This window comes from Bradyrhizobium vignae (assembly GCF_900324035.1).
Taxonomy (GTDB): Bacteria; Pseudomonadota; Alphaproteobacteria; order Rhizobiales; family Xanthobacteraceae; genus Bradyrhizobium; species Bradyrhizobium vignae.
Genome location: NZ_LS398110.1, coordinates 8,084,092 through 8,140,731, shown reverse-complemented (window position 1 = coordinate 8,140,731; position 56,640 = coordinate 8,084,092). Strand labels below are relative to the sequence as shown.

The following is a 56,640-nucleotide window of genomic DNA, read 5'->3' as shown; positions in this document are numbered from 1 at the left end:
CCTACAGCACCTATGAGCAGTGCCAGGCGAGCGTGTCCGGGCGGCTGCTGTACTGCGATCGCAATCCTCGCTTCGCCTATGGCCAGCAACAAATCCCGCAGCCGCGGCCGCACCGGCGCGCGCGGCCCGCCGCGCCCTACTGATCACGCTTCATACTGGCCTCATCCTGATCACGCAGTCGTGCGCACCCGCGCCCGCGGGTTCCGGCTTGACGCTGCCCCGCTCGCTTCTATACTAAACCACATGGTTAAGTATCAGGACGAGGCACTGGACCGGACCTTCGCGGCGCTCTCCGACCCGACGCGGCGTGCATTGCTGGCGCGCCTCGGCGAGCAGCGCAGCCTGTCGGTGAGCGAGCTGGCCGCGCCGTTTCCGGTCTCGCTTCCGGCGATCATGAAGCATCTCGACGTGCTCACGGATGCAGGCCTGATCGTGCGGGAGAAGACCGGCCGCACCGTGGTCTGCCGGCTTACCGCACGGCCGATGGAGCAGGCGATGAACTGGCTCAATCGCTATGCGCAGTTCTGGTCCGACAATCTCGACCGTCTTGCCGCCTTCGTGGAGGAAGAGACATGGCCGCCACCGCCGTCAACGCCGCTGAACGCCCGCCAGCAGATCGACCAAGCCTCACGCTCACGCGCCGGCTCCGCGCGCGGCCGGAAAAAGTCTTCGCCGCCTGGACGCAAGCCGAGCAGCTAGCGCAGTGGTTCGGGCCGCCGAACATGAAGCCGGCGACGTTGCAAGCCGATCTCGACGTCCGCATCGGTGGCCGCTTTCGCATCAGCTTCGTCCGCGACGACGGCGAGTATTTCGAGGCCGGCGGCACCTATCGCGAAGTGGTGCCGAGCGAGCGCCTGGTCTTCACCTGGGCCTGGCACTCGACGCCGGAACGCGAATCGCTGGTGACGATCTCGCTGAAGCCGGACGGTGCCGGCACCTTGATGATCTTCCATCACGCCCAGTTCTTCGACGAGACCGCACGCGACAACCACCAGCGCGGCTGGAGCTCGTTCTTCGACAAGCTCGATGCCTTCGTCGCCTGAGCTCCAAAGGAGAGTATCATGCAGCAACATCAAATCGTTTCGCGCGAGCAATGGATTGCGGCGCGCAAGGCCCTTCTGGCTCGCGAGAAGGAGTTGACGCAGGCCCGCGAACGGGTTGCCGAGGAGCGCCGCCAGCTTCCCTGGGTGAAGGTCGACAAGACCTACGTCTTCAGCGGGCCGAACGGCAAGGTCACGCTTTCCGATCTCTTCAAAGGCCGCCCGCAGCTCATCGTCCAGCACGTGATGTTCGCGCCCGACTGGGACGCTGCCTGCAAGAGCTGCTCGTTTTGGGCCGACGGCTTCGAGCGCATGGTGCCGCATCTGGCCGCGCGCGACACGTCCATGGCTGCGGTCTCGCTGGCGCCCAGCACAAAGCTCGAAGCCTTCAAGAAGCGGATGGGCTGGACCTTCGACTGGGTCTCCTCGGGCGACAACGATTTCAATCGGGACTACGGCGTGACGTTCTCGCGCGAAGAGATCGCGACCGGAAAGCCGATGTACAATTTCGGCACTACGCCAATCTACGGCCCCGAGCTGCCCGGCATCAGCGTGTTTTACCGCGGCGAAGCCGGTGAGATCTTCCACACCTATTCCTGCTTCGCCCGCGGCCTCGACATGATGAACGCCGCCTATCAATATCTCGATCTCACGCCGCTCGGTCGTCACGAGGAGGGTCTGCCCTATCCGATGGACTGGGTCCGCCTGCGCGACCAGTACGAGCCGCAGCCGGCGAAGGCGGCGTGCTGCCACGGGTGAGGGTAGGGGCACGCCGGATCCCATCAAAGGTGTCGTCGCCCGGCTTGACCGGGCGATCCAGTACTCCGAGGCGGTCGTGGTTCAATCGAGAGGCCGCTGGATTCCCCGCCTGCCGCCTACGCTAAAGCTTCGGCGCCCCTGGACCTCGACCGCGGCGAAGCCTTGGCGTAGCCGGGTCGCGGGGAATGACAGCGCGAGGCGGCGAGGCAGCTATCCTTCCGCGCCACGCTACCGCTTCGCGTCCGCCTGCTCCGTCGCATTGCACGAGATCAGCATCGTATAGGGCCGGGCGTTGGCGGCGATGTCGGTGGTCTTGAGCTCGCCCTTTGGTTCGGCGGTCTGATAGGGCACTACGGAATTGTCGAGGAAGTCGCGCAACACGCCCGTCTTGATGGCGAAGTTGATGTTCTCGGGAATGTTTCCGGTCGCCACCGCGATGCGCAATGCCGGAATCTTTCCGGTGACCACGCCCACGACCTGACCGGTGCTATCGAACAGCGGTCCGCCGCTGTTGCCGGGCTGTACGGGCGCACTGATCTGCAGGAAGCGCGAGTCGTTGCGCATGCCGCTGAGCGAGCTCACGATGCCGGTCGTCACGGTGAAGTCCGAGGTCAGGATGCCGTGATAGGGAAAGCCGATCGCGACCACGGAGTCGCCGGAGCGGATCGAGCGGTCACGGATCCGGGCAAAGTCCTTGAATGTCATCGTCGATGGCGCCTGCATCAGGGCGAGATCGTTGTTGGCGTCGCTCGACACCACGCGCAGCACCATTGCGGCCTCGCCGGTGAGATTGCCCTTGATGTCGCCGGCGCAGCCGTCGATCACATGGTGGTTGGTGACGATGTGTCCGCTCGTGCTGACCACGAAGCCGGTGCCGCTCTTGGTCCTGGCAGATTTGCCGCCGGCCGGCGGTGATGTCTGCTTCTCCGCCGTCACTGCCGGCTTGGCCGCTCCTTTGGTAAAGTCGCCCGCCTTGCTCAGCCCGTCGGCTTTCACCCTGGTGACGCAATTGGCCAAAGCGGCGATCACCGGTCCGGTCGATGTCAGATCGAAATTCAAGGCGGTGCGGCCGCTCGTCGCGACCATCAGGCTCGCCTTCTGAAACGTTCGCACAACGTTGATAGGCATGACGGATGTGAGCATGTTCGGCTGGTTTGCCGTGGCGAACAGCCTGGCTTGCTCCTGCCCGTCGAAGATGACGTCGATCGCGGCGTTCTCGCCCTGTTTGAAGCGGTAGCTGGGACTCGCAAAGGCCAGCGTCCAGGTGCCGGCGGCATTGTAGCCTACCACGAGTATGACGCCGTTGGCGTAGGGCGTCGTCGCTGCACAATGCGAGAAAGCACCCGTCTCGTCATTGCTGAAGGCGCCGCCGATCCAGTTGCCGACATTGACGGAGCCGAACGGCCCCGCCGCGTTCGCCCCGACCACACTCAACTGCAACGCGACCGCAACGACGAACGACCTCAACCACATACCAGCCCCCGGAACGCTTTCGGATCCATCTTATCCGCGAGGGCAGGTCGGGTGCAACCGTCAGTTGTCCGTCCGAGGTCGTGCGGCTCTCGCAACAGTTCGGGCTTGCATCTGCTTTGCAGTGCCATATACTTTGCACTACAAAGTAACGGGACCTATCGTCCCGGAATGCCCGGGTGGAACGAGGTTTTGGCGTTGCCAATGCGCGATCTCGACAAGGCGCTGGCCGACATCGTGGCGATCCGCAGCCAGATCGCGGCGGGCACCGCCTTCCGCGGCTACGGCCCGGCGACCATGGCGGCAACCGGCGCCGTCGCGCTCATCACCGCGATTCTGCAATTCTGGCTGCTGGGTGATCCCACCGGTGAGCCGCTCGGCTTCTTCGTCGGCTGGTTCATCGCTGCCGTTCTCTCGGGGCTCATCATCGGCATCGAGATGCGTGCGCGCTCGCGACGCCATCATTCGGGTCTTGCCGATGCCATGATCCACCAGGCGATCGAGCAGTTTCTGCCCGCCGGCGTTGCCGGCGTGCTGCTCGCAGTGGTGATGTGGAAGTTCGCGAGCGAGACGCTGTGGCTGCTGCCGGGTCTGTGGCAGATCCTGGTGTCGCTCGGCATCTTCGCCTCGGTCCGCTCGCTGCCGCGCACGGTCGCGCTCGCGGGCGCCTGGTATTTCGTGTCGGGCTTTGCGGTCGTCGTGCTCGCGAGCCGAACCCACACGCTGTCGCCATGGACCATGGGGCTGCCCTTCGTGATCGGGCAATCGGTGATGGCGGCCATTCTGCATTTCGCGTCCGGAGACAACGATGTCGAAGATTGACAGCGCGCCCTTCTCATATGAAGGGCTCGACCGCGTGATCCACGAGAAGGCGAGGCTCGGGCTTCTGACCTCGCTGATGGCGCATCCCAAGGGCCTGGCATTCGGCGACCTCAAGCAGCTCTGCGGCCTCACCGACGGCAATCTCAGCCGGCACCTAGCCGTGCTCCAGGAAGCCGGCCTCGTCGAGGTGACCAAGGGCTATGAGGGCAACCGCCCGCACACGACCTGCCGCCTGACCAAGGCCGGCCGCCGCCGTTTCCTCGACTATCTCGCCGTGCTCGAGCGGCTGGTGCGCGACGCGGCGAAAGCTGCCGGCCGCGAGGCGCCGCCGCTCGGCCGCCTCGATATCGTCTCGACCTGATCTTCCCCTTTTTGGCTGGAGACTTTGCAATGCAAAGTGAAATCACGTCCCGCAACGAGAAGCTTCATGTCGGCATCATCATGGACGGCAACGGCAGATGGGCCACGCGGCGCGGCCTGTCGCGCGTGCGCGGTCACGAGGCTGGCGTCGAAAGCATCCGCCGTATCGTCGAGGCCGCGCCCAAGCAGGGCATCGGCACGCTGACGCTTTACGCCTTCTCAACCGACAATTGGCGGAGGCCGAAGGCCGAGGTCGCCGCACTGATGACCTTGCTGCGCCTCTATCTCACCAGCGAGGTGCAGAGCCTGGTCAGGAGCGGCGTGCGCCTCTCCGTCATCGGCCGCCGCGATCGCCTGCCCGACGGCGTCGCCACCGCAATCACCCGCGCCGAGGAAGCCACAGCCGATGGCAGCGCGCTGCATTTGCGCATCGCCGTCGATTATTCCGCGCGTGACGCCATCCTCAATGCCGCGGCGAAGGCGGCTGCGCTGACGAGCCTCACCCGCGAAGCCTTCTCGCAGCTCGTTACCGGCGAGGCTGGCCTTCGCGACGTCGATCTCATCATCCGCACGTCCGGCGAGAAGCGGCTGTCGGATTTCCTGCTCTGGGAAGGCGCCTATGCCGAGCTGCACTTCACCGAGCGGATGTGGCCCGAATTCGAGGCGGGCGATCTCGCTGACGCGCTCGCCACCTTCCACAGCCGTGAGCGCCGCTTTGGTGGCTTGCAGGCCATTCTGCCTGGGGAGGTGCCTTCGCTCTCTCGGGTGTGACGGGCGGCACGTGAGAACGAGTTGTTGGTTTTCAGCCGCATGACCGGCAAGGATGTCCAAGCGGCGGGCAGGCGGCGCCAGCCGCATCCCCGTTGATTGCCGCCTGGCATGGATCGTGCTCTAGTATTCCGACTTTGGATATCGCGCCGCGACGGGAGCTTTCGCAAGATGCGTGCGGTCCTGGACTATTGCACCGGCGGAACGGAGCGGCAGCTTGCCGCCGGCACGGTCGTGGTCGCCGAGGGTGGCACCACCGGCCATCTCTACGTGCTGATGCAAGGCAAGCTCGAGGTGCTCAAGGGCGAGATGGTGGTCGCCACCGTCACCGAGCCCGGTGCGGTGCTGGGTGAAATGTCCGTGCTGCTGGGCCAGCCGCACACCGCAACCGTGCGGGCCTGCTCCGACGCGGTGGTCTACGAATTCGAGGATGCCGCCTCGTTCCTGGAGAGGGAGCCGGGCGTGGCCCTGCTGATCGCAAAAATGCTGGCGCAGCGGCTCAATGTCGCCAATACCTACCTCGCCGATCTCAAGCGGCAATATGCCGGCCACGGCACGCATCTGGCCATGGTCGGCGAAGTGCTCCAGAGCATGATCAACCTGCCGCCCCTCGAGGTCTCGCCAGGCTCGGATCGGCAATCCGATCCAAGAATGTGAGCCAATCGGGCGGCGCCTCGATCGGAGCGGCGGGGCGCTTCAGCGGCGCATGCAGGTCGATCCATTGGGCCTCGCCGGCCGCAAGCCAGAACGCTTTGTCCGCACCGAGGTCCAGCACGATGTAGGTCGGGGGGCGGCCTGGTTGCAGGCCCGTGTTGAAGACCCAGGTCTGGCCCAGCCGGTCGAACCACGAGCCGCCGGTGACGAACGGCGACTGGTGCACATGGCCGGAGATCACCATCGACGGCTGGTACTGCATGACCCATTGCACCAGCTCGACGTCGCCGAAGAAGCGCTTGCCGCCCCAGCTCGTGGGTGAATCCGCCGGCGGCGCATGATGGGCCCAGATCCAGCGCTGCGGTCGGTCGGCCGCGGCATCGCGCAACTGGTCGACGAGGCGTTGCTTGACCAGTGGTCCGTCCCACCACGGGCACACCGTGAACAGGGTGCCACCGATGTTGAGGCTGTCGCCGTCGCAGGCAATGCCAAGCTCGCGCACCTCCGAGATCCAGCGCGAAATCTTTTCGCCCTCCGCGTTGCGCTCGTCGAGGTCGTGATTGCCGGAGCAGAGGATCACGCGGCTCGTCGCGGCAAGCAGCGCGAGGTACTTCTTCACGACGACGATCTGGGCGCGAAAATCCACCATCGAGCCGATGTCGAGCGCATCGCCGGCGAAGATCACGAGATCGAATTGCGACGCCGCGCTGACCAGCCAGTCGAGCTGCGGCAGCGAATAGTGCAGGTCGGCCACGACCAGGCAGCGCATTGGAGAATCGTCCGCGAGAGATCGACTATATCCGGGAATTCCAGGCTCATGAAAGCAAGAAGCGGACCAGCATGTCGCTCCCTCGCGTCATCATCGCAGCGCTGGACCGGTTCATCGAATTCTGATGTCGTATTGAACCGTCAATGCGGATGTCCGTATGACCTCATTCAAGACCATTCGCACCCGCGCCGAGAAACGCAAGGGCGGGCCCAAGGCGTTGGAGAAACTGTTGCCGGCCAAGCCGGACCTCAAGCGGCTGGCCAAGCTCGGCGACGACCGTATCCTCGCCGAAATGACCAAGCGCGTGTTCTGCGCCGGCTTTGCCTGGAGCGTGATCGATTCGAAATGGGACGGCTTTGAAGACGCCTTCCTGCATTTCCAGCCCCCCAAGCTCACCTTCCAGCCCGAAGAGTATTGGGAGGGCCTGCTGCGCGACGCGCGCATCGTGCGTAACGGCGCCAAGGTCATGTCGGTGCGGGACAATGCCGTCTTCGTCCAGGAGATCGCGAAGGAGCACGGCAGCTTCGGCAAGTTTCTGGCGAAGTGGCCGTCGTCCGACGAGATCGGCCTGCTCGATCTCCTCAACAAGCGCGGCAGCCGGTTAGGGGGCAACACCGGCCAGATGCTGCTGCGCTTCGTCGGCTGGGACGGTTTCGTGACGTCGAGGGACGTGGTGGCTTGCCTGCGCGGTGCGGGTCTCGACATTGCCGAAGAGGTCAAGTCGAAGGGCGACCTCGCCAAGGTGCAGGCACAGTTCAACGCCTGGGCCGGGGAGACCGGCCTGCCCTACACCCATCTGTCGCGCATCTGCGCGCTCTCGGTCGGCGAAAACGCATAGCGCGTGAGCGCGGCCCACCGCCGGATCGTGTGCATCCTGTGGCGATCTTGTGCCGCGAGCGCGGCGGACGCCGCATGCGATCACGAAATACATTTTGCAGGAACCTTTGTCCGCAGCGCCTGTTCGGCCATTGAGCCAGGCGGATAAGCGCGCAGGGAACGCGCACTCCCGCCCGGCTCAAAGGAACCGGCTACAGAAACGGAGCAGCTCATGAAGCTCACATCTGAACAGGTGAAGCAGACCGTCAACCAGCTCGGCGCTCAGGTGCTGCCCGACGAACATCCCGCGATGCCGCAGCTCAACAGCATGTTCGGCGACCATACCTTCTTCGTCGACGAGATGGGCCTCAAGGTCCTCGAGCCCACGGGATCGCTTGGTACCGACCGCCAGAGCGGCGAAGTCGTCAGCCTCGCCGATTGGGGCGATTCCGACCTGACGCGCCTGATGGCGCATGAGCCCGAACCGACCGGCGTGATCGTGGTGTTCGAGCAGATGAAGCATTGAGCGCCCCGAGCAGGACGTTTCGAGACACGTGCGCCACGGTCGGCAAAGCGCTGATCGTGGCGCGAGGCTTCAGCATGCCCGGTCGTTCCGTTGTCTTCCAACGAGCGTCGTGCCGGTCGTGCTATCCGCCACGGGTGCGAGCGTAGCGCCACATTTCTCCGCGACAGGCCGGAAACAACGCGACGATCGTGAGCGAGACCGCATATGACCGCTGGCGACGCCGACTGGTCCGAACGGCAGCCCGCATATGAAGGCGAGAATCGATGTTGAGACATTGAACGGGCTCCAGCGCATGTACTCCTTGGTGCGACCCTGGCTGAGGCAGAGCCAGTTGGCGGGGCTGTTGTTGGTTTGCAGCAGACCGGCGATCCTGAGGGCGAAGATCGGCGCAGCCTCGGGAACCGCTCGCACGGCGTTCCGATCTCAAGAGACTTCGCTGCTGTGTTGCAATGTCTGTTCTGTCGGAATCTCGATGGCGATCTGAGTTCCCGGACCCGCTTTGCGCTCAAGTCGCAAGCGCCCGTTGAGCGATGAGGCAACCAGGTTGAACGCGATGTGGAGTCCCAGGCCGGCATTGCCACGCTCCCGACTGGTCGTCACGAACGGATCGAAGACGTGAGCCTGCAATGGCTCGGGGATTCCGACGCCTTCATCGGCGCAGACCAGGCGGACCGAAGTCGGGTCCGGCCGGCTCACCGTGATGACAAACCTGCCGCCTCTCTTGTCAGGATAGGCGTGCACGGCAGTGTTGAGGGCGAGATTGCTGATCACCTGAGCAAGCGCTCCGGGGTAGCTGTTGAGCTTGACTCCCGCCGGGCATTGCACCTCGACCGTCAGGCCGTGATGCGCCAGCAATGGCCCGAGCTTGGACATCAACTCCGACAGCCAATCCCTGAGTTCGAAAGTGCGCCGGTCCTCATCGGCTTGGTGAACGGCGACCTGCCTGAAGCTGTGCACCATCTCGGACGCGCGATGCAGATTGTCGAAGGTCAGGCTGAGTCCCTGCTTCAGCCGGTCAATGCCCTTGGTCAGATCGGAGCGCCGGACCGATGCTCCGGCCAATGCGTCACTCATCGCTTGCAGGTCAGCCTGCATGGCCGTCGAGGTGGTCAAGGCGAGGCCGAGCGGGGTGCTGACCTCGTGAGCGACACCTGCCACCAATTGCCCGAGCGAGGCGAGCTTTTCCGCCTGCACGAGGTGCTCCTGGGTCGCGCGCAGATCTCGCAGCGATTTCTCCGAGCGTTCTTTCTCGCGTTGCAGCGCCTCGGATGTCCGGAATTGCTTTCGCGCCCGGTACTCGCGTGCAGCCACAGCGTAGAGCGATAGCGCGTAGGCGTTGCCGACGAGAGAGTGGTTGATGAACCTGAGGCCCGCCGGCAGCGTCGGCGCGAACGTCTCGGCGATCAGCAGCGCCACCCATGAGAGCAAACAGAAGATCGCCAGCGAGCCGATCCGCAATGGCAGCATGGTCGAGACGAACAGGATGATCATCATCATGCCGGGCGCGGCAAACGTGAAGCCCGATGGCAGCACGAGATAAATGCTGGGCAGGATGCAGCCGGGGATGACGCAATAGACGAGGAAAATGGTCTCCGCCCACGGCTTCATCCAGCGCCGTGACAGCAATGCCGTGAGCGGCAGCAGGATGAACACGGCGGTGCCACCACGGATTGCGAGCGTGGTCGGCACGACTTCGGGGTAGAGCACCCAGTCCCACAGTGTGTAGCCGGCATAGGTGGCGGCGCCAAGCAGCATCGCGATCTGCGTCCAGCCGAGACTGCCTCGGACATATTGGTCGACAAACCGGCGCTCCTCGATGCGGTCTTCGAAACGCAGTCCGAGGCGTATCAATAAGGCAAGCATTCCAGCATCAATCGCGAAAAACCGTGTCTTGGTGTCTCTACGACAGGTTTCGCGCCGCGTCGCGGACAAAGATGCCGCGCTCGCTGAAGGGGGGGCCTCCAGCCCCGTTCAGATGCCCAACGTCAGCTGCGGCTCCGCACCGTCTCCGACCTGGAGCGACGACAGCGAGACCCCCAACAGCCTGACGCGCTTGGGCAGCGGCATCTCGGCTTCGAGCAGGCCGCAGGCCAGCCGCTCCAGATCGTCGCGGCCGGCAACGGCCGCCGTGACCGACCTGCTGCGCGTGATGATCTCGAAGTCGGCGAACTTGATCTTCAGGGTCACGGTGCGGCCGCGATTGCCGGTGGCTTCGCAATGGCGCCAGACTTTATCGACGAGAGGCCTGAGCTCGGCGACCAGCGCGTCGAACGCGTCGAGATCCGCCGAGAACGTATTCTCCGCACCGATCGACTTGCGGATCCGGTTGGCGCGGACCGGCCGCTCGTCGACGCCGCGTGAGATCCAATAATAGTATGCGCCCGACTTGCCGAAATTCGCATTCATGAACTCCAGCGTCTGGTTACGGATGTCGCGGCCGGTGAATAGGCCGAGCGCGTTCATCTTGGCAGCTGTCGCCGGACCGATGCCATGGAACCTGCCGACGGGCAGCGTCTCGACGAAGGCCGGTCCCATCTCCGGCGAGATCACGAACTGACCATTGGGCTTGCGATGATCGGAAGCGAGCTTGGCCAGAAACTTGTTGTAGGAGATGCCCGCGGACGCGTTGAGGCCGGTCTCGGCCTTGATCTTCTCGCGGATCTTCAGCGCGATGTCCCGCGCCAGCGGAATGCCTTGCAGGTTCTCCGTGACGTCGAGATAGGCTTCGTCGAGTGACAATGGCTCGATCATCGCCGTGTGCTCGGCGAAGATGTCGCGGATCTGCCTGGAGATCGCCTTGTAGACCTCGAAGCGTGGCTTGACGAAGATCAGATCGGGACACTGCCGTTTCGCCGTCACCGATGGCATGGCGGAGCGAACGCCGAACTTGCGGGCCTCGTAGCTGGCGGCCGCGACGACACCGCGTTCCGCGGAGCCTCCGACCGCGACCGGCTTGCCGCGCAGCTCCGGATTGTCGCGCTGCTCCACCGACGCGTAGAAGGCATCCATGTCGATGTGGATGATCTTGCGCACCGGCGAGGCTGCGCCGGTCACGGTGTCGGATTCGCTCATGGCAAGATGATACAAGCGAGCAAGGAGAAGCGCGAGGTGATGGATGGGTCAGTTGTCAAAGCGCAATCTCAGGCTTGTGAGTGGCAAGCGGGAGCACGCGACCTAATATGAGCCGGCGGAGGACGCCCATGCAATACAGCTCCGAACTCATTCAGACGATGCGCCAAGCGCTGGAGACCGTGGTGGCGAACGTGCCGGCTCACCAGTCGGTCTTCGGTCTGAAAGCGGCCGTAGCCGAATGCATCCTGAAGGCCGCGGCACACGGCCAGACTTCGTATGACGGACTGGTGGCGTCCGCCTCTGATCAGGTTCAGGCAATCATCTCGATGCTGACGTGAAAGCCGGCATGAAAGCGGCTGCAAGCTGGCGCACCCGACGTCGATCTCTTGGAAGAGATGGCGAGGAAAATCGGCAATGTCAGGCTGATCATCGTCGATCCGATCTCGGCATACATGGGCGGCAGCGACGGGCCTCAATCCTCCGGGTTGCCTCTGCCGCTTTTTCCGCCTCCAACCTCTTGGTCGAGTAGTCGTAGAGCGTCCACAGAGCTCCGACCAAAACCGCAGCAATTGGAAGCCAATCTTGTACGAACTGGAGGGCTGGTGATTTCTTCTGCGCCGGCGGCTCTCGGACGGGTAATTTGCTCATGTGTCAAACCATTATTCAAGCAATGGACAGACAATCCTGCCCATGGTTGTATGAAAGTGCAGACTCAACCAGGGGAGAGGAAATGGTCAAATGGATACTTGCCTGCTTGGTGGCTTTGGCTATTTCAGACGCAAGCGCCCAACAACTGGGGAATTACTCCGCCAATCCGTACGCTCCTAACTCGACAGGTAATCCGTACGGTGCTGGAAGCCCGTATGGTCAAAACAGCATCAACAATCCCTACGGGCGCTATGGCAGCCAGTACAGCAACGACTCGGCAACCAACCCGTATGCTACGAACGCTCCAAAGCTATACGATTCCGATGGGAATTATCGAGGACGCCTGAGCAGCAATCCTTACGACCCGGACTCCGTTTCAAACCCTAACGGCCGATACGGCAGCCGCTACTCACCGGACAGCATCAACAATCCATACGGAGCCGGAAATCCGTATTCGGCGGACAGTCCGACGAACCCATATGGCAAGGGCCTGTCTATTCAGGGCGACGATGACTAGCGACTCCTGGGTCTTGGCCAGGGTCTATGGAGGACCAGGAGCGTCTCACATCTACGGTTTTGAAGCTATGACACGATCGAATTTCCTGCGCTGGTCCTTCAACGATCAATATGCGGTGCTCCAAAGTGAGGAGAACTTCCGTCGGTACGTATGCGAGAACCTTGATGAGATCGAATCCGAGGCTCGTCCTGCAAACTGTGCTTCTTGGCCTGATCCTATGGAGGGTCTGGTGATGACGCATGGCCCATTCCACGCTTCAAGGTGCATTGGGTCTAAGAATGGCGGGCCGCGACAATGACGGGGAAGACGACGAGAAGCCTCCTAAGCTGAGGGTCGTTAGCGACAACCCGAATGCTCGGGCCGATCGACAAATCGAATGGGCCAAGGACGAGGCGCACCGCGCACTATCACAATTCGCCGCCGCTCTGCTGCGTACAATGGCGGGTAACGATACCGAAGCGGTCTACCTCATCCGTCGGCTGGCTCTCGTCGTAGAGGCGATTAACAAATTCGAGAGACAGGCGGATCGCGGGATATCGGCTGCAGAGCTGCAGGAAGCGCTGCGCCTGGCTCAGGCCGAAATGGATTATTCAGCTGACGATGATTGGCGCCATCGTCACTGGCTCCGCGAACACGGGATGGACGCAATTGTGAAAGGAGCCCTACGCCTGGCACGCCGAAGGCTGGCTCTTCGCCAAGGATCTTGTGTGCTGGCGAACATCGATGTCGCGCTAACAGCACAGTGGCATCGAACCGCGGACGAAGTCTGGAGCGTCGGGGACCCCGACAAGGCGGGACGAGCTATCGTGCACTGGTCAGAAGGCGGCTTGATTGGGTATAACCGCTTAGCGATTGGCGCACCCGACACGATTCGAACGTGTGACCTTTGCCTTCGGAGGGCAACGCTCTATCCAGCTGAGCTACGGGTGCTAGTCGAGGTTCATTTAGCCGATTGCCGCGGGGTCGGCAACCTCCGCCCGCGCCCAGACGCCCGGTATCGCCCGATTCCCGGTCCTGCGCATCGCTTTTCAATCCAGGAGGGCGGCCGGTCGCGAGATCTCGCCGGAATCGTTCACAAACATCAACGGCCGCGCCTTCGAGGCGACGAACACGGCCGCCGTGAGCGGGCCGCCAAAGCAGGCGCCGGTATCCAGGTTCAGCCGGTTCGCTCGCAGATCAGGTGTCCAGGACCGGATCGGCGTATGGCCATGGACGATGAACAACTCGTGGTCGAGATCGGACGACAAGAAGGGTTCCCGGATCCAGAGCAAATCTTGGTCGGATTGCGACGCCAGCGGTACGCCCGGCCGTATTCCTGCGTGGACGAAAAGTCGTCCATGCTCGATCTTCATGAGCGGAAGCGCGCGTATCCAGTCGAGATGCTCGCTCGGGAAATCGGCCGGATCATCGATTCCGTAGCTGTCGAGCGTCTGTTCGCCGCCGTTCCCCCACCAGTTCATGAGATCCCGGTCGGTGCGCTCTATCTCGGCCGCGCGAAGCAGCATTTCCTCATGGTTGCCCCGGAGACAGACGAAGGATCGGTCCTGCTGCCCCTTGCTGCCCACGAGCACATTCATGACCTCGCGACTCTGGGGCCCCCTGTCGATGTAGTCTCCGACAAAGACAAACTGGGCGCTCCGATGGCCGCGAATCTCATCGCACACGACGAGAAGCGACATCAGCTTTTCGAAGCAGCCGTGGATGTCGCCGATGGCGAAGGTCAGCAGTTCGTGCTCGGGAAGTGGCAAAGCAGGATTTCTCCCTCTTACCAACTCAGATGTAGAGATCCTTGGTCGTGCCCTTGAACCTGATGCGCTTTGGGCCCACGCCCAGATCCGCGAGCGATTCAATCACCCTGTCGTTCAGCGTCTTGCCGTCCTTGTCCTTGCGATCACGCTGGTCCGCGGTGAAATCATAGACGAGCAGCCCGATATTGGCGTTGCTCACGTTGATCTTCTCTCCCTTCGCAACCGCGCCGACCGCCTCAGCCACACTACGGTGCCCGTTGCTCCATTCCGCCATCTCGGTCAGATTCTTCGCAACCCATCGATAGCTATCATCGATCTCCGTCTTGTGAAGGTCGATCACCGCCCTATAGTCCTTGATCTGGTGGAAAATCTTGCCGTTCTCCAGTTCGGGATTGCTGAACGTCTTGGCCTCCCAGAACACCAGATCTATTCCGCTCGCCGTCGTCTCGAAATTCGCAAGGTCCATGCGCGGGAGACTCCGCCCAACGCCGGGGGCGCCGGATGCGTTGATCGCGATCTCGACGTCGACGACGGAGCGATTGGATGTCGCGATCTCGTGAACGCCTTCCTTCTCTCGTCCGGAGTAGAGCGATGCAGCCCTTTTGAGCTTCTCCAGGGTCTTTGCGCCCTCATATTCGCGCGTCAGCATTCTTTGCTCGGCCTCGCCAAAGGCGAACTTGCCGTCGAAAAGCGAGATCTGATCCTTCAAGTCCGGATTCAGGAGATACTTTTCGTGCGTCGTGGTGGTCACCTTCCCGCCCTTGAACGACACCTTGAAGATGGATTGTCCCTGCCAATAGACGTTCAGGTACTCGTTCCGAACGCCGATGATGAGAGAGGGATCGGCGAGAACGTCCCTCCACCAGCCATCCTGCCGAGCAAGTGCCTCGAGTGCCTTGCGAAAGTCGTCTTGCCGGATTCCGCGTCTGAAGCTCATTTCATACCTCCCACCATTCGCCATCGCTGCGTCGCGTGACGTTGTCAAAATATTTGAAAAAGCTGTCGCCTTCGAATGTGTGAACGGGCACCAGCTTGTCCGGTCGTATTGCGCTCGAGAGCCGCTTGAGATCCAGGATGCTGGCGTGGCCCGAGGTATGGATGATCTCAATGGGTACGCCGCGTGTTGCGAGATCCGCCTTCAGCCTGGCTCCAGGACCATCCTTCAGGTATCCGTCCCATTGTGACCAGATCGCCCTGGCGCCGGCCCAGAGATTTGCGGTCTCCACGTCGGGGGCCATTGCCGGGCGAAACAACATCACTGTGCGATCGGCGATCTCGGTGATGCGCTCGCGGTAGATTCGCGCGGATTTGTACGGCTCGAGCAGGTCGAAGCGCCTGTTCCGTGCGATCTGTCGCCGCTGATATTCCGGCACGTAGACCGACAGGTTGGGCCAGCCGACGCTCGGCAGGCGCTCGTTGCCGGTGGCCCGCAATATCTCCATCGCGTAGAGGTCCAGCAGCAGCGTCCGGTCGCTGCGCTTGCAGGCGCGATAGAGGCTGACGATGCGATCGATGTTCTGCGCCGAGGCGGAGATGATGACGAAGCCCGGCGGCCTGAGGCTCTCGGTCAATCTCGCTTCGATGGCGTCTTCCGTCGGAAATTGTGTCCGTTCGTCAAGACGGCCGAGGCTCGATCCCTCCATCAGCATCGTATCGACGCCGCGGGGCGGATCGCTCACCAATCGCTCGAACAGGCCGCTCTTGCGACCATGCGCGCGGATGTCGCCGCTATAGAACAGACGCCGGCCGGCGGCGTGGATCAGCAGCGCATAGGCATCATAGGCCGAATGATCGACCAGATAGGGCGTGATGCTGAAGGGGCCGATCTGCAAAGTCTTGCGATCGGCCAGCTCGAATGAAACGCCTGGCACGAAGCCGTTGGGCACGAAAGGAGCTGCCGCGCGCATGATGCGAGCGGTTGCAGCGCCCATGGCCAGGGGGACATTGGGGCTGCACAGGGGGAGCAAACCCCAATGGTCGCCGTGTCCGTGCGACAGGACGATCGCACGCAGGGTCGGATCGTCGCCGCGAAGCCCGGCCACGGACGGGAGAAGATCGTCGGACGCGCCGTCGGCGTCGAGCGGAAGTCCAAGGTCGAGCAGGATTCTCTCGCCCGCGGCCTCGAGTTCGATGCAGGTGCCACCAATTTGCTGCGTTCCGCGGTGGACACGTCCGCGAAACGAACCAGCTTCCTTGGACATCAGCGGCTGGTCTCGATGGCTGAGCCGGGGGCGGCCGAGCAGGCGAGGGCACTGGGCAATGGGCAGGGAAACATCAAAGCGAATACAGCTCCAGGCAATGACTTATCTATATTCAAATGAGCGCCCGAGAAATTGCGACTTCTCGTGAAGAAAATCTGCATGTTGCTTCGGCGCAACATCACCCGTTGGCGAACCCGAACGCAATAGAACCTTCAATGGGCTGAACTTCAGCACCGGCGCGACCGGCGACTTGCGACGGCTGGAAGTCGGTGCGAGCCGCGATCGGCTCGCGCGAATTCGGCAAGCACCCTTTCGGCACAGATGACGCGGTTGCGGCCGAGCCGTTTGGCGACATAGAGCGCCTCGTCGGCCGCGCCCAGCAGCCGGTCGGGGCCGCCACCCGCGCCACCGGGAATCAGGCTTGCCACGCCGACGCTGAGGCTGACGTGGTCGCCGGCGCCCGTGGCGCCATGGGCGATCTGCAAGGCCATGACGGCGCTGCGGATCTCCTCGGCCACGGTGCAGGCGGCGTCGCAGTCCATGTCCGGCAGGATCAGCGCGAACTCCTCGCCGCCATAGCGGCTGGCGAGGTCGAGGGGGCGCACGGCATGCCGGTTGACGACAGCTGCGACCGCGCGAAGGCACTCGTCGCCGCTCTGGTGGCCGTGGCGGTCGTTGAACAGCTTGAAATGGTCGACGTCGACGAACAGCAGCGCCAGCGGCTTCTGCGTGCGCTGGGCGCGGGCCCACTCGCTCATCAGCATCTGGTCGAAGGCGGGGCGGTTCGACAGGCCGGTCAGCCCGTCCTTGGTGGCGAGCTCCTTCAGCGACATCTCGGCGCGCTTCTGGTCGGTGAGATCGCGCAGCGTCTCCACCACCGCGATCAGGTTGCCGGCCTCGTCGTGAATCGGGCCGGCGTCGATGGCGAGATAGAGCTGGTTGCCGAGCTTCGGCATCACGCACCAGTTCTCTGCGGAAAAGCCGAGGCCGTTGTGGCCGCGCGCGGCATATTCCGAATAGTACTCCGGCAGCTGTTCGGGACGGTCGAGCGCGACGAGGTCGGCAAGGCATGGCCGCCTGGTTTCGTAGAAGGCCTGCCAGTGCCTATTGGTGCCGATCACCTCGGAAGCGTCGACGCCGGTCAGCCGCTCGCAGGCCCTGTTCCAGATCACGACACGGCGCTTCGGATCGATCACGAAGGTCGGCACCACCAGGTGCTGCATCAGCCGCACCGCGTAGGAATCCGCGAGATCGACGTTTTTGCGCGGCTTCGCCATCACGCCACCGCCGCCACGGGCAAGGTCCCGGGCAAGCCATCGCCGGGACCGAACAGCCTTCGCACTTCGCTGGCGGGCTTCGGCGCGCTGAACAGATAGCCCTGCATCTGCGTGCAGCCGAGCGCGCGCAGCATGTCGCGCTGTGCTTCGGTCTCGACGCCCTCGGCGACCGTGGTCATGTTGCTGACGGCCGCGATGTTCACCACCGCCTGCACGATCACGGGCGCGCCGCTCGTCTCGGCGATGTCGGCGACGAAGCAGCGGTCGATCTTGATCTTGTCGAACGGGAAGCGCTTCAGATAGCTCAGCGAGGAATAGCCGGTACCGAAATCGTCGAGTGCGATGCGCACGCCGATCGAGCGGAGCTGATGCAGGATCGAGAGCGCCGCCTCGTCGTCGCGGATCAGCACCGCCTCGGTGATCTCGAGTTCGAGCCGGCGCGGGTCCAGCCCGGACGCGGCGAGCGCGCCCGCAATCCGCAGTGCCAGCGTGTCGCATTTGAGCTGCACCGGCGACACGTTGACCGCGACACGCACATGCGCCGGCCAGGTCGCGGCCTCGTTGCAGGCCATGCGCAGCACCCAGTCGCCGAGCTCGGTGATCAGGCCGGTGTCCTCGGCGATCGGAATGAACTCCGCTGGCGACACCATGCCGCGCTCGGGATGCCGCCAGCGCAGCAGCGCCTCGCAGCCCGACACTTCATTGGTGCGCAGGTCGACCAGCGGCTGATAGTGAATCTCGAAGCCGCCATTCATCAGAGCCTGCCGCAGATCCAGCTCCATGCTCAGGCGCGCCTTGGCGCTCGCATCCATTGCCGGCTCGAAGAAGCGGTGGGTGCGGCGTCCCTCGGCCTTGGCGCCGTACATCGCGAGATCGGCGTTCTTGATCAACTGATCGAGATCGGCGCCGTCCTGCGGCGCCAGCGCGATCCCGATGCTGGCGTCGGTCGAGAGCTGATGGCCGAGACAATGATAGGGCTGCCGAATCGCCTGGTAGATCCGCGTCACGAAGGACAGTACGTCGGCGGACGATGCGATCCCGGTCTGGATCACCGCGAACTCGTCGCCGCCGAGCCGCGCGATCAGGTCGCCCTGCTTGAGGCAGCCGCGGAGACGGCCCGCGATCGCTTTCAACAGCTCGTCGCCGACATGATGGCCGAGCGAATCGTTGATGCCCTTGAATTCGTCGACGTCGATGTAGAGTAGCGCGAACTGGCAGCCATCGGCGACTTTCGCCAGCTCGCGTTCGATCTGCTCGCGGAACAGGGTCCGGTTCGGCAGGTCGGTCAGCGCATCGTAATGCGCCATATGCGCGATCTTTTCGTGATCGCGCCGCCGTTCGGTGACGTCTTCGATCACGTTGATGATGTAACGCGGCTTGCCCGCCTTGTCGCGAATGCCGATACGCTTCGAGATGGTATGTCGCTGGCCACCCGTCCGCCTCGGCCAACTTTGTTCCTTGACCAACAGCTGATCGGGCGATTGCAGCAAGGCGTCATCATCGCGCTTGACGATGACGGCCTCCGGTGCCGGGAGAATATCGGTGGCGGTCTTGCCGACGATCGTCTCGCCCGTTTCGTTGAAGACTTCCTCGGCGATGCGATTGACCAGCAGATATTGCCGCGTTTGAGCGTCCTTTACCGTGATCTGCGACGGAATGTGATCGATGATCTCGCGCAGGAAGGTGTGGTTGCGATCGCGCTCCTGTTCCAGGTCGCGGCGCTCGGTGATGTCTTCGATCGTGGCGACCCATCCGCCCTGCGCGAGAGGGGTGTTGATGACGTGGAAAGCGCGGCCATTGGTCAGCTGATGAGTTCTCGTGGAGACGGTACCTTCGGCGACGGTCCGCATGACGTCCGCGCAAAATTCCGCGACGTTGCCGTCGAATGCGCCGCGCTCCTTGCGATGGTACATCACCTCGCGAATGTGACAGCCGGGCTTGATGACGTCGTGGGACAGACCGAACATATCGGCGTAGCGGCGATTGCAAATGACGATATATCCGGCGGCATCGTACAGGATCAGCCCCTGCGACATGTTGTTGAGGGCGGTATCCAGCCGCTGCCGCTCCAATTCGATTCGCTCCTTGGCCTCGCGGTTCTGCCGGTTGATCTGCCGAATGATGAGATAGAGGATCAGCGCGATCACGGCTGCCGAGAAGCCTGCCGTTGCGACCAGGAAGCCGGTCTGCTGCCGCCAGTCCGCGAGCGCAGCCGACATCGTATTGGTCGCAACGATGATCAGGGGAAAATGATTCAGGGACGCGGCCGAGCCGAGCCGGTCCTCGCCGTCGATCGGGCTCTTGACGCGAAGCGTCTGCTGACCGCCCCTGGTCAGCACCCTCTGCATCAGCGGGGCGTCCTTGAAGCTCCGTCCGATCAATTCTTCGACGTGCGGATAGCGCGCCAGCATCTTGCCTTCGCGATCGAACAGCGAGATCGCCGTGCCCTCGGCAAGCGCGACCGATGCGAAATACTGCCGGTAGCTGTCCGGGTCGATGCGCCGGACCATCACGCCGAGGAAGGTGCCGTCGGCGCCGGTCAGCCGGCGCGCGACGATCGTGGTCCATTGGTCGATGATGAAGCTGCGGACAGATTCCAGGATGACCGGCTCGGCCGCTGGATCCGATTTGAACGTCTGGAAATAAGCGCGCGAGGAGACGTTGATCTTGGACAGGGGCTGGATCCGCGACCAGTTGATCAGTTCGCCGTCGGCATCATAGATCGCGATGTCACCGAGATAGGACACGGAGCCGATCTTGCTGCGGAGCATCTGGTTCGTCGCAGGTCCGGAAATGCGCTCGCGGAACATTGCGGGCGAGGTGATCTCAGGCAGGTTCATCTGCTCGATCACATCGGCGGCGACGCTGTCGGAATCCTGGAATTGCTGATCGAAGTGCCGCGCGATCAGCTGCACCGTGTTTTCCAGCTCGCGTTCGCGGTTGGCGAGGGCCCGCTCGCGAAATTCGCCGACGGCCACGGCCGTGACGATGAAAATGCCCGCGACCAGCAACACGCCGCACAGGGTCAGCCACAGCACAGGACCACGCCGCGCCAAGACCACCCAGCCGTTCCTCGCGGCTAGAGATATTCCGGCTGCAACCTTGGAAAAAACCTGGCGCATTCCCCCTCCCTGCTGGAACAGGAATACATTGCAGAAATGGCGCAAACCTTAGGAAAACCAGTTACCTAAGCATTAATTCGGCCGCGTGGTCGCGTCCGTAGGCCGCGAAGCGGGAATCTCTCGTTGCGGTTGCGCGGCGCGCAATCGCTGCTCTGCATCATTGATGCCGGCTTAGTGCGGGCCGCCTGCACTCTTGCCGCCGCCGGCCTTGCGCAGCCGTCCGACCACGCCGGTCGGAAAGAAGTAGACGCTGGCGATGAACAGCAGCCCGAGCCACAGCAGCCAGCGGTCCGGATGCAACAGCCCCGGCAGCAGCGGCAGGCCGGCTTCGCCCGCCGCCTTGGAGGCGACACCCATCAGCGACTGCAGATAGTTCTGGGCAAGGATGAAGATCGTGGCGCCGATGATCGCGCCGTAGATCGTGCCCATGCCGCCGATCACCACCATCAGCAGGATGTCCAGCATGATCGAGAAGCTGAGCGAGGTGTCGGGACCGGCATAGCGCAGCCACAGCGCGTTCAAGATGCCGGCGCTGGCGGCGACGAGCGCAGCGAGGCAGTTGGCGTAGGTCAGGTGGAACACGGTGCGGAAGCCGAGTGCCTCGGCGCGAAACCGGTTCTCGCGGATTGCCTGCAGCACGCGCCCGAACGGCGAGTTCACCACGCGCAGCAAAGCGAGGATCATCAGGCCAGAGATCGCGAACACCAGGTAGTAGGTCAGGATGCGGCCGTTGATCTCGAAGCCGAACAGGCTTTTCGAGATCAGCACGCTGCCGGGGCGCAGCAATTCGGGCAGCTGAAAGCTGCGCCCGTCCTCGCCGCCGGTCAGCCAGGACAGCTGCGAGGCCAGCACCTGGAAGGCGGAGGCGACCGCGAGCGTGATCATGGCGAAGAAGATCGCGGCCACCCGCAGCGAGAACAGGCCGATGGCAAGCGCGAGCAGCGCTGCGAGCGGCAGGCCGGTGACGATTCCGGTTGCGACCGCGGCCCAGTTCGGGCCCATTCCGTACAAGGCGATCGCAATGGCGTAGCTGCCGATGCCGTAGAACATGGTATGGGCGAACGACACCGAGCCGGTATAGCCGAGCAGCAGGTCGTAGGAGGCGACCAGCGCGGCGAAGACGCAGATCTTGGCCGCGACGTTCAGCGCCTTGGCGCCCGGAAACAGGAACGGCGTCGCGGCCAGCGCCAGGATGATGACGACGAGAAGGAGCGTGAGGACGCGGCTGCGCGGCGGATCGCCTGAGAGAATCATCATCGGCTGGTCACCGCATAGAGGCCGCGCGGCCGCCACATCAGAATGGCGACCATCAGCAGGATGTTGGAGACGAGGGCGAGTTTCGGCACCAGGAAGCCGCCGTAATTGGCAACCATGGCGACCAGGATCGCGCCGATGAAGCAGCCGCCGATCGATCCCAGGCCGCCGATGATGACGACGATGAAAATCAACACGGTGAGGTCGTCGCTCATGGAGGCGTGCACCTGCTCGCGATAGAGCGCCCACATCACGCCCCCGAGGCCGGCCAGCGCCGAGCCCGTCATGAACACGCCGAGGAACAGCCGGCGGATGCGGTAGCCGAGCGCCTCGACCATCTCGCGGTTCTCGACACCGGCACGAATCAGGAGGCCGAGCTTGGTGCGGTTGAGCACGAGCTGGATCGCGATGAAGACGGCGAGCCCGATCAGCATGGCCAGTACGCGGTATTTGGCGACCGCGACGTCGCCGAGGATGAAGGAGCCGCGCAGTGAGGCCGGCAGCGGCATCGGGATGATCTGCGGGCCCCACAGCGCATAGAGCGTCTGCTCGGCGACGATCAGGCCGCCGGTCGTCATCAGGATCTGCTTCAGGTGCTGGCCATATACCGGCAGGATCAGCACGCGCTCGACGACCAGGCCAAGCGCGCCGGAGACTGCCATCGACAGCAGCGCGGCCGGCGCCAGCACCGCGAGGTTCACCCAGAGCGAATCCGCCTGAATTGACGCCGCAAACGGCGCCAGCACCAGCGTTGCGACATAGGCCCCGACGGCGATGAAGGCGCCGTGGCCGAAATTGAGCACGTCCATCAGGCCGAACACGAGGGTAAGGCCGGAAGCCATGATGAAGATCATCATGCCCATGGCAAGGCTCGCGGCGGTCAAGGTCAGCCAGGAGCTGGTCGATCCGATCAGCGGGATCATCAGCAGCGCGAGGGCGATCGGCAGCAGGACCGGCGCGAGATCGCGCTTCGGCTTCGGCAGCGGATCGGTTGCGGCAAGGTCTGTCACTGATGCGCCTCCAGGCTCAGGCCGAGCAGCCGCTCCTGCAGCGGCACGTCGGCGGCGAGCGCCGCCATCTCGCCGCGATGAACGATGGTGCCGTTGTCCATGACCAGCACGCTGTCGCCGAGCTCGCGGGCGGCAAAGAAGTTCTGCTCGACCAGCAGGATCGTCGCGCCCTTGCGCTTGATCTCCTTCAGGCACTCGATCAGCGCCATCACGATGGCGGGCGCGAGGCCCTTGGTCGGCTCGTCGATCAAGAGCAGCTTGCGCGGCTCGATGATGGCGCGCGCGATCGACAGCATCTGCTTCTGTCCGCCCGAGAGACTTCCCGCCCGTGACAGCCAGAACCGGCGCAGCGCGGGGAAGAAGCCGAAGATCCAGTCGAGCTGGGCATCGTCGAGGGGCCCGTCGCGGGCCGCGAGCACCAGGTTTTCTTTGACCGTGAGATCGGAGAACACCGCCATGCTCTCGGGCACGTAGCCGACGCCGAGCCGGGCGATGTCGGGCGTCGCAAGGCTCTCGATGCGCATCCCGGCGAGGGTGATCTCGCCCTTCGAGGCCTGCCACAGGCCCATGATGGTGCGCAGCGTCGTGGTCTTGCCCGCGCCGTTGCGGCCGAGCAGCATCGTGACCTGCCCTTGCGGGACGGCGAGATCGATGCCCTGAAGGATGTGGTAGCGCCCGATATGGGTGTGCACGCCGGAGAGTTTTAAGAGATCGGTCATGCGGCACTCTTTGGCGCAACGCCCAGATAGGCTTCCTGCACGATCGGCGAGGCGATCACCTCGGCGGGCGGGCCGTCGGCAACGAGTTGTCCGTTATGCAGCACGATGATGCGGTCGGCGAGCGAACGCACCACGTCCATCTTGTGCTCGACCAGCAGGATGATCTTGCTCTTGTCCTGCTTGAGCTGTGCGATGAGGTTGAGGACGACAGGCACCTCGTCGATGCTCATGCCGGCGGTCGGCTCGTCGAACATGAAGACCTTTGGCTCCAGCGCGATCATCAACGCCACTTCCAGCTTGCGCTGGTCGCCATGCGACAGCGCGGTCGCGGCGACGCCGCAGCGATTGCCGAGGGCGACCTGGTCGAGGATGGCGTCGGCGCGCGCGATCAGGTCGCGGCGCACCATCCAGGGCCGCAGCATGTCGTAATGGGTGCCGTTCGCCGCCTGCACCGCGAGGCGGACGTTCTCTTCCACGGTGAGGTTCGGGAATAGGTTGGTGAGCTGGAAGGCGCGCCCGAGGCCTGCGCGCGTGCGCATCGGCGCGGAATGCTGGGTGATGTCGGCGCCGTCGAACAGGATGCTGCCGTGCGAAGCGCGCAGCTGGCCCGAGATCAAATTGAAATAAGTGGTCTTGCCGGCGCCGTTCGGCCCGACGATGGCGGTGAGCTCGCCCGGGCGAAACGTGCAGGAGACATTGTTGACCGCGACATGGCCGCCGAAGCGTATGGTGAGATCGCGGGTTTCGAGGGTCAGGGGCATGGGTTTCAAGCGTGTCGGGCTGGTTGTGACACCTCTCCCCGGAAGGGGAGAGGTCGATTGGCTCCTGGCGATGCGCAGCATCGTCCAGTGCAAATCGGGTGAGAGGGCTCGGGTCCCACGAGAGAGCGGAACCCCTCACCCGCGCCTTCGGTGCGACCTCTCCCTATGGAAGAGGTGAAGCGGTCACCGCTTGTTCTTGACCGGAACGTCCATGTCCTCGATCTTCAGCTCGCGCACCGGCTCGAGCACGGCCCAGGCGACGTTCGGATCGACCTTGACCTTGAAGTGATACATGCTCTGCAGCGCCTGATGGTCTTCTTTCCGGAACACCATCTTGCCTTTCGGCGTGTCGAACTCCATGCCTTCCATCGCCGTGATCAGCTTCTCGGTGTCGGTCGACTTTGCCTTGGTGACGGCGGCGACGACGGACATCGCGGCGGCGAAACCGCCGGCGGTGAAGAAGTCCGGCGGCGCGTTGAAGCGCTTCTGGTGCTCGGCGACCAGCCAGTCGTTCACCGGGTTCTTCGGGATCTCATAGAAGTAGTAGGTCGCGCCTTCCATGCCGGGCAGGCCCTTATAGGCGGCGAGCGCCGGCAGGATGTTGCCGCCGGTGGAGAGCTCGATGCCGTAGCGCTTCGGGTCCATGTCCTGGAGTTTTGCCAGCGGATTGCCGGCGCCGGCCCAGATCACCCAGATCACCTTGCGGCCCGGCTTGTCCTTCAGCGCATCGAACAGGCGCTGGCCGACCGCGGTGAAGTCGGTGGTCGAGGTCGGGGCATATTCCTCGGCGGCGAGCGTCGCGCCGGTCTTGGCCAGCGCCTCCTTGAAGGCGGCGACGCCGTCGCGGCCGAAGGCGTAGTCCTGCGCCAGCGTCGCGACGGTGACGCCCTGCTTGCCGATCGCGACCGCGTTCGAGATCGCGTCCTGTGACGAATTGCGTGCGGTGCGGAAGATGTAGCGATTCCACTTCTCGCCAGTAATCTGGTCCGCGACTGCGGGCTCGACGATCAGGATCTTCTTGTTTTCCTCAGCGACGGGGAGAATGGCGAGTGCCGCAGCCGACGAGGTCGTGCCGATCGCGATGTCGGCCTTGTCGTCCTGATAGGCCTCCGCGAGCGCGGCCTTGGCGAGGTCCGGCTTGCCCTGATCGTCCTTGGTGATGACGACGATCTTGCGGCCGTCGAGCGTCATGGTGCCCTTGGTGGCGTATTCAAATCCCATCTTCAGGCCGGTCTCGGTCTGCTTGGCGTAAGCCTCGAGCGGACCGGTCTTGCCGTAGATCAGCGCGATCTTGAGATCGTCGGCCCGTGCGGAAGTGCCCGCGGCGAGCGCGAGAATGGTTGTTGTTATGATGAGTGATCGACGCACGATGGTCCCTCCTGATTCAAAGTTTCTCGGCAACAGCGATTTGCACAACGTTACGAACATTGCAATTAAACCTTCCGGCGAAGCGCGCCGGCGCGTGAGCATGCATCATTTTTGGGCTTGGCCCGCTGTCCCCGAATCGCCGGCCTCGACTTGGCGCCAGTCCGACTGCGCCTCCTCCGCGCTCTCGAAGATATGCGGCGCGACGCCGCGCCTCTCCAGGGCTTCGCCAAGCTTGATGCGCAGGAAGCCCGACGTGGTGTAGCGCGACACGCCGGAATAGAAGCGGTCGACGAGGCTGCGGACCATGGCCGAATAATCGTCCATCAGCTCCGGCAGGATCGAGAAGTTGTCATAATTGACGATGGCATAGACGCGGCGCCCGAGCGGCGCCAGGCGGGCCTCGACGATGGCGGCGATGGTGTCGATCTCGGCCTTGCTGCGTAGCGGATAGCGTTCGAGGTTGACGAAGAACAGGTCCTGCTGCTCGTCCAGTGTGAAGCGCTGGTCGAGCGGGATGGTGAGCAGGCGTTCGCGCAGCTCCATGAGACCCTCGCCGAAGATGCGCGCGTCCATCAGCGCCGGGTCGCGTGGGATCAGCGGCTTGAAATCCATCAGGCGCAGGATGTCGCGCTCGATGTCGATGCCGGGCGCGATTTCGGTGAGCTCTAGCCCGTCGGGCCGCAGTTCGAACACGCAGCGCTCGGTGACGTACAGCGTGCGTTGCTTGCGCGCCGCGGCGAACGGGCCGCTGAAGGTGACGTGCTCGACGCTGTCCACGAACTTGCGCGACTTGGCTTCGTCGAGGATGACGAGCTTGCCGTCGTTCACCGCAATGCGCTGCTTGCCCGCACCGAACGTGCCGACGAAGACGACCTCCTTGGCGTTCTGGCTGATGTTGATGAAGCCGCCGGCACCTGCGAGCTTCGGTCCGAACTTGCTGACGTTGAGATTGCCGGCGCGGTCGACCTGGGCAAGACCGAGGAAAGCGGCATCCAGACCGCCGCCGTCATAGAAGTCGAACTGATAGGGCTGGTCGATCACCGCCTGCGTGTTGATCGCGGCGCCGAAATCGATGCCGCTCGCCGGGATGCCGCCGATCACGCCCGGCTCCGCCGTCAGCGTGATGAGGTCGATGATCCGCTCTTCATTGGCGACCGAAGCGATGCCCTCGGGCATGCCGATGCCGAGATTGACGACGCTGTTGGCCTTGAGCTCGAGGGCGGCGCGGCGGGCGATGATCTTGCGCTCGCTGACCGGCATCACCGGCAGAGAGGCGGCGCGGACGCGGATCTCGCTCGAATACGCCGGGTTATATTGGGTGCCGAAGGTCTGCCAATGGTTCTCGGGCTTCGCCACCACGACGCAGTCGACGAGAATGCCGGGAATCTTGACCTGGCGCGGATTGAGGCTGCCGCTCTCGGCGACGCGCTCGACCTGGGCGATGACAATGCCGCCGGAATTGTGCGCCGCCATGGCGATGGCGAGCGCTTCCAGCGTCAGCGCCTCCTTCTCCATGGTGAGATTGCCGTCGGGATCGCCCGTGGTGGCGCGAATGATCCCGACCTGAATCGGAAACGTCTTGTAGAGCAGGCACTCCTCGCCGCGCAGCGTGATCAGCTCCACCATGTCCTCGGTGGTGCGCGCGTTCAGCTTGCCGCCGCCGTGCCGGGGATCGACGAAGGTGCCCATGCCAACGCGGGTGATGTGGCCGGGCCGGTGCGCGGCGATGTCGCGGAACAGATGCGTGATCACGCCCTGCGGCAGGTTATAGGCCTCGATCTGGTTCGCGATCGCGAGCTGCTGCAATTTCGGCGCAAGGCCCCAATGCCCGCCGATCACGCGCCGGACCAGCCCTTCATGCGCGAAATGGTTGAGGCCGCGCTGCTTGCCGTCGCCTTGTCCAGCCGCATAGACCAGCGTCAGATTGCGCGGTTTGCCCTGCGTATAGGGCGCATCGCCCTCCTGCGACAGATAGAGCTCCTCCAGCGCGATCGCGAGCTCCTCGGCAAAGCCGATGCCGACGAAGCCGCCGGTCGCCACCGTGTCGCCGTCGCGGATCAGCATGACGGCTTCGGTCGCCGAGACGACCTTGCCCTTCTCGGAATTGCGCAAATAAGGCAGGGCTGGATGGTGGCTCACGGCGTTCCTCCCGCTCCCTGGACCGTATGCCTTGTTATGCTTGATCTTATCGCGAAGAGCAGCCCCGGAACAGGTTGCTCCTCGCGACACAAGAGGCAACATGAAGACATTCAGGACTGCGCTATCTTGCGCGTTTCGGTGGCGAAATAGACCGAGACCACGGTGATCAGCGCCAGCGCGATCATGTAGAGCGAGATCGGCCAGGTCGCCGGCGCATAGGCCGTCATCAATCCCGTCGCGATCAGCGGCGACAGCGCGCCGGCGAAGATCGAGGCGAGGTTGTAGCCGAGCGAGACGCCGCTATAGCGCACCTTGGTGCCGAACAGCTCCGACAGGAAGCTCGCTTGCGGCCCGTACATCGCGGCATGACCGACGGCAAGGCCCAGCACGATCGCGATCCAGGCGTATTGCGGGTTCCTGGTCGCGAGCAGCATGAACAGCGGGAACGACATCAGCGCCGAGAACACCGCGCCGAAGATGTAGATCGGCCGCCGCCCGAGCCGGTCGGAGAGCGCGCCGAAGGCGGGGATGGTGACGGTCTCGATCGCCGCGCCGATCAGCACGCCGTTGAGCATGTCCTGCTTGTTCATGCCGAGCGATTGCGTGGCATAGGCGAGCACGAATGTCGCGTAGATGTAGAAGAAGCCGTTCTCGGCGAAGCGCGCGCCCATCGCGAGCAGGATGTTCTTGGGATACATCCTGATCGCCTCGAGGATCGGCATCTTCACTTCCTGCTTGGTGTCCTTGACCTTCTGGAACTCCGGCGACTCCGCGATGGTGAAGCGGATCCACAGGCCGACTAGCACCAGCGCGATCGAGAACAGAAACGGGATACGCCAGCCCCAGGCATAGAGCTGGGCGTCAGTCAGCATCGCCGATACCACGGAGAACACCAGCGTGCCGAGCACGAGGCCGAGCGGCGCCCCGAGTTGCGGCCAGCTGCCGTAGAAACCTTTCTTGTCTGAGGGTGCATGCTCGACCGCCATCAGCACCGCGCCGCCCCATTCGCCGCCAAGGCCGAAGCCTTGGATCAGCCGGCACGTCACCAGCAGGATCGCGGCCCAGATGCCGGCGGTCTCGTAGGTCGGCAGAAAGCCGATCGCCGCGGTCGCCGCGCCCATGATCAGCAGCGTCAGATAGAGCATGGTCTTGCGGCCGATCTTGTCGCCGTAGTGCCCGAACACGACGCCGCCGAGCGGGCGCGCGACGAAGCCGAGCGCGTAGGTCGCGAAGGCCAGCAGGGTTCCCATCATCGGGTCGAAGGTCGGAAAGAACAGCTTGTTGAAGATCAACGCGGCGGCGGTGCCGTAGAGGAAAAAGTCGTACCACTCGATGGCCGTGCCGATCAGGCTCGCGGTGGCGACCGTGACGTGCGACGGGTTTTTCGCCTGAAGCTGATGGACCGAGATCGCTTCGCTCATCTTGCGTCCTCCCTTGGTTTTCGAATGCGCATGTGCAGCATGCGTCATTGTGCAAAAGCGAAGAGCAAGCTCCGCGCCAGTTGCCGCAGGCTTGCGCAGATGGCTGAAAACCCAGCAGATTCAGCGAAGGCATCAGGAAAGCGCGGCCAGGCCGCGTGTCAGGAATCCGAGACTCCGGACATGCCCAGTCTCGAAATTCAGACGGAGGCCGGGCCTGCGGCCAGGCCGAACTTGGCGAGCTTCTTGTAGAATGTCGCGCGCGAGATCCGCAGCATCCTGGCGGCCTCGGTGATCTGGCCGTTGCTGGCGGCGAGCGCCTGTTCGAGCGTGTGCTTCTCGAATTCGGCCTCGGCTTCGGCATAGGGCACCACCATTCCGGCCGGGCGCTCGGCCGGTGCAAGCCTCGCCTCGGTGCCGATCGGGAGGATGCGGGCGACATCTTCGCCGGTCAGCCGCCCGGAATCGCTGAGGATCAGCGCGCGCTCGAGGATGTTGCGGAGCTCGCGGACATTGCCCGGCCAATCGTAACGGGCGAGCGCGGCGAGCGCGCTCGGCGTGATCTTCGCCTTGACGTAGTCGCCGGACGCGCTGATGTCGTCGAGCAGCCGGGCGCAGATGTCGGGGAGATCGTCGAGGCAGTGGCGCAGCGGCGGCAGGTCGACCGAAAGCACGTTGAGACGGTAGTAGAGGTCGGCGCGAAATGCGCCGTCGCTGACGCGCTTGCGCAGGTCCACGTTTGTGGCGGCGATGACGCGGACGTCGACCCTGGTGATCTTGTCCGAGCCGAGCGGCTCGATCTCACGCTCCTGGAGCACCCGCAGGAGTTTTGCCTGGAGCTGCAGCGGCATCTCGCCGATCTCGTCGAGGAACAGCGTGCCGCCGTCGGCAATGCGGAATTTGCCCTCGCGTCCCCGTCGGTCGGCGCCGGTATAGGCGCCCGGCGCCGCACCGAAGAACTCCGACTCGATCAGCGTGTCGGGAATGGCGGCGACGTTGACGCTGACGAACGGCTTCTCGGCGCGCGAGGAGGCATTGTGGATGGCCTGCGCCAGCATCTCCTTTCCGGTTCCGGTCTCGCCTGTGAGCAGAACCGTGACGTTCTGCCGCGCGGCTCGGCTTGCGAGCTCCTTGGCCCGGGCGATGGCCGGCGTCGCGCCGACGAAATCGGCGAAGGTGAAGCGCGCCGCGCGGGGGTTGGACAATTGCCGGCGCGCCAGCCGCAGATCGCTCTCGAGCTGGGCGACGCGGGCGAGCAGCGGCTTCAGGCTTTCGAGATGATCATAGAGCACGAAGCCGATCGCGCCGATCACCCTCCCGTTCTCGTCCTCGATCGGCATGCGGGTGACGACGAGCTGCTCGCCGCCGAGCTCCATGATGTCGAGCAGGATCGGCTCGCCGGTCTCGGCCACCTTCCGCATCAGGCTGTTCGGGATGACCTCCTCGATCGGCCGGCCGATCGCCTCGGTCGTATGGTTGAGACCGAGCGCGGCAAGGTATTTCTCGTTGACGTAGACCACGCGCCCGCCACGGTCGATCGCGATCGCGCCCTCGCAGAGCCTTTCCAGCCGCTCGAACAGCGTCTCCATCGCGCGCGCACGGAGATAGGCGGGATCGCTGATGGAGGAGGCGGGCATGACGTACCTCGCGGGAAGCCTGGCTGCTTATTAGCAAAAGACCAGCAATTTCAAAGGGGATTTGATTGGAGAATTCGGGCCGCCGCCACTGCCCCTACCGCCGATACCCGCTCGCCCGCGAATAGCCCTGGCGATTCTGTTGCATCGGCCGGCTCGCCACGCTGATCCGCGCCTCGCTGGAGACGGTCGTTGCCAGCTTCAGCTCCTCCAGAAAGATCGGCCGCGAGAAGTAATAGCCCTGCGCGAAGCGGATGTTGGTCGCGGCCTGCAGATAAGCCAGCTCCTCGTAGGATTCGAGGCCTTCGGCGATCACCGTCATGCCGAGCGCTTCGCTCAAGGATTCGATCGCGCGCAGAATGCCCTGGCTGCGCGGGCGCTTATGGATGTCGGTGATGAAGGAGCGGTCGATCTTGATCTCGTCGGCCGTGATGTCGGCCAGCGCCGAAAGCGAGGAATAGCCGGTGCCGAAATCGTCGATGGAGATGCCGACACCGAGTTTGCGGAACATCGGCAGGATCTCGGCCTGAAAATGATTCTTGGCGACGAAGGCATTTTCCGTCACCTCGATCATGAAGCGATGGGGAAAGCCGGTGTCGTCCAGCGCCTGCGCAAAGCTGCGCATGAACTCGGGATTGCCGGCCTGCTCGGCGGCGACGTTGATGCTGATGGTCGCTTCCGCGCCGAACGTGTCGTTGATCAGGTCGATCGATTTGACGATCTCGGCGAGCACGAGATGGGTCAGCTCGTCGATGAGGCCGAGCTCGCCGGCGAGGCTGATGAACGAGCCCGGCGCCTGGATCACGCCTTCGTCGTCGCGCAGGCGTACCAGTGCCTCGATGCCCTTCACGGCCTGTGTGCGGATGTCGACCTTGGACTGGAAGGCGCAGCAGAAGCGCTTTTCCAGGATGGCGAGCCGCAGCGACTGCTCGACCTTCATCCGCGCCTGCGCCTCGCGTTCCATGCTGGCGTCGAAGAAGGCGGCCAGTCCCTTGCCGTTGTTCTTGATGCGGTACATCGCGATGTCGGCGTTCTGCCGCAGCGTCTCGAAGCTTCGTCCATGCTCGGGATAGAGGCTGATGCCGACCGAGGTCGAGGCGAAGACTTCCGAATGATCGATGAAGAACGGCGCGGTCAGCCGCTTCAGCGTCGATTGCATGAATTCGGCGACTTCCTCCTGGCTCTGGATCGGCGAGAGCAGCAGCAGGAATTCGTCGCCGGAGATGCGCGACAGCATGTCCGAATCGCGCAGGTCGCGCCCGAGCCGCTTCGACAGCTCGACCAGCAGCGCGTCGCCCACGGCGTGACCGTAATAGTCGTTGATGTGCTTGAAATTGTCGACGTCGAGAAAGGCCAGTGCAAAGCGCTCGTCGCCGCGATCGCGCGCGAGCAGGCTGTTGGCGCGATGCTCGATCACGCGCCGCGAGGGCAGGCCGGTCAGCTCGTCGAAATAGGCGGAGCGGAACAGCTGGTCCTCGAAATTCTTCTGCTCGGTGATGTCGGACGACGCCGAGATCAGGAGCTCGCGTCCGGCGAGCCGAACGGGACGATGGATCGTGAGCAGCACCTGGCGCGCCGCGCCGTCGTGAAGCGCTTCCTCGGTGACGACCGGCTGGCCGGCGCTGAGCGCCTTGCGGCAGGCTTCGCGGCGCGGCGCCAGATCGGGTGAGGGACGGCTGCCGTCCATGCCGAGCTGGGCAGCAGCTGCGTCGTTGACCAGCAGAAGCTCGCCATGCGCGTCCTGCACGGTGAGGCCGGCCGGCAGCATTCTAACGATTTCCTTGAGAAAACCGAGCTCGGCTTCAGTCGCGCCGGAATATCTATTGTCGTTCATAGAAGTCATGAATCTTGTTGTTTCAGCGCGCCTTTGCAATGGCCGCGATCTTGCGCGGTTCCCTCTTAAGTTTGGTTAAGGGGTCGGGAGAAATACGGGGGTGTTTTGGAGAAAACTTGCGACGATGCGACGCGCGCCGACGATCGTCATTAACAGAGGGTCAACGACGCATGCGAAACCGCGCGCGCAGTGCGCGGGCTCGCTTTCGCTTTGGATGCGCGATCAGTCTTGTTTGAATCGATGCGCGCGCCGGAGGGTCACGTCTCCCCGCCGGCGAGAGGTGATCCGACCGAGTCTTGCTCTCCGCTAGCCGCTCTTGGGGATGCGGCATTGCATGATGCAATGCAGCCCCGACTTGAGATACGAGATCTCGGTCCTGCCATCGAAGGCCGACAGTGCCGATTTCAGCAGCTTGGTGCCGAAGCCGGGCTCGGACACCTTGTCCACGCTCGGCCCCTCGGTTTCGTCCCAGGTGATGGTGAGGCGGTCGTCGTTGATGGTCCAAGACACCTGCAGCAGACCGCGCGGTGCGGAGAATGCGCCGTACTTGCCTGCATTGGTCGCGAGCTCGTGAAACATCAATGACAGCGTGACCGCGAGCTTCGGCGGCAGGAACAGCCGCTCACCATTGAGAGTGAATCGGACATGGCCATAGGGCCCGAGCTCGGAGATCAGGAGGTCGCGGATATCGCAGCCCCCCTTGTCGATCCGCGAGATCAGATCGTCGGTCGCGGCCAGCGAGCGCAGCCGGGGATCAATCCGGGTCCACACCTGCGGCTGGTCGTGCAGCACCTGGTGCAGCACGGCATGCACTGTCGACAGCTTGTTCTTCAGCCGGTGCTGGAGCTCGTCGACCAGCAGCTTGCGATAATCTTCTTCCTCGATCAGGCGCTTGGAGATCCGGCGCTGGTCCGCCAGCATGATGCGATAGTGCTCGACACCCCAGATGGTGATCGCGCAGACGACCCAGTAAAGCGCGAGCAGCGCAAATCGCGCGCGATCGGCAATAGCGTCGCCGAAATTCAGGACGACGCCGAGCACGCCGCCGACCAACGCCGTCACGATGCCGATCCGAAATCCGCCCAGGGCAGCGGCAAAGAACACGGCGGGGAAGTACGGCGTGAAGTAGATGTCGGGGCGAATCTGAGCGAGACCCCAGCGGATGAGGGTCGCGCCCAGCAGGCAGATCACCGCAAACGAGATGCTCAGGCCGAGCGAGGGCGGCGCGGCGCCCTGCCAGGCCTTGCGGAACTCGTCGATCAGCTTCCTCATACGCAGCCCGGTTGTGATAGGCATTCGAAAAGCGAGCGGCCGGTGAGGATGTTACGCATGCCGCCCGCAGGAGCATAGCTTGCCTTGGCGGAAGCGGGCAGGGATAGTGGCCGCTGCGGTGAGGGCGGCGGCCGACATTCGCCATTTGGCATCAAATCGCTCGAAAAAAGGAACATTCCATGGGCAGGCTGGACGGCAAGGTTGCGGTGATTACGGGGGCGACGAGCGGGATCGGATTGCGCACTGCGGAAGTCTTCGTTGCCGAAGGTGCCAAAATTGTGATCGCGGGTCGGCGCGTACCGGAAGGCGAAGCGCTGGCGGGGCAGCTCGGGGCCAATTGCATCTTCCGCCAGACCGACGTCACGGTCGAAGCGCAGATGCAGGCGCTGATCGCGCTCGCGGTCGAGAAATTCGGCAGGATTGATTGCCTGTTCAACAATGCCGGCGGCCCGGCACAGACCGGCGGCATCGAGGGCCTTGAGGTCGAGCGGTTCGATGCGGCCATGGCGACCCTGGTCCGCAGCGTCATGCTCGGCATGAAGCACGCCGCTCCCTACATGAGGAAGCAGGGGGCAGGCAGCATCATCAACAATGGCAGCATCGCCGGCCGCCTCGCCGGCTTCTCGTCCTCGATGGTCTATAGTGCGGCCAAGGCGGCGGTGATCCATCTCACCAAATGCGTGGCGATGGAGCTCGGTGAATCGAATGTCCGCGTCAACTCGATCTCGCCCGGCGCGATCGCAACCGGCATCTTCGGCAAGGCGCTGGGGCTCTCGACCGACGCCGCGGAGAAGACGCCGGCAGTGATGCGCGAGGTCTACAAGACCGCGCAGCCGATCCCGCGCGCCGGCCTTCCCGATGACATCGCCCATGCCGCGGTGTTCCTGGCCAGCGACGAATCCAGTTTCGTCAACGGCCACGACCTCGTCGTCGACGGCGCCATGACCGGCGGCCGCAACTGGAGCCAGCAGCAGCAGGGCTATGTGGCGCTGCGCAAGGCGTTCGATCAGGAGGCGTAGGGGGCGCTCTCGTGCCCAGGACGCGGCGCAGCGCTGTCCTGGCGATGCGAAGCATCGTCCAGTTCAGCGATGCGCTGCAGAGCCGGGGGCCATCTCTCCAGGCCGAACGTGTCGCAAGATTCTGGGTCCCGGCTCGCGCTTTGCGCGTCCGGGACACGCAAGCTCACGCCGCCCTCACCGTCACCCGCAACCCATCCCGCGGCTTCGGGATCGGCCACATCTGCCAGTCCGGCTTGTAGCCGGGTGCGAGCGACACCTCGATATTCTCCAGGAAATGCCGTGCGATGCATTTCGCCTGCATAGAGGAGACTGCTGGAAGCGGTCGTCTCGATGGACGAGGCGCTCGCTCCGACGCCGCCAAGACGTTCTGTCGAACCGGCGGCCATGCTGCCTACCGCTTTGCCGCTTCCTTCTGCAGGTCCGGGGCGTTGACGGCGGGAATGGCGACGCGGCCGGGGCCGGTCACCTTCAGCGCCTCGGCGGCCTTCTCGTTCTCCAGGATCTTGGCCATCACCGCCTGACCCGCACGCTCGAAGATCGCGCGGTTCTCGATCACGAATTTCTGCGACTTGCGAAGACCGTCGATATAGCCGTTGATCTCTGGCACGACGTAGCGCGCCACCATGTCCCAGCTGCGGCGCGTGGCTTCCGGATTGGCCCAGTCGTGCACGAAGCCGATGATGGCGCCGACGCCGCCGGAGACCTGCATCACGTTCTTGATGGTTTTGACGAGATCGTCGGGCGTGCCGATCGTGGACGCGGCGCCCTCGACGAACGCGGTCTTGTCCACGGCTTCATCGGGCGAAGAGAACGCGGTGAGCCCCGGCCGCTGCAGCGTGCCGACATTATATTCGTTGTGCCAGCGCATCAGGCCGGCGCCGGCCTCACGGCGGGCTTGTTCACGCGTTTCGGCGATATGCCAGGTCAGCAGCACGCGCCAGTCGGCGCGGTCGACCTTTGTGCCATGCTTCTTGGCGGCATCTTCGGCGAACTGCCACTGCTGCTGCAGCGACATCAGGCCTTGTGTGGTCATCGATCCCAGCGAGATGATGCCGATGCCGTATTTGCCGGCCAGCGTCATGCCGGAGGGCGAGATCTGCGAGGCCACCACGAACGGCATCTCCTCCTGCAAGGGCAGGATCTGCAGCGCGGCATCGTTCATCGTGAACCAGTCGCTCTTGGCGGTGACGCGCTCGCCGTTGAAGAGGCGGCGGATGATGCCGATCGCCTCGTCCTGACGGTCGCGCTGGGTCATCGGATCGATGCCGAGCGTGTGCGCATCGGAGGCCAGCGCGCCCGGACCGGAGCCGAAGATGGCGCGGCCGCCGGTCATGTGGTCGAGCTGCACCATGCGCTGGGCGACGTTGAAGGGATGGTGATAGGGCAGCGACACCACGCCGGTGCCGAGCTTGATCCGCTTCGTGCGCTCGCCGGCGGCGGCCAGGAACATCTCGGGCGATGCGATCATCTCCCAGCCGGAGGAATGATGCTCGCCGCACCAGAACTCGTCATAGCCGAGCGCATCCAGCTGCTCGACCAGGTCGAGATCGCGCCGGAACTGCAGCATCGGATGCTCGCCGATCGGGTGATGCGGGGCAAGGAAGGCTCCGAATTTCAGGCGCGCCATGGCGTTCTCTCCGGCTGGATTTTCTGCTTGTTGAAGCGGCGAGGCTACGTGCTCGCGGAAGCGAACGCAATCGCACGATGTCCCGCATGACGGAATGCAGACATGCGTTGAATCTTCCTCCTGTCCCCGCTTGCGGGGAGAGGCGAAGAGAAACGCGCGAAGCCTACCTGTGAGGTAATCGCGGTGCCACTCGCGATCTGAAATCATCGGGGCAACCATAGTCCAAAGTCGTGCCCCAATGCATCAGATCGTCACAAAGCCGCTCGATTCGACCCGCCGCTGGTGGGTGCTGGCCATCGTCGTGGCCGCCCAGTTCATGTTCGGCGTCGACGCCTTCGTGGTCAATGTCGCGATTCCCACCATCGCCGTCGAGCTGAAAGCCTCGCCGGCCGAGATCGAATCCGTCATCGCGATCTACCTCATCGCCTATGCCACGCTGGTCGTGACCGGCGGCCGGCTCGGCGACATCCACGGCACAAAGGATGTCTTCCTGGCCGGCGTGCTCGGCTTCACGGCGACCTCGCTGTGGTGCGGACTCGCACAATCCGGCGTCGAGCTGATCGTCGCGCGGCTGGCGCAGGGCGCGACCGCGGCGTTGATGGTGCCGCAGGTGCTGGCGACGCTGCATCTTTTGTTCACCGACGACGAGCGCAACCGCGCCTTCGCCATTTACGGCATCGTGCTCGGGCTTGCGGGCGCCGCGGGCTTCCTGCTCGGCGGTTTTCTCGTCACAATCGATCTCGCGGGCACCGGTTGGCGCTCGGTGTTCTTCGTCAATGTGCCGTTTGGCCTTGTCATCGCGACTGCGGCCTGGCGCATCATGCCGTCGGTGCGGCGACGGGCGGGTACAAGGCTCGACATCAGGGGCAGCGTGGTGCTGTTCGCGGGGTTATTGTGCCTGATCGGCCCGCTGCTGTTCGGTCACGATCTCGGCTGGGCGCCGTGGCTGTGGGCGGTGATGGCAGTCGGCGGCGTGATCCTCACCGCGTTCCTGAGGCTGGAGCAAGCGGTCGCAGCCGCCGGCGGCATGCCGTTGGTCGATCTCACGCTGCTGGCGGACGCCGCCTTCCTGCGCGGCCTCGGCGCCGTCTTCTTTTTCTTCCTTGCCAATCTCTCGTTCTATCTGGTGATGACGCTGTTCATGCAGCGCGGCCTGAATATCACACCGCTCGCGGCCGGCATGGCCTTCATTCCGCTGGCGCTCGCCTTCGTCGTGGCCTCGCGCCACAGCGGTGTGCGGGTACGGCATCGCGGCACCAAGGTGTTGACTGAAGGCTGCATGTTGCAGATCGCAGGTCTTGCGGCGCTTGCGCTTGTTGCGGGCCGTGTCGATGCTCCGTCGCCGCTCCAGCTCGCGCTGACCATGATCATCTTCGGCTACGGTCAGGGACTGGTGATGGCACCGCTCTCGGGCGCGGTGCTCTCGACGGTGAAGCCCGCCGCCGCAGGCTCCGCATCCGGCATATACGGTACGATGGCGCAGATCGGAAATGCGGCCGGAGTGGCCGCAATCGGCGCGGTGTTCTTCGCGATCGAATCATTGCAATCAGCGCGCGCAGGATTCCTCGTGTCGCTCGTGCTGTTTGTGACATTCATCATGATCTGTGCCGCATTTCTGGCGCGGATGCGCCGTGTATAGGCACGAAGTTGAGGCGCGACGGTTAATGCATGCGGATTCCAGCGGATTTCCCGCGATTTTCGCTGGGATTGACAGCGCACGGTCTTTTTATTTTGCAACGCAGCAACTATCTGGTTGGGCTGGACGTTGGAATGTCGCCCACCAGGAAGCTGCCGTGTCGTTAGCCCGAAATGTCGATCTGTTGAGACGTCTGCCCAAGCTGGACGGTCTGCGCTTTGCCGAGCTCGGCCGCAGCGCGGATTCATCCAGCCCGCTGCGAGAGGTCACGGGCTTCGGTGACAATCCGGGGGCCTTGCGCATGTTCGCCTTCGTGCCGGCGCAGCTGCAGAAGCCGCGCGCGCTCGTCGTCGTGCTGCATGGCTGCGGCCAGACCGCGGCCGCTTACGATCTCGGCGCCGGATGGTCGACGCTGGCGCAGCATTACGGCTTCGCGCTGTTGATGCCCGAGCAGCAGCGCATCAACAATGCCAACACCTGCTTCAACTGGTTCAATCCGGAGGACACGATGCGCGGCAGCGGCGAAGCGCATTCGATCCGCGAGATGATCGCGCATATGGCGGACGCGCACCGCATCGATTCCAGGCGCATCTTCATCACCGGCCTTTCCGCCGGCGGCGGCATGACGTCGGTGATGCTCGCGACCTATCCGGAGGTCTTCGCGGCCGGCGCTGTTATCGCCGGATTGCCCTATGGCATCGCCTCGAATCTGCGCGAGGCGCTGGACGGCATGTTTCATTCCCCGGCGCGTCCTGCGCGCGAGCTCGGCGATCTCGTACGCAGCGCCTCTGATCATCGCGGGCCCTGGCCGAAGATCTCGGTGTGGCATGGCAGTGCCGACCGCACTGTCAATCCCGGCAATGCCAACGAGATCGTCAAGCAGTGGCTCGACTTGCACGAACTGCCCGAAGTGCCGATGGCGGAGACCAATGTCGACGGCTATCCGCGTCAAACCTGGTGGAACAACGACGGCGAGACGCTGGTCGAGTCCTACGCCATCACCGACATGGCGCATGGCACGCCGCTTGGGCTAGCCGACAACGACCAGCGCTACGGCATGGAAGGCGCGTTCCTGATCGAGGCCGGCATCTCCTCGTCCTATCACATCGCAAAGTTCTTCGGCCTGACCGGCTGGATCGCGGAAGCGAAGAAGAAGGTGGAGGCAAAGCCGGCTCTGACGCCCGCACCACATCTCGCCCGCTCGATCCGCTCTGCGGTCGCAGAGCCGGCCGAGCCGAAGCGAGAAAAGTCTTACGGCTTCGATCTCGGCCAGATCATCACGCGCGCGCTGACCGCCGCGGGGCTGATGAACTAGCTCGCCGCTGTCGTCCCGGACAAGCGCGCCCGAAGCGCGCGCCGATCCGGTACCCATAACCACACGCGGATGTGGTTGCGGGGACCCGGAGTTATCAGGCCGCGTCAAACTTCTCCCTGTGGTTATGGATCCCGCTTGTCCGGGACGACGGCGGAGCTTGTGGCGGCGCCGTCGACTCAGCCCGCCGAAGCTATCGTCTGATCGATCACCTCGATCGGCGTCACCGTCACCTCGCCGCCCGCAATCTTCCGCGTCATCTCCTGATAAGCCCTGAAGAAGTCGCGCGATTGCAGAGCTTTTTGCGCGCCCTCATCGCTGGCGCTGGCGAGGTGGAAATAGCTGCCCTCGTCGCGCGCCTTCAGGACGCGATAGAAGATACGTCCTTTCAGCTCCGGATCGCCGTCGATCGCCTTGATGAAGCGGGCGATCTCCCGGTGCCATTCTTCCGTCGTGCCGTTCTTGAACTGGTATCTGATCATGAAGTGCTTCATGCGACGCTCCTTGGTTCGTCTTGTGCGTCATCATCTGCGCCTTGCGCGCGGTCCTGCAAGTATGGACAAAATTGATAGTATGGACTTTTTCGCCGCCGCTCCTATTCTTGCCGCGTGGCGTTTTCGAGCGAAGTGGATGCCGGTTCGCGTAAGAAAACTGGCTGCGCATGGAGGAGACGACATGGCGAAGGCAAGAGCGATCCCGCTGCGCGCCTGTCCGGTTGCGGCGTTTCAGAAGATGATCAGCGGCAAGTACAAGCTGCGCATCGTCTGGGATCTCAAGGATGGCCCGCGCCGCTATGGCGAGATCAGAAGCGGTCTGCTGCGCGGCACCGAGGGCAGCGCCGCGATCACGCCGCGCGTGCTCAGCCGCGAATTGAAGGCGCTGACCGAGAGCGGCCTGATCGACCGCAAGGATTTCGGCGAGGTGCCGCCGAAGGTGGAATATCGCCTCACGCGCAAGGGCAAGAGTTTCGTGCCCGTCGTCGCCGCCATTCGCGAATGGGGCGAGCGCCATCTCGGCGAGCCCGTGCTCGCCGAGGCGGCGGAGTAGTCCTACATCTCGCCGGTGATGAACGGATTGGTCATCCGCTCCTGGCCGATGCTCGAGCCGGCGCCATGGCCGCAGATGAAGCCGACATCGTCGCCGAGCGGCAGCAACTTCGTCTTGATTGAATTGATCAGCGTGGCGTGACTGCCGCCGGGCAGGTCGGTGCGCCCGACCGAGCCAGCGAACAAGACGTCGCCGACATGGGCGAAACGCAAGTCCTTGTTGAAGAACACCACGCTGCCGGGCGAATGGCCGGGGCAGTGCAGGATGTCGAATTGCAGGCTTCCAATCGACACGCTGTCGCCTTCGTCGAGCCAGCGGTCAGGCGTGAAGTCGCGACCTCCGGTCATGCCGAAGCGCGCGCCGCTTGCGACGACATTGTCGAGCAGGAACTTGTCCGCGACATGCGGACCCTCGATCGGCACCCTCAGTGCATCGCGCAGCTCGGCCGCGCCGCCGACATGATCGATATGGCCATGGGTCAGCCAGATTTTCTCGACGGTGACGCCCGTCTGCTTGATCGCTTCCAGGATCTTCGGCACGTCGCCGCCGGGATCGATCACCACGGCCTTCTTGGAAGGCTCATCCCAGATGATGGTGCAGTTCTGCTCGAACAGCGTCACGGGAACGATGATCGCGCCCGCCTTGGCTTTGGTGTCGTTTTGCTCGGTCATGACCTCACAATGCCGATTTTTGCCGAGCCGCCAAGCAAAAGATTCGGGCCGCCTCCCGGGAACACCCGTCACACGGCCGTTCCAATTGGCCTGCCAATTTGAACCGGGGCGTTGCTGTCGCGTTCTCCCGCGCAAGGCGTAGATTCGGGTGGTCTTCCGGCATGGCTCACGGCAACGAGAATTGGTGGCGCGACGGCATCTTCTATCAGATCTATCCGCGCTCGTTTCAGGACTCCAACGGTGACGGTGTCGGCGATCTCGCCGGCATCCTGCGGCGGCTGCCTTACGTCAAATCGCTCGGTGTCGACGCGATCTGGCTGTCGCCGATCTTTCCCTCGCCGATGGCCGATTTCGGCTACGACATCTCCGATTATGTCGGCATCGAGCCGCTGTTCGGCACGATGGCGGATTTCGATGCGCTGCTCGCGGCCGCCCACGACAATGGCCTCAAGCTGATCCTCGACCTCGTGCCGAACCACACCTCCGACCAGCATCCCTGGTTCATCGAGAGCCGCGCCTCGCGCGACAATCCCAAGCGCGACTGGTACATCTGGCGCGATCCGGCACCCGGCGGCGGCGTGCCGAACAACTGGCTGTCCGAGTTCGGCGGCAGCGCGTGGCAATTCGACGAGACGACGGGCCAATATTACTATCACGCCTTCCTCGCCCAGCAGCCGGATCTCAACTGGCGCAATCCGGAGGTTCGCACCGCGATCTATGACGTGATGCGATTCTGGCTGGACAGGTGCGTCGATGGTTTTCGCGTCGACGTGATCTGGCACCTGATCAAGGACGCCGAATTCCGCGACAACCCGCCGAACCCGCATTATGTCGAGGGTCGGCCGCCGAACGAAAGAATCCTGACGCAATACTCGACCGACCAGCCGGAAGTGCATGACGTCATCGCCGAGATGCGGCGTGTCACCGATTCCTATGGCGCGCGCGTCCTGATCGGCGAGATCTATCTGCCGCTGCACCGCCTGATGGCCTATTACGGCAACGATCTGACCGGCGCGCAGATGCCGTTCAATTTCGCGCTGCTCTCGACCTTCTGGAGCGCGCGCTCGATCGAGAAGATCATAGAGGATTACGAGAGGTCGCTGCCGCGCGGCGCCTGGCCGAACTGGGTGCTCGGCAATCATGATCGCCCGCGCGTGGCGAGCCGGGTCGGGCCGGAGCAGGCCCGCGTCGCGGCCATGCTGCTGCTGACGCTGCGCGGCACGCCGACGCTTTACTACGGCGACGAGATCGGCATGCACCAGCTCGCGATCGCGCCGGAGGATGTGCGCGATCCCTTCGAGAAGAACGTGCCCGGCATCGGTGTCGGCCGCGACGGCTGCCGCACGCCGATGCAATGGGATTCGTCGAACTTCGCCGGCTTTTCGGAGGTGAGGCCGTGGCTGCCGCTGCCGGAGGACCATATCCACGAGAATGTCGCCAATCTCGAAGCCGATTCGCGCTCGATCCTCAATCTCTACAAGCGCCTGATCGCCGTGCGGAGGGGCTGTCCCCCGTTGGTCGTAGGCGATTATCATCCGGTCGCGGCGCAAGGCGATCTCCTGATGTACCGCCGCGAGGCCGGCGGCAGGACGGTGATTGTGGCACTCAATCTCGGTCCCGATCCGATCGCGGTGACCACCAGCGCGATCGGTTTCGACAGCAGGATATTGCTCTCGACGTTTCTGGATCGCGAAGGTGATGGGATCGAAGGCGTGCTGGATTTGCGCGGCAACGAGGGGGTCATCGTCGCTCCACCCTAGCTGTCGTCCCGGATGGGCGCAGCTCTTGGCAACGCCAAGCGTTGTGGAGGGCGGAGCGACGATCACCATAGCCACAGGGAGCTGTTTTGCGACGATTCGGAGTTGCCGGGTCGCTCCACTCTTCATTCTGCGGTTATGGGTCCCGGATCTACGCGCGCTCGAGGCGCGCTTGTCCGGGACGACAGCTGTGAGCGTGGGGACAGCGAAGAGACCACATCACCCCCGATGCTTCTTATCCCGCACCGTAGCTTCGTCGATGTCGCTCCGCTTCAACAGATAGTCCAGCCCGCCGACGCGGTACCAGCGGTAGCCGTATGGCTCCAGCACGACGCGGTGCTGGCCGCGCTTGTCGGCGTGGCTGTGGTCCTCCGCAAGCAGGTTGATCAGGTGCGCGCCAGTCTCGCCGGGCAATCCGGCCGAGAACGCGATCTCGCGCGGTTTCTCATCGAGATTGTGCACGAACAGCACCGAATTGTTGCGCCAATCATAGCGCATGATGAACACGGCGGGATCGCGCACGGGAATGACCGCAAAATCGCCCCAGCCGACTTCCGGCACCTCCTTGCGCATGCGGACGATGCGCTCGGTCCAGTTCAGCATGGAGTTGGGATCGCGCCGCTGTTTTGCGACGTTGACGTGCGGAAAGCCATAAGGCCCCTTGTCGATGACGGGGCAGGCCGGCTTGTCGCTCTTGGTGAAGCCGCCATGCGGCTCGGTCGACCATTGCATCGGCGTGCGCGAGCAATTGCGTTCGGGCAACGAGAGATCGTCGCCCATCGCGATCTCGTCGCCATAGCGGATCACCGGCGTCCCCGGCAGCGTGCACATCAGGCTGTAGGCGAGCTCGAGCCGCCGGCGGTCGCCGCCCAGCATCGGCGCGAGGCGGCGGCGGATGCCGCGGTCGTACAGCTGCATGTCCTTGTCGGGGCCGAAGCATTTGAACACGACCTCGCGCTGCGTCTTGGTCAATCGTCCGAGATCGAGCTCGTCGTGATTGCGCAGGAACAGGCCCCATTGCGCCGTCGCCGGCCGCGGCTTGGTCGCCTTCAGCGCCTTGGCCAGAGGGCGCGAGTCGGCTGAGGCCAGCGCGTAGAACAGATGCTGGTTGACATGGAAGTTGAACATCATGTGCATGCGGTCGGCATCGCGGCCGAAATATTCGATGTCGGTCTTCGGCAGCACATTGGCTTCGGCGAGGATGATGGCGTCGCCCTGGCGCCATTGCAGGAATTCGCGGAACGCGCGCAGCATGTCATACTGCTCGACCGGCTTCTTCACCTTCGCACCCTTGGTCGCGATCACGAAGGGCACGGCGTCCATGCGGAAGCCGGAGACGCCGAGCTGGATCCAGAAGCCCATGATCTTGAGGATCTCAGCCTGCACGTGCGGATTCGAGGTGTTGAGATCGGGCTGGAAATTGTAGAAGCGGTGGAAGTACCAGGCGCCAGCCTCCTTGTCGTGCGTCCAGGTTGATTTCTGCACGCCGGGAAACACCATGCCCTCGTTGGCATTGCCGGGCTTCTTGTCGGACCACACGTACCAGTCACGATAGGGCGAGCTCTTGTCGCGCCGCGCCTCCTTGAACCAGTGGTGCTGGTCCGAGGTGTGATTGACGACGAGGTCGATGATGACGCGGATGCCGCGCTGCTTGCAGCCATGGGCGAACTCGACGAAGTCGCCCAGCGTGCCGTAACGGGCGTCGACGCTGTAATAATCGGCGATGTCGTAGCCGTCGTCGCGGCCGGGCGAGGTCTGGAACGGCATCAGCCAGATCGCGGTGATGCCGAGCCCGTGCAGATAATCGAGCCGGCGGAGCAGGCCCTTGAAGTCGCCGACACCGTCGCCATTGGCGTCCATATAGGAGCCGACGGAGAGGCAATAGATCACGCCATTCTTGTACCAGAGATCGTCGATCATGCGCGCAGCCTGGGTGGTTCCGCCCGGGTGCGGCGGCTGCGTAATAAGTGTTAAGGGCGAGTGCGGTTCCGCACTCGCCGTCGGGGCGCGCGCAGCGCGAGCCCGGGACCCATAACCACAGGCAGCAGTTTTGCGAAGAGTCGGAGTTACCTGCTTTGCCCGACACGTCTCCCTGTGGTTATGGATTCCGGGCTCGCGCTGTGCGCGCCCCGGAATGACGGGTGGGGGGAGACAGTGTCCGCGCTTCATGGAATCGGCTATCTTGCCCCCATGGACAACACCGCCCGCATCGCCCTCGTGCCGCCGCCCGATCGCCGCCAGTCGGAGACGGCGCTCGCCATCGCGCGCGGCACGGCGCGGCTTTTGCGCTCGCTCGGCTTCTCCTGCATCAGCGAATTGCCGCTGCCGTCGGGCCGGCGCGCCGATCTCGTGGCGCTGAACGAGCGCGGCGAGATCTGGATCGTCGAGATCAAGTCGTCGGTGGAGGATCTGCGCGCCGACCAGAAATGGCACGAATACCGCGCCCATTGCGACCGGCTGTTCTTCGCCTTCACGCAGGATCTGCCCTGCGAGATCTTTCCTGAAGACACCGGCCTGATCATCGCCGACGCCTATGGCGCGCACTTGCATTGCGAGGCGCCCGAGCACAAGCTGGCTGCCGCCACGCGCAAGCAGATGACGGTGCGATTTGGAATGGCAGCAGCGCTTCGGATCAACCGCCTGGTCGATCCTCAGGGTCACGTCGACTTTTGGGAGTAGGATGGTTCCGGTGCATTGCTGCGCAGAGCCGGGACCCAGCAGACAGTGGTTCAAGCCGAGGCATGGGCCCCGGCTCAGCAGCGCATCACTTCGCGCTGCGCTGCGTCCCGGGCACGAGTACGGCTGAAACTCACCGCGGCGCGCGCTTCGCCAGAATCCGCTGCAGCGTGCGCCGGTGCATGTTCAGTCGGCGCGCCGTTTCCGAGACGTTGCGGTTGCACATCTCGTAAATGCGCTGAATGTGCTCCCAGCGGACGCGGTCGGCCGACATCGGATTGGTCGGCAGCTCGGACTTTTCCGCATTGGTCGAGAGCAGTGCGGCGACGACGTCGTCGGCATCCGCGGGCTTGGAGAGATAATCAATCGCGCCCATCTTCACCGCGGTGACGGCGGTGGCGATGTTGCCATAACCGGTCAGCACGATCGCGCGTGCGTCCGGGCGCTTCTTCTTCAACGCCGAGACCACGTCGAGGCCATTGCCGTCACCGAGCCGCAAATCCACCACCGCGAAGGCCGGGGCCGACTTGCCGATCTGCGCAAGTCCGTCGGAGACAGTGTCGCATGATGTCACGGCAAAGCCCCGTGTCTCCATGGCGCGCGACAGCCGCTCCAGGAACGGTTTGTCGTCCTCAACGATGAGCAGCGAGCGGTCGGTCTGTTCGTTCAGTTCGGCGATGGCGTTCAAGGTTGTGTCCTCTCTCCAGCGCATTGACATATGGCGTCGCAATCGCGCGGTGCCAAGGCGGCAAATCGTCGATCCGCCCCGTTGTGCGACGCAAGGTCGCGGCTATCCTATTGTTTGTTCGAGCGTCTCGATAGCCTCAAAACGCTGTCTCGGCCATGTGATCTGAACCACGGCGCCGTGTTCCGGAAAGATCCGGTTGGTAAACGAGACCTTGGCTCCGGTGCGTTCGAGCAGGGTTCGCGCGATGAACACGCCGAGGCCGAGGCCACGCCGTTCGCCGCCGCCGTCATCCTGGGTGCGCCGCCGCGACAGATAGGGCTCGCCGATCCGATTGAGGATATCGGGCGGAATGCCGGGGCCATCGTCGGAGATCACGAGCTCGATATTGTCCTTGTTCCACCAGGCGTTCACCTCGACGGTGGTGCGAGCGAAATCGACTGCGTTCTCGACGATGTTGCCGATACCGTAGAGGATTGCCGGATTGCGCGAGCCGACCGGCTCGGACGCCGCCGCCACCGCGATCCGAACCTTGATCTCGACGCCGAAATCGCGGTGTGGCGCCACCACCTCCTCGATCAGCTCCGACAGTTTCATGCGGTCGAACGGTGCTCCGGTGGAGGAGAGCTGGGTGATCTTGCTCAAGATGTCGCGGCAGCGCTGGGTCTGCTCGCGCAAGGTCTTCAGGTCGGCGGCGATGCTCGCGTCCTTCACCGTCTTCTCCAATTCGCGCGAGATCAGGAAGATGGTTGCGAGCGGCGTGCCGAGCTCGTGCGCGGCCGCGGCAGCAAGGCCATCGAGCTGGGTCAGATGCTGCTCGCGCGTCAGCACCAGCTCGGTCGCGGCCAACGCGTCGGCAAGCTTGCGCGCTTCCTCGGTCACCTGGAAGGAGTAGAGGCTGGTCACGCCGATCGCGAGCGCGATCGAGAGCCAGACGCCGACGAGATAGATCGGCGGCAGCACCAACGGATCTTCGGAATCCCACGGCAGTGGAAAATGGAAGAAGAACAGCGCCGACGCGCAGGCAACCGCGAGCAGGCCGAGGCCGAAGGTGAAGCGGGCCGGCAGCGCGGTCGCCGAGATCAGCACGGGCGCGAGGAACAGGAACGAGAACGGGTTCTGCAGTCCGCCGGTGAAGAACAGCAGACCTGCCAGCTCCACGATGTTCAGCGCGAGGAGGCCAGCCGCCTGCATCGGCTCCAGCCGCCGCATCGGATTGGCCGCGGTCTGGAGCGCCAGATTGAGCGTCGCCGACAGCGCAATGATGCTGACACAGGGGACGATCTCGACGTTGAACTCGAGCCCCTGGGCCACGATGAAGATCGCGGCGAGCTGGCCCAGCACCGCCAGCCAACGCAGCCGCAGGATGGTGTCGAGGCGGATATGCCGCTGCGCGTGGCGGAAGTCGGAATCGGCAATTTCGGTCATATCGGCCAATGTGGCGGTGCCTTCCAAGTCACAAACGCGCGGCTCACGGAACCTGCCAGGAATTACAAGCCTTGCGCTCTTCGCTGCAATAGCAGAAGAACGGCCAGCATGACCGAGAATGACAAGGCTTCAAGTCGGCCGACTGTCGCGGATCGCATTTCGCCCGCGGCAATCGCGGTCGATCGCCTCGTCAAGGTCTACAAGCAGACCCGCGCCGTCGACGACATCTCCTTTTCGCTTGCGCGCGGCAGCATTACCGGGCTCCTCGGCGGCAACGGCGCCGGCAAGACCACGACCATCGCGATGATCATGGGTCTGGTACTGCCGACCTCCGGCCGCGTCCAGGTGCTCGGTCACAGGATGCCCGAGGACAGCGCAGCCGTGCTGGGGCGGATGAATTTCGAGAGCCCTTACGTCGACATGCCGATGCGGCTCACGGTGCGGCAGAATCTCACCGTGTTCGGCAAGCTCTATGCAGTGAAGAATCTCGCCGACCGCATCGCTGAGCTCGCCGAGGATCTCGACCTCGGCGATTTCATCGACCGCGCCAACGGCAAGCTCTCCGCCGGGCAGAAGACCCGCGTTGCGCTGGCGAAAGCGCTGATCAACCAGCCCGAGCTGCTGCTCCTGGACGAGCCGACCGCCTCGCTCGATCCTGATACCGCCGACTGGGTGCGCGCGCATCTGGAGCGGTACCGCCGGAACAAAAACGCCACCATCCTGCTGGCCTCGCACAACATGCTCGAGGTCGAGCGGCTCTGCGACCGCGTCATCATCATGAAACGCGGTCGGATCGAGGACGACGACGCACCGGAGGCGATCATGGCCCGCTACAACCGCACCACGCTGGAGGAGGTGTTTCTGGACGTCGCGCGCGGCCGGGTGAACGGCGCAAAGGAGGCGGCGAGGTGAGCTGCAATCGTAGATGGGGTAACGGGTCTCATCCGAGCTGCGCGGTGCACCCATGACCGAACTCTCCCTCCACCGCGGCATATCCGTCCATCGCATCGGCGCGATGATCCTGCGCTATTGGTACCTCCTCATGTCGTCCTGGCCGCGGCTGCTCGAGCTGTTGTACTGGCCGGCACTGCAGGTCATCACCTGGGGCTTCCTCCAGCTCTACATCGCCGAGAACGCCAATTTCTTCGCGCGCGCCGGCGGCACGCTGATCGGCGCCGTCATCCTCTGGGACATCCTGTTCCGCGGCCAGCTCGGCTTCTCCATCTCGTTCCTGGAGGAGATGTGGGCGCGCAACATCGGCAACCTCATGATGAGTCCGCTGAAGCCGATCGAGTTTCTGCTGTCGCTGATGGTCATGAGCCTGATCCGGCTCGCGATCGGGATCATCCCCATGACCCTGCTCGCGCTGGTCCTGTTTCACTTCAACGTCTATGCCCTCGGCCTGCCGCTGATCGCGTTCTTCTGCAATCTGATCTTCACGAGCTGGTCGGTCGGCATCTTCGTCTCGGGCCTGGTGCTGCGCAACGGCCTCGGCGCCGAGAGCATCGTCTGGACCCTGATGTTCGCCATCCTGCCGCTGGCCTGCGTCTATTATCCCGTCAGCGTGCTCCCTGCCTGGCTGCAATACGTCGCCTGGGCGTTGCCGCCGACCTACGCCTTCGAGGGAATGCGCGCGCTGCTGATCGAGCACGCCTTTAGGACCGATCTGATGCTGGAGGCGTTGGCCATCAACGCGGTGCTGCTGGTTGCTTCTTTTGGGGCATTCCTTGCCCTATTGCGCAGCGCCAGAAGGCACGGCTCGCTGCTCTCGAGCGGCGAATAACGTCACTTTCCCGTGGATTCAGGCTGATTTACTCGTTTCGGCTACGTAGATGTACGGAACCACGCATTGACGCAATATTGCGCATCCGGCAGTATGTTGCGATGCGAAGAGGAATATAACGATGCCCATTGGTGAGTTCGGCGGCGCGCCGCCCCTGGCTGCAGAAGGCAGTCCGGTCCTGACGACGCCGATGTACTGGATGTACGAGATGGCTCAAGCCTCTCTCAATCCGGCACGAGCGGTCACCGACGCAACCAAGTTGCTGTTTCAGAATCCCCTCAATCCCTGGGCTCGCACCGAGGTCGGCAAGTCGGTCGCCGCGGCCTGCGAATTGTTCGAGCGCACCACGCGCCGCTATGGCAAGCCGGAATGGGGTATCGACGACACCGAGGTCAACGGCATCCGCGTCCCCGTCGAAATCCGCTCGGTCTGGGAAAAGCCGTTCTGCAAGCTGCTCTACTTCGACCGCAAGTTCGCCCGCCCGCTGCGCAGCCCTCAGCCGCGCGTACTGATCGTGGCCCCGATGTCCGGCCATTATGCGACGCTTCTGCGCGGCACGGTCGAGGCCTTCCTGCCGGCGCATGAGGTCTACATCACCGACTGGGCCGATGCCCGCATGGTGCCGCTGAGCGAAGGCCGCTTCGATCTCGACGACTACATCGACTATGTCATCGAGATGCTGCACATTCTCGGCGGCAACACCCATGTGATGGCGGTGTGCCAGCCCTCCGTGCCGGTCGTCGCGGCCGTCTCGATCATGGAAGCACGGCGCGATCCGTTCGTGCCGACCTCGATGACGCTGATGGGCGGACCCATCGACACCCGCCGCAATCCGACCGCGGTGAACAACCTCGCCCAGGAGCGCGGTATCGACTGGTTCCGCAACCACGTCATCACCAAGGTGCCGTTCCCGCATCCGGGCATGATGCGCGACGTCTATCCGGGATTCCTGCAGCTCAACGGCTTCATCAGCATGAATCTCGACCGGCACATGGATGCCCACAAGCAGCTGTTCGCCAATCTGGTGAAGGGCGATGGCGACCTCGTCGACAAGCATCGCGACTTCTATGACGAATATCTCGCGGTGATGGATCTCTCGGCCGAGTATTACCTGCAGACGGTCGACACCGTCTTCGTGAAGCACTCGCTGCCGAAGGGCGAGATGACCCATCGCGGAACCCGCGTCGATCCTTCCAAGATCAAGCGCGTCGCGTTGATGACGGTCGAAGGCGAGAACGACGACATCTCCGGTCTCGGTCAGACCGAAGCTACGCACACATTGTGTAGCGCGATTCCCGATCATCGCCGCGTTCATTACGTCCAGAAGGGCGTCGGACATTACGGCGTGTTCAACGGATCGCGTTTCAAGTCGGAGATCGTGCCGCGGATTCACGATTTCATGGTTTCGGCTTCGAATCCGAGCTCGTTGCAGGCTCTTGCGGCCGAATAACCTCCAGATTTCGGCTTTCCCGTCGAAATCTCAGCCCCTGGCGGAGCTTCCAGCGGGGGCAAGTTCCCTCCAGATTCGCGGTATTTAGGTAGCCTCGTAGGAGTGAGTCTCTACTCACCCCTTGGGGGTGTCGCATGCATCCAGCGGGGGCGAAAATTGATGGTTCCAACCCCAGTCTGTAGGGCCTCCCGGACGCCTGACCGCTGTATATTGGGCAAATGATTTGTTTTTGCGCCGAGCGCTTTCCCTGGCGGCGGTTATGGCAGAATCCGGGCGCTCTCCTGCCCCCCGGACTGTCAGACATGGCCACTCGCGCACTCCTCTATCGTCGGCCCCACGAACCGAAGACCCTCGTCATCACCCACGGATCGCAATTTTTTGCCATCCGATTGCGCCGGCACCGCCGCGCGCGCCGCTACACGCTCAGAATTCATCCGAGCGATCGCGAAGCCATCCTCACCATGCCGCCGCGCGGCACGCTCGCCGAAGCCAAGGATTTCGCGCAGCGTCACGGCGCGTGGATCGCCGCGCGCCTTGGCCGCTTGCCGAAGGCCGCACCCTTCCAGCCAGGCACGGTGATACCGCTGCGCGGCACGCCCCATCGCATCGTTCATCGCGCCGGCCAGCGCGGCACGGTGTGGACCGAGATGCGCGACAGCGGTGAGCGCATTCTCTGCGTCGCCGGCGGCCTTGAACACGTCGACCGCCGCGTCAGCGACTTCCTCAAGCGCGAGGCGCGCCGCGACTTGCAGCGCTCGGCGGAAGCCTACGCCGCCGAGCTCGGTGTCAGGGTCAAGCGGCTCTCGATCCGCGACCAGTCCAGCCGCTGGGGTTCCTGCACCTCTGCCGGCTCGCTGTCGTTCTCCTGGCGCCTGATCCTCGCGCCACCCTTCGTGCTCGACTATCTCGCCGCCCATGAGGTCGCTCATCTCGTCGAGATGAACCACTCGGCGCGGTTCTGGCGCGTATGCGGCAAGGTCTGCCCCTCGATGGAGCGCGCCAAGAAGTGGCTCGACACCTACGGCAACGATCTGCACCGGTATGGGGTCGAGGACTAAAGCATGATCCGGAAAAGTGCGAAGCGGTTTTCCGGAAAGATCATGCTGTTGGCATCTTGGGAGGTGTCATCGCCCGCGCAGGCGGGCGATCCAGTATCCCAGAGGCCGCAGTGATTCAAATCGAGAGGCCGCGGCGTACTGCATTCCCCGCCTTCGCGGGGAATGACAGCGGAGGGTGAGGCAACATCCAGGTCGTCTTGCTCGATTCTCGCCACACTTTGCGGCGATTGCGCCGCGGTCCAATTAACCCCGTCGCGTCAAACCGCTTCGCACGATCCACCCGGCGTCACGCCTGATGACGCGTTCTACTGTGCATGGGGTTGTTTTCGCGGTTTTTGTTCTGAGCTCGCCGGGACCTCAGGCAAAACCTATCGATTGCCGCCGAACAGCCGGTCCATCAGCCAGCCGTCGAGCCCGGCCGCAGCTTCCGGCCGCACATTGGCGCGCGTGGGAGGCGGCGGGCGATAGCCGCCAGCGTTCGCGAGTGGCGGTCCCGCCGGCGTGGGCGGCGACACCTGCGAGGCCGCCTGCGCGAGATTCGACAGGCCCCAGCCGCCGGGTGAGCTCGGCAAGCTCGCGACCGGCACGCCTTCGTGCGCCGCCTTCATGAAACGCGTCCAGACTTCGACCGGCAGGCCGCCGCCCGTCGCCTTCTTGGTCGGCGAGTTGTCGTCATTGCCGAGCCAGACGCCGGTGACGAGGCTCGCGGTGTAGCCGATGAACCAGGCGTCGCGGTAATCCTGGCTGGTGCCGGTCTTGCCGGCCGCCGGCCAACCCGGGATCTCCGCCTTCTTGGCGGTGCCCGATATCAGCGTCTCCCGCATCATCGTGTTCATCATGCCGACATAGCGGGGGTCGATAACCTGGTTGCGCTCGTCCGCCTGGCGCATGTAGAGCAGCCTGCCGCTGAGCGTCCTGATCCTCGTGACGACGTGCGGCGTCACCGCGAGGCCGCCATTGGCGAACGGCGCGTAGGCGCCGACCAGCTCGACCACCGAGACCTCGGAGGTGCCGAGCGCGATCGACGCATTGGGCTCGAGCTTGGAGGAGATGCCGAGCCGGTGCGCGGTGCGCACCACGTTCTTTGGCCCGACCTCGAGGCCGAGACGGATGGCGACCGTGTTGAGCGACATCGCCAGCGCCTGCGTCAGCGTCACCGCGCCGAAATATTCGTGAGTGTAGTTCTCGGGTTTCCAGCCCTTGACCTCGATCGGAGCGTCCTGGCGCACGGTATCAGGCGTCAGCCCCTGTTCGAGTGCGGTGAGATACACGAACGGCTTGAACGAGGAGCCCGGCTGGCGTTTGGCGGTCACCGCGCGGTTGTACTGGCTCTCGGAATAGTTCCGCCCGCCGACCATGGCGCGGACGGCGCCGTCGGGCGTCATCGCCACCAGCGCGCCCTGGCTGACATTGAACTTCACGCTCTTGGCGGCGAGCTCGTCGATGATGGCGGCTTCCGCCACGCTCTGCAGCTTCGGATCGATCGTGGTCTCGACCTTGATGCTCTCGTCGATCTGGCCGACCAGATCGTCCAGCACTTCGCCGATCCAGTCGGCGACGTAGTTGATCGTGCCGGCGCCGACCGGCTTCACATTGTAGGAGGGATGGCCGATCGAGGCCTGCGCCTGCGCCTCGGTGATGAACTTCGCATCCGCCATCGCCGCGAGCACGACTTGCGCGCGCGCTTCGGCGCCTTCGGGGTTGCGGTTCGGCGCAAGGCGCGAGGGCGATTTGACGAGGCCGGCGAGCATCGCGGCCTCGGCGATGGTGACGCCCCTCGCCGACTTGCCGAAATATTTCTGCGCGGCAGCTTCGACGCCGTAGGCGCCGGAGCCGAAATAGACGCGGTTGAGATAGAGCTCCAGGATCTCGTCCTTGGAGTGCTTGCGCTCCAGCCAGATCGCGAGCTCGGCCTCCTGCAGCTTGCGCTGCATGGTGCGCTCCTGGGTCAAAAACAGGTTTTTGGCGAGCTGCTGCGTCAGCGTCGAACCACCCTGCGAGACGCCGCGATGGAGCACGTTGGTCACGAGGGCACGCATGATGCCGACGGGGTCGATGCCGAAATGCGAATAGAAGCGGCGGTCCTCGATGGCGATGAACGCCTTCGGCAAATACGGCGGCAAGTCCTTCAGTGCGACATTGGCGCCGGCCATCTCGCCACGCTGCGCCAGCATGCTGCCGTCGATCCCGACGATCTGGATCGTCGGCGGGCGCTTGGGAATTTCCAGCGACTGGATCGGCGGCAGATGAGCGCCGACATAGATCACGACGCCGATTATGGCGATGACGGCCCATAGGCTCAGCACTGCGCCCCAATAGACCAGGCGGCCGAGGCTGAAGCCGCCGCGTGACCTTGGGCGCCGCTTGGCGCCGCTGCGGCTGGCTGGCGGCTTGCGCTCGCGCGGCGGCTCGTCGCCGGAATCCTCGCTCTTGCGGTTGGCGGATGATTTTGCGGATTTCTTCGGCTTGTCGTCCCCGCCGGGAATGCGGTCCGCCGGGGTGAGGCGCAGATCGGCGAGCGCCGCGGGCAAGCCGAACAGCGGCTCCTTCCGCGCACCCTTCTTCTTTCCCCACGCCATACGCAATACGCCCGGTCAGCCCGCCCCGCCGAGACGCTAGCGGCCGCTGTTTAAGGCCGGGTTACCCCGGCGTTAACGCGCAATTAGGAGATGCGGCATTCGCCCGCCGCGGTTCCGGTTCCGGGGCCGCAGGGCTAGGATCGCACGCGTCAACAAAGAGGGAAACTCGCATGGGCCACATCGATCCGACCAAGGAGATCTTCGCGCAATTCCGGGAGAACGACCGCCCCGGCCCGATCCACATGCTCAATTTGGTGCGCTTGCGGAAGGAGGCGGCCCATACTGACGGCCGCAAGGCCAGCGGCGCGGAAGCCTACGCGGCCTATGGCCGCGAGAGCGGCCCGGTGTTCGAACGTCTCGGCGGCCGCATCGTCTGGCAGGGCAAGTTCGAGCTGATGCTCATCGGCCCGCAGGAGGAACGCTGGGACCATTGCTTCATCGCCGAATATCCCAGCGTCGCCGCCTTTGTCGAGATGATCCGCGATCCCGTCTATCGCGAGGCGGTCAAGCACCGCCAGGCCGCGGTGGAGGATTCACGGCTGATCCGGCACGCGGTGCTGCCCGTGGGGAAGAATTTTGGGGAGATACCGACGTAGACGTCAGCAAGCCGCATCTCACCCCGTCATCCCGAGGCGCGAGCGGTTGGGCGAAGCCCTTCAAAAAAAATCGGCGGCCAGAAGGTCGCCGATTGCCGTTCAGAGTTTTGAACACCTACTAACCCGCCGGGCCCGCATCCTCCAGAATCGGGCCGAACAGCTCCCAGCGCTCGCCGTTGAACCTCATCATCTGAAGCTGCTTGTTGACGCGGTAGTCAGTCGGTGAAGTGTTGGCCTTGATGCCGGGCAGGGCGGTGTCGCCGGCCACGTCCTTCAGCGAGGCGGCCTGCTTCATGACGTTCTCGCGCGTCAGGTTGTCGCCGCACTGCTGCAGCACATGGGCGAGCAGCTGGGCGGTGCCGTAGCCATAGACGTTGAAGTTCGAATCCTTGTCGCCGTCCGGATAGTACTTCGCCATGAAGTCGAAATATTTCTTCATGCCGGGATCGTCCTTCCAGGTCGGGTCGAGCGGATCCTTGCCGTAGTTGACGCTGATCACGCCCTTGGCAGCGTCGAGCCCCGCCGGCTTCATCACCGCACCAACCGAGGTGGCGTTGATGTCGACGATCTGCACCGGGTGCCAGCCGAGCTCGGCGATCTTCTTGATCGCCTGCGCCGCTTGCTTCGGCGTGGTCGCGCTGAAGAACAGGTCGGCGCCGGCATCCTTGATCTTGAGGATCTGCGAATCGACGGTCGGGTCGGAGACTTCGTAGGAGGCTTCGGTCACGATCATCTTGGCGGCCTTGTCGCCGAGGCCGGCCTTGAGGCCGTTCAGATAGTCCTTGCCGAGGTCGTCATTCTGATAGAGCACGCCGATCTTGGCGTTCGGATGCTCCTTCAGAATGTACTGGCCGTAGATGCGCCCCTCGACGAAGTAGTTCGGATTGTAGCCCATGGTCCACGGGAAGTTCTTGGGATCGGTGAACTTCGAGGCACCGGTGGCCGCGAACAGCTGCGGGACCTTCTTAGCGTTGAGATATTTCTGCACGGCGGCGTTCGAGGGCGTGCCGATGATCTGGAAGGTCAAGAGAACCTCGTCGCTCTCGACGAGCTTGCGCACCTGCTCGACCGCTTTCGGCGGCGAATAGGCATCGTCATACTGGATCAGGTTGATCTTGCGGCCGTTGATGCCGCCCTGATCGTTGATCATCTTGAAATACGCGGCCTGGGCTTTGCCGATCGTCGCATAGGCCGATGCCGGTCCCGAGAACGGCACGGTCTGGCCGACCTTGATCTCGGTGTCGCTGGCACCTGGATCATATTTTTTCTGGGCATTGGCCGCAGAGATCGACAGCGCCAGGGTCAGCGCCGTTGCCGTGGCCAAATGCAGCATTCTAT

Annotated in this window: 49 protein-coding genes, 1 tRNA gene and 2 pseudogenes (2 of these 52 cut by a window edge); 23 read left to right on the top strand and 29 right to left on the bottom strand. The window is 63.8% G+C overall.

The window, feature by feature from the left end; genetic code table 11:
* The 4 genes and pseudogenes from BRAD3257_RS39105 to BRAD3257_RS39090 all read left to right on the top strand — a co-directional run.
* Positions 1-143, top strand: the 3' portion of a protein-coding gene (locus BRAD3257_RS39105) for a DUF3551 domain-containing protein (protein WP_122406283.1). It extends 136 nt beyond the left edge of the window; the window shows 143 of its 279 coding nt (coding positions 137-279); its start codon lies beyond the left edge, outside the window; its stop codon occupies positions 141-143.
* A gap of 100 nt (positions 144-243) precedes the next feature.
* Positions 244-699: an ArsR/SmtB family transcription factor gene (locus tag BRAD3257_RS39100; RefSeq protein WP_162500530.1), complete on the top strand. Its 456-nt coding sequence runs from the start codon at positions 244-246 to the stop codon at positions 697-699.
* Positions 700-710: 11 nt separating this feature from the next.
* Positions 711-1,043, top strand: a pseudogene (locus BRAD3257_RS39095) (SRPBCC family protein); the annotation flags it as partial.
* Between the two features lie 18 nt (positions 1,044-1,061).
* Complete coding sequence (locus BRAD3257_RS39090) at positions 1,062-1,799, top strand: DUF899 domain-containing protein (protein WP_122406280.1); 738 nt, start codon at positions 1,062-1,064, stop codon at positions 1,797-1,799.
* Between the two features lie 228 nt (positions 1,800-2,027).
* Here BRAD3257_RS39090 and BRAD3257_RS39085 read toward each other — a convergent pair whose 3' ends face one another.
* Entirely contained in the window at positions 2,028-3,272 is a 1,245-nt protein-coding gene (locus BRAD3257_RS39085; protein ID WP_122406279.1) for a S1C family serine protease, read from the bottom strand.
* Positions 3,273-3,473: 201 nt separating this feature from the next.
* Between BRAD3257_RS39085 and BRAD3257_RS39080 the strand changes: the two genes are divergently transcribed.
* The 4 genes from BRAD3257_RS39080 (at position 3,474) to BRAD3257_RS39065 (ending at position 5,876) form a co-directional block, all read left to right on the top strand.
* The gene (locus BRAD3257_RS39080; RefSeq protein ID WP_122406278.1) at positions 3,474-4,091 is read left to right on the top strand and encodes a hypothetical protein; all 618 of its coding nucleotides are present in this window, start codon (positions 3,474-3,476) and stop codon (positions 4,089-4,091) included.
* Positions 4,078-4,452: a transcriptional regulator gene (locus tag BRAD3257_RS39075; protein WP_122406277.1), complete on the top strand. Its 375-nt coding sequence runs from the start codon at positions 4,078-4,080 to the stop codon at positions 4,450-4,452. The genes BRAD3257_RS39080 and BRAD3257_RS39075 overlap by 14 nt, the downstream gene beginning before the upstream one ends.
* A 29-nt stretch (positions 4,453-4,481) precedes the next feature.
* Complete coding sequence (locus BRAD3257_RS39070) at positions 4,482-5,222, top strand: di-trans,poly-cis-decaprenylcistransferase (protein ID WP_122406276.1); 741 nt, start codon at positions 4,482-4,484, stop codon at positions 5,220-5,222.
* 168 nt (positions 5,223-5,390) lie between these two features.
* Entirely contained in the window at positions 5,391-5,876 is a 486-nt protein-coding gene (locus tag BRAD3257_RS39065; protein WP_122406275.1) for a Crp/Fnr family transcriptional regulator, read from the top strand.
* Here the strand turns inward: BRAD3257_RS39065 and BRAD3257_RS39060 are convergent.
* Positions 5,815-6,642, bottom strand: coding sequence for a metallophosphoesterase family protein (locus BRAD3257_RS39060; RefSeq protein WP_122406274.1), 828 nt, complete (start codon positions 6,640-6,642; stop codon positions 5,815-5,817). The two genes, BRAD3257_RS39065 and BRAD3257_RS39060, sit on opposite strands and share 62 nt — an antisense overlap.
* A 157-nt stretch (positions 6,643-6,799) precedes the next feature.
* Here BRAD3257_RS39060 and BRAD3257_RS39055 point away from each other — a divergent pair, with 157 nt between their 5' ends.
* Positions 6,800-7,480: a DNA-3-methyladenine glycosylase I gene (locus BRAD3257_RS39055; protein WP_122406273.1), complete on the top strand. Its 681-nt coding sequence runs from the start codon at positions 6,800-6,802 to the stop codon at positions 7,478-7,480.
* Positions 7,481-7,690: 210 nt separating this feature from the next.
* A complete protein-coding gene (locus BRAD3257_RS39050) occupies positions 7,691-7,984 on the top strand; it encodes a hypothetical protein (RefSeq protein WP_122406272.1) in 294 nt (97 codons plus the stop codon).
* Positions 7,985-8,407: 423 nt separating this feature from the next.
* Here BRAD3257_RS39050 and BRAD3257_RS39045 read toward each other — a convergent pair whose 3' ends face one another.
* Together BRAD3257_RS39045 and dinB are read right to left on the bottom strand one after the other, a co-directional pair.
* A complete protein-coding gene (locus BRAD3257_RS39045; protein ID WP_122406271.1) occupies positions 8,408-9,847 on the bottom strand; it encodes a sensor histidine kinase in 1,440 nt (479 codons plus the stop codon).
* A gap of 108 nt (positions 9,848-9,955) precedes the next feature.
* Positions 9,956-11,056 (bottom strand): DNA polymerase IV, encoded by a 1,101-nt coding sequence (dinB, locus tag BRAD3257_RS39040; RefSeq protein WP_122407003.1) that lies wholly within the window; start codon positions 11,054-11,056, stop codon positions 9,956-9,958.
* 128 nt (positions 11,057-11,184) lie between these two features.
* Between dinB and BRAD3257_RS39035 the strand changes: the two genes are divergently transcribed.
* Positions 11,185-11,394 carry a hypothetical protein gene (locus BRAD3257_RS39035; RefSeq protein WP_122406270.1) on the top strand — a complete coding sequence of 70 codons (210 nt, stop codon included), beginning with the start codon at positions 11,185-11,187 and terminating at the stop codon, positions 11,392-11,394.
* A 392-nt stretch (positions 11,395-11,786) separates the two neighbouring features.
* On the top strand, positions 11,787-12,221 hold the full coding sequence (locus BRAD3257_RS39030; protein ID WP_197711523.1) for a hypothetical protein: 435 nt from the start codon (positions 11,787-11,789) through the stop codon (positions 12,219-12,221).
* Between the two features lie 853 nt (positions 12,222-13,074).
* Here BRAD3257_RS39030 and BRAD3257_RS39025 read toward each other — a convergent pair.
* The 16 genes from BRAD3257_RS39025 to BRAD3257_RS38950 all read right to left on the bottom strand — a co-directional run bounded on the left by BRAD3257_RS39025 (position 13,075) and on the right by BRAD3257_RS38950 (position 33,978).
* Positions 13,075-13,151 (bottom strand) — tRNA-Arg (locus BRAD3257_RS39025).
* A 98-nt stretch (positions 13,152-13,249) separates the two neighbouring features.
* On the bottom strand, positions 13,250-13,969 hold the full coding sequence (locus BRAD3257_RS39020; protein ID WP_244607843.1) for a metallophosphoesterase family protein: 720 nt from the start codon (positions 13,967-13,969) through the stop codon (positions 13,250-13,252).
* Between the two features lie 25 nt (positions 13,970-13,994).
* Entirely contained in the window at positions 13,995-14,906 is a 912-nt protein-coding gene (locus BRAD3257_RS39015; RefSeq protein WP_122406269.1) for a hypothetical protein, read from the bottom strand.
* 1 nt (position 14,907) lies between these two features.
* The gene (locus BRAD3257_RS39010) at positions 14,908-16,071 is read right to left on the bottom strand and encodes an MBL fold metallo-hydrolase (RefSeq protein WP_244608062.1); all 1,164 of its coding nucleotides are present in this window, start codon (positions 16,069-16,071) and stop codon (positions 14,908-14,910) included.
* A 326-nt stretch (positions 16,072-16,397) separates the two neighbouring features.
* On the bottom strand, positions 16,398-17,447 hold the full coding sequence (locus BRAD3257_RS39005) for a sensor domain-containing diguanylate cyclase (RefSeq protein ID WP_122406267.1): 1,050 nt from the start codon (positions 17,445-17,447) through the stop codon (positions 16,398-16,400).
* Positions 17,447-20,569, bottom strand: coding sequence for an EAL domain-containing protein (locus BRAD3257_RS39000; protein WP_162500529.1), 3,123 nt, complete (start codon positions 20,567-20,569; stop codon positions 17,447-17,449). The genes BRAD3257_RS39005 and BRAD3257_RS39000 overlap by 1 nt, the downstream gene beginning before the upstream one ends.
* 171 nt (positions 20,570-20,740) lie before the next feature.
* Positions 20,741-21,826 carry a branched-chain amino acid ABC transporter permease gene (locus BRAD3257_RS38995; protein ID WP_174221619.1) on the bottom strand — a complete coding sequence of 362 codons (1,086 nt, stop codon included), beginning with the start codon at positions 21,824-21,826 and terminating at the stop codon, positions 20,741-20,743.
* Positions 21,823-22,833 (bottom strand): branched-chain amino acid ABC transporter permease, encoded by a 1,011-nt coding sequence (locus BRAD3257_RS38990; RefSeq protein WP_122406265.1) that lies wholly within the window; start codon positions 22,831-22,833, stop codon positions 21,823-21,825. Before BRAD3257_RS38990 ends, BRAD3257_RS38995 begins: the two co-directional genes overlap by 4 nt.
* Positions 22,830-23,552, bottom strand: a complete 723-nt coding sequence (locus BRAD3257_RS38985; protein WP_122406264.1) for an ABC transporter ATP-binding protein — start codon at positions 23,550-23,552, stop codon at positions 22,830-22,832. The genes BRAD3257_RS38990 and BRAD3257_RS38985 overlap by 4 nt, the downstream gene beginning before the upstream one ends.
* Positions 23,549-24,313 (bottom strand): ABC transporter ATP-binding protein, encoded by a 765-nt coding sequence (locus tag BRAD3257_RS38980; protein WP_122406263.1) that lies wholly within the window; start codon positions 24,311-24,313, stop codon positions 23,549-23,551. The genes BRAD3257_RS38985 and BRAD3257_RS38980 overlap by 4 nt, the downstream gene beginning before the upstream one ends.
* A gap of 183 nt (positions 24,314-24,496) precedes the next feature.
* Positions 24,497-25,681 (bottom strand): substrate-binding domain-containing protein, encoded by a 1,185-nt coding sequence (locus BRAD3257_RS38975; protein WP_162500528.1) that lies wholly within the window; start codon positions 25,679-25,681, stop codon positions 24,497-24,499.
* Positions 25,682-25,786: 105 nt separating this feature from the next.
* Entirely contained in the window at positions 25,787-27,820 is a 2,034-nt protein-coding gene (locus tag BRAD3257_RS38970; protein ID WP_122406261.1) for an acyl CoA:acetate/3-ketoacid CoA transferase, read from the bottom strand.
* Positions 27,821-27,930: 110 nt separating this feature from the next.
* Positions 27,931-29,241, bottom strand: coding sequence for an MFS transporter (locus BRAD3257_RS38965; RefSeq protein WP_122407000.1), 1,311 nt, complete (start codon positions 29,239-29,241; stop codon positions 27,931-27,933).
* A gap of 197 nt (positions 29,242-29,438) precedes the next feature.
* Complete coding sequence (locus BRAD3257_RS38960) at positions 29,439-30,875, bottom strand: sigma-54 interaction domain-containing protein (protein WP_122406260.1); 1,437 nt, start codon at positions 30,873-30,875, stop codon at positions 29,439-29,441.
* 94 nt (positions 30,876-30,969) lie between these two features.
* Positions 30,970-32,706, bottom strand: a complete 1,737-nt coding sequence (locus BRAD3257_RS38955; RefSeq protein WP_162500527.1) for a putative bifunctional diguanylate cyclase/phosphodiesterase — start codon at positions 32,704-32,706, stop codon at positions 30,970-30,972.
* Positions 32,707-33,012: 306 nt separating this feature from the next.
* Complete coding sequence (locus tag BRAD3257_RS38950; protein ID WP_122406258.1) at positions 33,013-33,978, bottom strand: sensor histidine kinase; 966 nt, start codon at positions 33,976-33,978, stop codon at positions 33,013-33,015.
* Between the two features lie 179 nt (positions 33,979-34,157).
* Between BRAD3257_RS38950 and BRAD3257_RS38945 the strand changes: the two genes are divergently transcribed.
* A complete protein-coding gene (locus BRAD3257_RS38945; protein WP_122406257.1) occupies positions 34,158-34,997 on the top strand; it encodes an SDR family NAD(P)-dependent oxidoreductase in 840 nt (279 codons plus the stop codon).
* Positions 34,998-35,160: 163 nt separating this feature from the next.
* Here the strand turns inward: BRAD3257_RS38945 and BRAD3257_RS38940 are convergent.
* Positions 35,161-35,298 (bottom strand): annotated as a pseudogene (locus BRAD3257_RS38940) (hypothetical protein); the annotation flags it as partial.
* Between the two features lie 90 nt (positions 35,299-35,388).
* Positions 35,389-36,624 carry an LLM class flavin-dependent oxidoreductase gene (locus BRAD3257_RS38935; RefSeq protein WP_122406255.1) on the bottom strand — a complete coding sequence of 412 codons (1,236 nt, stop codon included), beginning with the start codon at positions 36,622-36,624 and terminating at the stop codon, positions 35,389-35,391.
* A gap of 238 nt (positions 36,625-36,862) precedes the next feature.
* Between BRAD3257_RS38935 and BRAD3257_RS38930 the strand changes: the two genes are divergently transcribed.
* Together BRAD3257_RS38930 and BRAD3257_RS38925 are read left to right on the top strand one after the other, a co-directional pair.
* Positions 36,863-38,263 (top strand): MFS transporter, encoded by a 1,401-nt coding sequence (locus BRAD3257_RS38930; RefSeq protein ID WP_122406254.1) that lies wholly within the window; start codon positions 36,863-36,865, stop codon positions 38,261-38,263.
* A 154-nt stretch (positions 38,264-38,417) separates the two neighbouring features.
* Positions 38,418-39,575: an extracellular catalytic domain type 1 short-chain-length polyhydroxyalkanoate depolymerase gene (locus BRAD3257_RS38925; protein ID WP_122406253.1), complete on the top strand. Its 1,158-nt coding sequence runs from the start codon at positions 38,418-38,420 to the stop codon at positions 39,573-39,575.
* 176 nt (positions 39,576-39,751) lie between these two features.
* Here BRAD3257_RS38925 and BRAD3257_RS38920 read toward each other — a convergent pair whose 3' ends face one another.
* Positions 39,752-40,066 (bottom strand): hypothetical protein, encoded by a 315-nt coding sequence (locus BRAD3257_RS38920; RefSeq protein WP_122406252.1) that lies wholly within the window; start codon positions 40,064-40,066, stop codon positions 39,752-39,754.
* A gap of 181 nt (positions 40,067-40,247) precedes the next feature.
* On the opposite strand from BRAD3257_RS38920, the gene BRAD3257_RS38915 reads away from it, so the two are divergent.
* Positions 40,248-40,619: a winged helix-turn-helix transcriptional regulator gene (locus BRAD3257_RS38915; protein WP_122406251.1), complete on the top strand. Its 372-nt coding sequence runs from the start codon at positions 40,248-40,250 to the stop codon at positions 40,617-40,619.
* A gap of 2 nt (positions 40,620-40,621) precedes the next feature.
* Here BRAD3257_RS38915 and BRAD3257_RS38910 read toward each other — a convergent pair whose 3' ends face one another.
* Positions 40,622-41,290: an MBL fold metallo-hydrolase gene (locus BRAD3257_RS38910; protein WP_122406250.1), complete on the bottom strand. Its 669-nt coding sequence runs from the start codon at positions 41,288-41,290 to the stop codon at positions 40,622-40,624.
* Between the two features lie 161 nt (positions 41,291-41,451).
* Here BRAD3257_RS38910 and BRAD3257_RS38905 point away from each other — a divergent pair, with 161 nt between their 5' ends.
* The gene (locus BRAD3257_RS38905; RefSeq protein WP_122406249.1) at positions 41,452-43,050 is read left to right on the top strand and encodes an alpha-amylase family glycosyl hydrolase; all 1,599 of its coding nucleotides are present in this window, start codon (positions 41,452-41,454) and stop codon (positions 43,048-43,050) included.
* 216 nt (positions 43,051-43,266) lie between these two features.
* On the opposite strand, the gene BRAD3257_RS38900 is transcribed toward BRAD3257_RS38905, so the two are convergent.
* Entirely contained in the window at positions 43,267-44,967 is a 1,701-nt protein-coding gene (locus BRAD3257_RS38900) for an alpha-amylase family protein (RefSeq protein WP_122406248.1), read from the bottom strand.
* Positions 44,968-45,237: 270 nt separating this feature from the next.
* Between BRAD3257_RS38900 and BRAD3257_RS38895 the strand changes: the two genes are divergently transcribed.
* On the top strand, positions 45,238-45,726 hold the full coding sequence (locus BRAD3257_RS38895) for an MmcB family DNA repair protein (protein WP_122406247.1): 489 nt from the start codon (positions 45,238-45,240) through the stop codon (positions 45,724-45,726).
* A gap of 130 nt (positions 45,727-45,856) precedes the next feature.
* Here BRAD3257_RS38895 and BRAD3257_RS38890 read toward each other — a convergent pair whose 3' ends face one another.
* Together BRAD3257_RS38890 and BRAD3257_RS38885 are read right to left on the bottom strand one after the other, a co-directional pair.
* A complete protein-coding gene (locus BRAD3257_RS38890; RefSeq protein ID WP_162500526.1) occupies positions 45,857-46,411 on the bottom strand; it encodes an ActR/PrrA/RegA family redox response regulator transcription factor in 555 nt (184 codons plus the stop codon).
* A gap of 102 nt (positions 46,412-46,513) precedes the next feature.
* Positions 46,514-47,836, bottom strand: a complete 1,323-nt coding sequence (locus tag BRAD3257_RS38885; protein WP_122406999.1) for an ActS/PrrB/RegB family redox-sensitive histidine kinase — start codon at positions 47,834-47,836, stop codon at positions 46,514-46,516.
* A gap of 108 nt (positions 47,837-47,944) precedes the next feature.
* On the opposite strand from BRAD3257_RS38885, the gene BRAD3257_RS38880 reads away from it, so the two are divergent.
* The 4 genes from BRAD3257_RS38880 to BRAD3257_RS38865 all read left to right on the top strand — a co-directional run bounded on the left by BRAD3257_RS38880 (position 47,945) and on the right by BRAD3257_RS38865 (position 52,127).
* The gene (locus BRAD3257_RS38880; protein ID WP_122406245.1) at positions 47,945-48,748 is read left to right on the top strand and encodes an ABC transporter ATP-binding protein; all 804 of its coding nucleotides are present in this window, start codon (positions 47,945-47,947) and stop codon (positions 48,746-48,748) included.
* 52 nt (positions 48,749-48,800) lie between these two features.
* Entirely contained in the window at positions 48,801-49,619 is an 819-nt protein-coding gene (locus BRAD3257_RS38875) for an ABC transporter permease (RefSeq protein WP_122406244.1), read from the top strand.
* A gap of 121 nt (positions 49,620-49,740) precedes the next feature.
* The gene (locus BRAD3257_RS38870; protein WP_122406243.1) at positions 49,741-51,069 is read left to right on the top strand and encodes a polyhydroxyalkanoate depolymerase; all 1,329 of its coding nucleotides are present in this window, start codon (positions 49,741-49,743) and stop codon (positions 51,067-51,069) included.
* Positions 51,070-51,287: 218 nt separating this feature from the next.
* On the top strand, positions 51,288-52,127 hold the full coding sequence (locus BRAD3257_RS38865) for a M48 family metallopeptidase (RefSeq protein WP_122406242.1): 840 nt from the start codon (positions 51,288-51,290) through the stop codon (positions 52,125-52,127).
* 368 nt (positions 52,128-52,495) lie between these two features.
* Here BRAD3257_RS38865 and BRAD3257_RS38860 read toward each other — a convergent pair whose 3' ends face one another.
* Positions 52,496-54,706 (bottom strand): transglycosylase domain-containing protein, encoded by a 2,211-nt coding sequence (locus tag BRAD3257_RS38860; RefSeq protein WP_122406241.1) that lies wholly within the window; start codon positions 54,704-54,706, stop codon positions 52,496-52,498.
* A 170-nt stretch (positions 54,707-54,876) separates the two neighbouring features.
* On the opposite strand from BRAD3257_RS38860, the gene BRAD3257_RS38855 reads away from it, so the two are divergent.
* Positions 54,877-55,302 carry a DUF1330 domain-containing protein gene (locus BRAD3257_RS38855; protein WP_122406240.1) on the top strand — a complete coding sequence of 142 codons (426 nt, stop codon included), beginning with the start codon at positions 54,877-54,879 and terminating at the stop codon, positions 55,300-55,302.
* A 118-nt stretch (positions 55,303-55,420) separates the two neighbouring features.
* Here the strand turns inward: BRAD3257_RS38855 and BRAD3257_RS38850 are convergent, their stop codons facing one another.
* Positions 55,421-56,640, bottom strand: the 3' portion of a protein-coding gene (locus BRAD3257_RS38850) for an ABC transporter substrate-binding protein (RefSeq protein ID WP_162500525.1). 7 nt of this gene lie beyond the right edge of the window; only the last 1,220 of its 1,227 coding nucleotides appear in the window; its start codon lies beyond the right edge, outside the window; the stop codon is at positions 55,421-55,423.

Bases quoted from the DNA above. Each gene is read 5' to 3' on its own strand.
- BRAD3257_RS39100 (WP_162500530.1), top strand. From the start codon at position 244: ATGGTTAAGTATCAGGACGAGGCACTGGACCGGACCTTCGCGGCGCTC.
- BRAD3257_RS39090 (WP_122406280.1), top strand. From the start codon at position 1,062: ATGCAGCAACATCAAATCGTTTCGCGCGAGCAATGGATTGCGGCGCGC.
- BRAD3257_RS39085 (WP_122406279.1), bottom strand. From the start codon at position 3,272: ATGTGGTTGAGGTCGTTCGTCGTTGCGGTCGCGTTGCAGTTGAGTGTG.
- BRAD3257_RS39080 (WP_122406278.1), top strand. From the start codon at position 3,474: ATGCGCGATCTCGACAAGGCGCTGGCCGACATCGTGGCGATCCGCAGC.
- BRAD3257_RS39075 (WP_122406277.1), top strand. From the start codon at position 4,078: ATGTCGAAGATTGACAGCGCGCCCTTCTCATATGAAGGGCTCGACCGC.
- BRAD3257_RS39070 (WP_122406276.1), top strand. From the start codon at position 4,482: ATGCAAAGTGAAATCACGTCCCGCAACGAGAAGCTTCATGTCGGCATC.
- BRAD3257_RS39065 (WP_122406275.1), top strand. From the start codon at position 5,391: ATGCGTGCGGTCCTGGACTATTGCACCGGCGGAACGGAGCGGCAGCTT.
- BRAD3257_RS39060 (WP_122406274.1), bottom strand. From the start codon at position 6,642: ATGCGCTGCCTGGTCGTGGCCGACCTGCACTATTCGCTGCCGCAGCTC.
- BRAD3257_RS39055 (WP_122406273.1), top strand. From the start codon at position 6,800: ATGACCTCATTCAAGACCATTCGCACCCGCGCCGAGAAACGCAAGGGC.
- BRAD3257_RS39050 (WP_122406272.1), top strand. From the start codon at position 7,691: ATGAAGCTCACATCTGAACAGGTGAAGCAGACCGTCAACCAGCTCGGC.
- BRAD3257_RS39045 (WP_122406271.1), bottom strand. From the start codon at position 9,847: ATGCTTGCCTTATTGATACGCCTCGGACTGCGTTTCGAAGACCGCATC.
- dinB (WP_122407003.1), bottom strand. From the start codon at position 11,056: ATGAGCGAATCCGACACCGTGACCGGCGCAGCCTCGCCGGTGCGCAAG.
- BRAD3257_RS39035 (WP_122406270.1), top strand. From the start codon at position 11,185: ATGCAATACAGCTCCGAACTCATTCAGACGATGCGCCAAGCGCTGGAG.
- BRAD3257_RS39030 (WP_197711523.1), top strand. From the start codon at position 11,787: ATGGTCAAATGGATACTTGCCTGCTTGGTGGCTTTGGCTATTTCAGAC.
- BRAD3257_RS39015 (WP_122406269.1), bottom strand. From the start codon at position 14,906: ATGAGCTTCAGACGCGGAATCCGGCAAGACGACTTTCGCAAGGCACTC.
- BRAD3257_RS39005 (WP_122406267.1), bottom strand. From the start codon at position 17,447: ATGGCGAAGCCGCGCAAAAACGTCGATCTCGCGGATTCCTACGCGGTG.
- BRAD3257_RS39000 (WP_162500529.1), bottom strand. From the start codon at position 20,569: ATGCGCCAGGTTTTTTCCAAGGTTGCAGCCGGAATATCTCTAGCCGCG.
- BRAD3257_RS38995 (WP_174221619.1), bottom strand. From the start codon at position 21,826: ATGATGATTCTCTCAGGCGATCCGCCGCGCAGCCGCGTCCTCACGCTC.
- BRAD3257_RS38985 (WP_122406264.1), bottom strand. From the start codon at position 23,552: ATGACCGATCTCTTAAAACTCTCCGGCGTGCACACCCATATCGGGCGC.
- BRAD3257_RS38980 (WP_122406263.1), bottom strand. From the start codon at position 24,313: ATGCCCCTGACCCTCGAAACCCGCGATCTCACCATACGCTTCGGCGGC.
- BRAD3257_RS38965 (WP_122407000.1), bottom strand. From the start codon at position 29,241: ATGAGCGAAGCGATCTCGGTCCATCAGCTTCAGGCGAAAAACCCGTCG.
- BRAD3257_RS38960 (WP_122406260.1), bottom strand. From the start codon at position 30,875: ATGCCCGCCTCCTCCATCAGCGATCCCGCCTATCTCCGTGCGCGCGCG.
- BRAD3257_RS38955 (WP_162500527.1), bottom strand. From the start codon at position 32,706: ATGAACGACAATAGATATTCCGGCGCGACTGAAGCCGAGCTCGGTTTT.
- BRAD3257_RS38950 (WP_122406258.1), bottom strand. From the start codon at position 33,978: ATGAGGAAGCTGATCGACGAGTTCCGCAAGGCCTGGCAGGGCGCCGCG.
- BRAD3257_RS38945 (WP_122406257.1), top strand. From the start codon at position 34,158: ATGGGCAGGCTGGACGGCAAGGTTGCGGTGATTACGGGGGCGACGAGC.
- BRAD3257_RS38935 (WP_122406255.1), bottom strand. From the start codon at position 36,624: ATGGCGCGCCTGAAATTCGGAGCCTTCCTTGCCCCGCATCACCCGATC.
- BRAD3257_RS38930 (WP_122406254.1), top strand. From the start codon at position 36,863: ATGCATCAGATCGTCACAAAGCCGCTCGATTCGACCCGCCGCTGGTGG.
- BRAD3257_RS38920 (WP_122406252.1), bottom strand. From the start codon at position 40,066: ATGAAGCACTTCATGATCAGATACCAGTTCAAGAACGGCACGACGGAA.
- BRAD3257_RS38915 (WP_122406251.1), top strand. From the start codon at position 40,248: ATGGCGAAGGCAAGAGCGATCCCGCTGCGCGCCTGTCCGGTTGCGGCG.
- BRAD3257_RS38910 (WP_122406250.1), bottom strand. From the start codon at position 41,290: ATGACCGAGCAAAACGACACCAAAGCCAAGGCGGGCGCGATCATCGTT.
- BRAD3257_RS38905 (WP_122406249.1), top strand. From the start codon at position 41,452: ATGGCTCACGGCAACGAGAATTGGTGGCGCGACGGCATCTTCTATCAG.
- BRAD3257_RS38900 (WP_122406248.1), bottom strand. From the start codon at position 44,967: ATGATCGACGATCTCTGGTACAAGAATGGCGTGATCTATTGCCTCTCC.
- BRAD3257_RS38895 (WP_122406247.1), top strand. From the start codon at position 45,238: ATGGACAACACCGCCCGCATCGCCCTCGTGCCGCCGCCCGATCGCCGC.
- BRAD3257_RS38885 (WP_122406999.1), bottom strand. From the start codon at position 47,836: ATGACCGAAATTGCCGATTCCGACTTCCGCCACGCGCAGCGGCATATC.
- BRAD3257_RS38880 (WP_122406245.1), top strand. From the start codon at position 47,945: ATGACCGAGAATGACAAGGCTTCAAGTCGGCCGACTGTCGCGGATCGC.
- BRAD3257_RS38875 (WP_122406244.1), top strand. From the start codon at position 48,801: ATGACCGAACTCTCCCTCCACCGCGGCATATCCGTCCATCGCATCGGC.
- BRAD3257_RS38870 (WP_122406243.1), top strand. From the start codon at position 49,741: ATGCCCATTGGTGAGTTCGGCGGCGCGCCGCCCCTGGCTGCAGAAGGC.
- BRAD3257_RS38865 (WP_122406242.1), top strand. From the start codon at position 51,288: ATGATTTGTTTTTGCGCCGAGCGCTTTCCCTGGCGGCGGTTATGGCAG.
- BRAD3257_RS38860 (WP_122406241.1), bottom strand. From the start codon at position 54,706: ATGGCGTGGGGAAAGAAGAAGGGTGCGCGGAAGGAGCCGCTGTTCGGC.
- BRAD3257_RS38855 (WP_122406240.1), top strand. From the start codon at position 54,877: ATGGGCCACATCGATCCGACCAAGGAGATCTTCGCGCAATTCCGGGAG.